Annotated in this window: 50 protein-coding genes, 1 tRNA gene and 1 riboswitch (1 of these 52 running past the window's edge); of the genes, 13 read left to right on the plus strand and 38 right to left on the minus strand. The window is 58.5% G+C overall.

The features are described from left to right. Positions 1-970: 970 nt before the first annotated feature. Positions 971-3,142 carry an anaerobic ribonucleoside-triphosphate reductase gene (gene nrdD / locus J3348_RS11985; RefSeq protein WP_005938935.1) on the plus strand — a complete coding sequence of 724 codons (2,172 nt, stop codon included), beginning with the start codon at positions 971-973 and terminating at the stop codon, positions 3,140-3,142. A 219-nt stretch (positions 3,143-3,361) separates the two neighbouring features. Next, positions 3,362-3,919 (plus strand): anaerobic ribonucleoside-triphosphate reductase activating protein, encoded by a 558-nt coding sequence (gene nrdG / locus J3348_RS11990; protein ID WP_005938932.1) that lies wholly within the window; start codon positions 3,362-3,364, stop codon positions 3,917-3,919. A 76-nt stretch (positions 3,920-3,995) separates the two neighbouring features. Here nrdG and J3348_RS11995 read toward each other — a convergent pair whose 3' ends face one another. Then, on the minus strand, positions 3,996-5,573 hold the full coding sequence (locus J3348_RS11995) for a RecQ family ATP-dependent DNA helicase (RefSeq protein ID WP_207699057.1): 1,578 nt from the start codon (positions 5,571-5,573) through the stop codon (positions 3,996-3,998). A gap of 250 nt (positions 5,574-5,823) precedes the next feature. Between J3348_RS11995 and J3348_RS12000 the strand changes: the two genes are divergently transcribed. From J3348_RS12000 to J3348_RS12015, 4 genes are all read left to right on the plus strand, one after another. Beyond that, positions 5,824-6,852 (plus strand): glycosyltransferase family 2 protein, encoded by a 1,029-nt coding sequence (locus tag J3348_RS12000; RefSeq protein WP_154261215.1) that lies wholly within the window; start codon positions 5,824-5,826, stop codon positions 6,850-6,852. 402 nt (positions 6,853-7,254) lie between these two features. Beyond that, positions 7,255-7,452 carry a hypothetical protein gene (locus J3348_RS12005; RefSeq protein ID WP_242702979.1) on the plus strand — a complete coding sequence of 66 codons (198 nt, stop codon included), beginning with the start codon at positions 7,255-7,257 and terminating at the stop codon, positions 7,450-7,452. 144 nt (positions 7,453-7,596) lie between these two features. After that, the gene (locus J3348_RS12010) at positions 7,597-7,848 is read left to right on the plus strand and encodes an AbrB/MazE/SpoVT family DNA-binding domain-containing protein (RefSeq protein WP_005938917.1); all 252 of its coding nucleotides are present in this window, start codon (positions 7,597-7,599) and stop codon (positions 7,846-7,848) included. 24 nt (positions 7,849-7,872) lie between these two features. Next, complete coding sequence (locus J3348_RS12015; protein WP_120081344.1) at positions 7,873-8,802, plus strand: alpha/beta fold hydrolase; 930 nt, start codon at positions 7,873-7,875, stop codon at positions 8,800-8,802. Positions 8,803-8,983: 181 nt separating this feature from the next. Here the strand turns inward: J3348_RS12015 and J3348_RS12020 are convergent, their stop codons facing one another. From J3348_RS12020 to J3348_RS12045, 6 genes are all read right to left on the minus strand, one after another. Next, entirely contained in the window at positions 8,984-10,474 is a 1,491-nt protein-coding gene (locus tag J3348_RS12020) for a lipopolysaccharide biosynthesis protein (protein ID WP_207699058.1), read from the minus strand. A 76-nt stretch (positions 10,475-10,550) separates the two neighbouring features. After that, the gene (locus J3348_RS12025) at positions 10,551-11,105 is read right to left on the minus strand and encodes a YgjP-like metallopeptidase domain-containing protein (protein WP_097780774.1); all 555 of its coding nucleotides are present in this window, start codon (positions 11,103-11,105) and stop codon (positions 10,551-10,553) included. A 4-nt stretch (positions 11,106-11,109) separates the two neighbouring features. Then, on the minus strand, positions 11,110-12,030 hold the full coding sequence (locus J3348_RS12030) for a DMT family transporter (RefSeq protein WP_120081342.1): 921 nt from the start codon (positions 12,028-12,030) through the stop codon (positions 11,110-11,112). Then, a complete protein-coding gene (locus J3348_RS12035; RefSeq protein ID WP_005938903.1) occupies positions 12,030-12,569 on the minus strand; it encodes a hypothetical protein in 540 nt (179 codons plus the stop codon). The genes J3348_RS12030 and J3348_RS12035 overlap by 1 nt, the downstream gene beginning before the upstream one ends. A gap of 184 nt (positions 12,570-12,753) precedes the next feature. Next, positions 12,754-14,046 (minus strand): family 10 glycosylhydrolase, encoded by a 1,293-nt coding sequence (locus J3348_RS12040; RefSeq protein WP_207699059.1) that lies wholly within the window; start codon positions 14,044-14,046, stop codon positions 12,754-12,756. After that, positions 14,043-14,543, minus strand: a complete 501-nt coding sequence (locus tag J3348_RS12045; RefSeq protein WP_005938897.1) for a hypothetical protein — start codon at positions 14,541-14,543, stop codon at positions 14,043-14,045. Before J3348_RS12045 ends, J3348_RS12040 begins: the two co-directional genes overlap by 4 nt. Before the next feature lie 123 nt (positions 14,544-14,666). Here J3348_RS12045 and J3348_RS12050 point away from each other — a divergent pair, with 123 nt between their 5' ends. Together J3348_RS12050 and J3348_RS12055 are read left to right on the plus strand one after the other, a co-directional pair. Next, complete coding sequence (locus tag J3348_RS12050) at positions 14,667-15,086, plus strand: hypothetical protein (RefSeq protein ID WP_044953353.1); 420 nt, start codon at positions 14,667-14,669, stop codon at positions 15,084-15,086. Positions 15,087-15,157: 71 nt separating this feature from the next. After that, a tRNA-Ile gene (locus J3348_RS12055) sits at positions 15,158-15,234 on the plus strand. 52 nt (positions 15,235-15,286) lie between these two features. Here the strand turns inward: J3348_RS12055 and J3348_RS12060 are convergent. Next, complete coding sequence (locus J3348_RS12060) at positions 15,287-15,433, minus strand: hypothetical protein (RefSeq protein ID WP_242702980.1); 147 nt, start codon at positions 15,431-15,433, stop codon at positions 15,287-15,289. A 226-nt stretch (positions 15,434-15,659) separates the two neighbouring features. Between J3348_RS12060 and J3348_RS12065 the strand changes: the two genes are divergently transcribed. Both J3348_RS12065 and J3348_RS12070 read left to right on the plus strand, forming a co-directional pair. Continuing rightward, the gene (locus J3348_RS12065; protein WP_242702981.1) at positions 15,660-16,529 is read left to right on the plus strand and encodes a patatin family protein; all 870 of its coding nucleotides are present in this window, start codon (positions 15,660-15,662) and stop codon (positions 16,527-16,529) included. Between the two features lie 703 nt (positions 16,530-17,232). Beyond that, positions 17,233-18,207, plus strand: coding sequence for a glycosyltransferase (locus J3348_RS12070; RefSeq protein ID WP_207699061.1), 975 nt, complete (start codon positions 17,233-17,235; stop codon positions 18,205-18,207). A gap of 88 nt (positions 18,208-18,295) precedes the next feature. Here the strand turns inward: J3348_RS12070 and J3348_RS12075 are convergent, their stop codons facing one another. The 12 genes from J3348_RS12075 to J3348_RS12130 all read right to left on the minus strand — a co-directional run bounded on the left by J3348_RS12075 (position 18,296) and on the right by J3348_RS12130 (position 32,933). Further along, entirely contained in the window at positions 18,296-19,228 is a 933-nt protein-coding gene (locus J3348_RS12075) for an ATP-binding cassette domain-containing protein (RefSeq protein WP_005936872.1), read from the minus strand. Next, the gene (locus tag J3348_RS12080; protein ID WP_154256391.1) at positions 19,229-20,326 is read right to left on the minus strand and encodes an ABC transporter ATP-binding protein; all 1,098 of its coding nucleotides are present in this window, start codon (positions 20,324-20,326) and stop codon (positions 19,229-19,231) included. A gap of 13 nt (positions 20,327-20,339) precedes the next feature. After that, positions 20,340-21,443: an ABC transporter permease gene (locus J3348_RS12085; protein WP_207699062.1), complete on the minus strand. Its 1,104-nt coding sequence runs from the start codon at positions 21,441-21,443 to the stop codon at positions 20,340-20,342. Position 21,444: 1 nt separating this feature from the next. Further along, positions 21,445-22,380 carry an ABC transporter permease gene (locus tag J3348_RS12090; RefSeq protein WP_005936865.1) on the minus strand — a complete coding sequence of 312 codons (936 nt, stop codon included), beginning with the start codon at positions 22,378-22,380 and terminating at the stop codon, positions 21,445-21,447. Positions 22,381-22,542: 162 nt separating this feature from the next. Then, positions 22,543-24,240 (minus strand): peptide ABC transporter substrate-binding protein, encoded by a 1,698-nt coding sequence (locus tag J3348_RS12095; protein WP_207699063.1) that lies wholly within the window; start codon positions 24,238-24,240, stop codon positions 22,543-22,545. Positions 24,241-24,670: 430 nt separating this feature from the next. Further along, a complete protein-coding gene (locus J3348_RS12100; protein WP_207699064.1) occupies positions 24,671-25,189 on the minus strand; it encodes a hypothetical protein in 519 nt (172 codons plus the stop codon). A gap of 112 nt (positions 25,190-25,301) precedes the next feature. Then, complete coding sequence (gene rny / locus J3348_RS12105; protein WP_097774149.1) at positions 25,302-26,876, minus strand: ribonuclease Y; 1,575 nt, start codon at positions 26,874-26,876, stop codon at positions 25,302-25,304. A 381-nt stretch (positions 26,877-27,257) separates the two neighbouring features. Then, positions 27,258-29,024, minus strand: a complete 1,767-nt coding sequence (locus J3348_RS12110; RefSeq protein WP_207699065.1) for a tyrosine-protein phosphatase — start codon at positions 29,022-29,024, stop codon at positions 27,258-27,260. A 125-nt stretch (positions 29,025-29,149) separates the two neighbouring features. Further along, positions 29,150-29,878, minus strand: a complete 729-nt coding sequence (nagB, locus tag J3348_RS12115; RefSeq protein WP_005936840.1) for a glucosamine-6-phosphate deaminase — start codon at positions 29,876-29,878, stop codon at positions 29,150-29,152. 231 nt (positions 29,879-30,109) lie between these two features. Then, positions 30,110-30,985 (minus strand): L-serine ammonia-lyase, iron-sulfur-dependent, subunit alpha, encoded by an 876-nt coding sequence (gene sdaAA, locus J3348_RS12120; RefSeq protein WP_120081348.1) that lies wholly within the window; start codon positions 30,983-30,985, stop codon positions 30,110-30,112. A 19-nt stretch (positions 30,986-31,004) separates the two neighbouring features. Continuing rightward, on the minus strand, positions 31,005-31,673 hold the full coding sequence (gene sdaAB / locus J3348_RS12125; RefSeq protein ID WP_005936832.1) for an L-serine ammonia-lyase, iron-sulfur-dependent subunit beta: 669 nt from the start codon (positions 31,671-31,673) through the stop codon (positions 31,005-31,007). A 39-nt stretch (positions 31,674-31,712) separates the two neighbouring features. Beyond that, positions 31,713-32,933: a dicarboxylate/amino acid:cation symporter gene (locus J3348_RS12130; protein ID WP_097780990.1), complete on the minus strand. Its 1,221-nt coding sequence runs from the start codon at positions 32,931-32,933 to the stop codon at positions 31,713-31,715. 209 nt (positions 32,934-33,142) lie between these two features. On the opposite strand from J3348_RS12130, the gene J3348_RS12135 reads away from it, so the two are divergent. Further along, positions 33,143-34,036: a LysR family transcriptional regulator gene (locus tag J3348_RS12135; protein ID WP_207699066.1), complete on the plus strand. Its 894-nt coding sequence runs from the start codon at positions 33,143-33,145 to the stop codon at positions 34,034-34,036. Positions 34,037-34,177: 141 nt separating this feature from the next. Here J3348_RS12135 and J3348_RS12140 read toward each other — a convergent pair whose 3' ends face one another. The 5 genes from J3348_RS12140 to J3348_RS12160 form a co-directional block, all read right to left on the minus strand. Beyond that, positions 34,178-35,533: a gluconate:H+ symporter gene (locus tag J3348_RS12140; RefSeq protein ID WP_097777045.1), complete on the minus strand. Its 1,356-nt coding sequence runs from the start codon at positions 35,531-35,533 to the stop codon at positions 34,178-34,180. A gap of 207 nt (positions 35,534-35,740) precedes the next feature. Beyond that, positions 35,741-37,528 (minus strand): dihydroxy-acid dehydratase, encoded by a 1,788-nt coding sequence (ilvD, locus tag J3348_RS12145; RefSeq protein WP_207699067.1) that lies wholly within the window; start codon positions 37,526-37,528, stop codon positions 35,741-35,743. A 305-nt stretch (positions 37,529-37,833) separates the two neighbouring features. Further along, positions 37,834-38,541 (minus strand): FadR/GntR family transcriptional regulator, encoded by a 708-nt coding sequence (locus J3348_RS12150; RefSeq protein WP_207699068.1) that lies wholly within the window; start codon positions 38,539-38,541, stop codon positions 37,834-37,836. A gap of 100 nt (positions 38,542-38,641) precedes the next feature. Next, positions 38,642-40,159, minus strand: a complete 1,518-nt coding sequence (locus J3348_RS12155; protein ID WP_097774156.1) for a sodium:alanine symporter family protein — start codon at positions 40,157-40,159, stop codon at positions 38,642-38,644. A 131-nt stretch (positions 40,160-40,290) separates the two neighbouring features. Then, positions 40,291-40,392, minus strand: a riboswitch (glycine riboswitch). A gap of 198 nt (positions 40,393-40,590) precedes the next feature. Then, positions 40,591-40,773, minus strand: a complete 183-nt coding sequence (locus J3348_RS12160) for a hypothetical protein (protein WP_044953367.1) — start codon at positions 40,771-40,773, stop codon at positions 40,591-40,593. Between the two features lie 76 nt (positions 40,774-40,849). On the opposite strand from J3348_RS12160, the gene J3348_RS12165 reads away from it, so the two are divergent. Continuing rightward, positions 40,850-41,764: a hypothetical protein gene (locus J3348_RS12165; protein ID WP_097774157.1), complete on the plus strand. Its 915-nt coding sequence runs from the start codon at positions 40,850-40,852 to the stop codon at positions 41,762-41,764. Here the strand turns inward: J3348_RS12165 and J3348_RS12170 are convergent. Next, positions 41,671-43,107, minus strand: coding sequence for a PLP-dependent aminotransferase family protein (locus J3348_RS12170; protein WP_207699069.1), 1,437 nt, complete (start codon positions 43,105-43,107; stop codon positions 41,671-41,673). The genes J3348_RS12165 and J3348_RS12170 overlap by 94 nt on opposite strands. 214 nt (positions 43,108-43,321) lie before the next feature. On the opposite strand from J3348_RS12170, the gene J3348_RS12175 reads away from it, so the two are divergent. Then, entirely contained in the window at positions 43,322-43,975 is a 654-nt protein-coding gene (locus tag J3348_RS12175) for an ECF transporter S component (RefSeq protein ID WP_223388517.1), read from the plus strand. A 318-nt stretch (positions 43,976-44,293) separates the two neighbouring features. Here the strand turns inward: J3348_RS12175 and J3348_RS12180 are convergent, their stop codons facing one another. The 12 genes from J3348_RS12180 to J3348_RS12235 form a co-directional block, all read right to left on the minus strand. After that, positions 44,294-45,142 (minus strand): putative RNA methyltransferase, encoded by an 849-nt coding sequence (locus J3348_RS12180; RefSeq protein WP_207699070.1) that lies wholly within the window; start codon positions 45,140-45,142, stop codon positions 44,294-44,296. Beyond that, the gene (locus J3348_RS12185; protein ID WP_207699071.1) at positions 45,139-47,046 is read right to left on the minus strand and encodes a DEAD/DEAH box helicase; all 1,908 of its coding nucleotides are present in this window, start codon (positions 47,044-47,046) and stop codon (positions 45,139-45,141) included. Before J3348_RS12185 ends, J3348_RS12180 begins: the two co-directional genes overlap by 4 nt. 13 nt (positions 47,047-47,059) lie before the next feature. Continuing rightward, positions 47,060-48,352, minus strand: coding sequence for a DUF1015 domain-containing protein (locus J3348_RS12190; protein WP_005938304.1), 1,293 nt, complete (start codon positions 48,350-48,352; stop codon positions 47,060-47,062). Positions 48,353-48,385: 33 nt separating this feature from the next. Next, positions 48,386-49,465, minus strand: a complete 1,080-nt coding sequence (locus J3348_RS12195) for a putative glycoside hydrolase (protein WP_207699072.1) — start codon at positions 49,463-49,465, stop codon at positions 48,386-48,388. Positions 49,466-49,489: 24 nt separating this feature from the next. Then, the gene (locus tag J3348_RS12200; protein ID WP_005938298.1) at positions 49,490-50,101 is read right to left on the minus strand and encodes an Rnf-Nqr domain containing protein; all 612 of its coding nucleotides are present in this window, start codon (positions 50,099-50,101) and stop codon (positions 49,490-49,492) included. Then, positions 50,098-50,820, minus strand: a complete 723-nt coding sequence (locus tag J3348_RS12205; protein WP_120081332.1) for an Rnf-Nqr domain containing protein — start codon at positions 50,818-50,820, stop codon at positions 50,098-50,100. Before J3348_RS12205 ends, J3348_RS12200 begins: the two co-directional genes overlap by 4 nt. Beyond that, entirely contained in the window at positions 50,817-51,836 is a 1,020-nt protein-coding gene (locus tag J3348_RS12210) for an RnfABCDGE type electron transport complex subunit D (RefSeq protein WP_207699073.1), read from the minus strand. The genes J3348_RS12205 and J3348_RS12210 overlap by 4 nt, the downstream gene beginning before the upstream one ends. 14 nt (positions 51,837-51,850) lie before the next feature. After that, positions 51,851-52,501, minus strand: a complete 651-nt coding sequence (rpe, locus tag J3348_RS12215; protein WP_005938290.1) for a ribulose-phosphate 3-epimerase — start codon at positions 52,499-52,501, stop codon at positions 51,851-51,853. Positions 52,502-52,929: 428 nt separating this feature from the next. Beyond that, positions 52,930-54,450 carry a HAMP domain-containing sensor histidine kinase gene (locus tag J3348_RS12220; RefSeq protein WP_120020658.1) on the minus strand — a complete coding sequence of 507 codons (1,521 nt, stop codon included), beginning with the start codon at positions 54,448-54,450 and terminating at the stop codon, positions 52,930-52,932. Beyond that, positions 54,450-55,148, minus strand: coding sequence for a response regulator transcription factor (locus tag J3348_RS12225; RefSeq protein ID WP_005938284.1), 699 nt, complete (start codon positions 55,146-55,148; stop codon positions 54,450-54,452). Before J3348_RS12225 ends, J3348_RS12220 begins: the two co-directional genes overlap by 1 nt. A gap of 195 nt (positions 55,149-55,343) precedes the next feature. Further along, positions 55,344-56,786 carry an ATP-binding protein gene (locus J3348_RS12230; RefSeq protein ID WP_207666255.1) on the minus strand — a complete coding sequence of 481 codons (1,443 nt, stop codon included), beginning with the start codon at positions 56,784-56,786 and terminating at the stop codon, positions 55,344-55,346. Positions 56,787-56,929: 143 nt separating this feature from the next. Then, positions 56,930-57,671, minus strand: the 3' portion of a protein-coding gene (locus J3348_RS12235) for an L-serine ammonia-lyase, iron-sulfur-dependent, subunit alpha (RefSeq protein ID WP_207699074.1). It continues 539 nt past the right edge of the window; the window shows 742 of its 1,281 coding nt (coding positions 540-1,281); its start codon lies off the right edge, out of view; the stop codon is at positions 56,930-56,932.

Consider the following 57,671-nt stretch of genomic DNA (forward strand, 5'->3'; position numbering starts at 1 on the left):
TGTGTTAGGCGCGCCGCCAGCGTTCGTCCTGAGCCAGGATCAAACTCTTTATAAATGATATTTATCACTTAAAAGTGTTAAATCTTGTTCGCTCAGCACGCAATCGCTTGCGTCCTGTGTGAATTACTTTTGGAATTGTTTTTAGTGTTTTTCCAAACACTTAAAAGGTTCCTTACAAGTTTTTCGATATTGTTCAATTTTCAAGGTCCTGTAGCGCCTCAGCCTTTCGGCTGACGACCTGTTTATTTTACCACTGAAGTGGTTTTTTGTCAAGCCTTATTTTTTAGAAGCTTTTGAACTTTCCGAACTTGGACATCCAAGAAGTTTCTCAGAACAAACCGTGAGCTTGTCGGGGTGAGTCCCCTCCATCTTGCTTTCGCAAGACCGCTCTGTTTGCTTGAACGCCCCACTGGGGCGATTCATTGCTTTCACAACCGCAAAACTTTTCAGCGTCTATTGGTTCTTTTCAAGGGCTTCCTGCTGAGACTTCGGAAGTCATTCTTTTGCCTCAGCGCTTGGCGCTCAAGTATAATACCACACCCCCGCCTCCTTGTCAACACTTTTTGACAGATTTTTTCCATTCTTTTTTGCGCACGACCGGAAACGGCATCTGACCGTGAGGTATATGCGCCGCAGCTGCTTTGGTGCAGCTTGGCACAAATGCCTTTTCTCTTTGTTTATATAATGTATTATAAAGCTTTCGCCGTATAATATTTTGCGATATTACACCTCGGAAACAGGTGTGCGTTGTCAAGAGGTCTTGGCTCAGATTTTATCCTGAAAATTATCCATGAATTTTGGCTAAAACTCCAAAACGCAAAATGTAGTGGTATTTTCCTTGACTTGCCACTAGATAGTGATAGAATAGAGCTACATTCAGTTTGTTGGATATCGTGTGCGCAAAACGGGTATCTCTTATTGTAAGAGATACCCGTTCACACTGTGCTTTATTTGTTAAGGAGGAGAGCCGATGAAGATCATCAAACGCAACGGTGCAGAGGTCCCCTTTGATATCACCAAGATCATCACCGCTGTTACTAAGGCCAGCGATTCTGTGAGCGGCCAGAGCCGTCTGACAAAGGACCAGATCACCCAGATCGCCGCTGCTGTTACCGACCAGTGTCAGGCGCTGAACCGCGCCGTCAGCGTGGAAGAAGTGCAGGATATGGTGGAGAACCAGCTCATGGACATCAAGGCACATGATGTGGCCCGGCACTACATCACCTACCGCTATGTGCAGAGCCTGAAGCGCCAGACCAACACCACCGATGAGCGCATCCTGAGCCTGATCGAGTGCCAGAACGAAGAGGTCAAGCAGGAGAACGCCAACAAGAACCCCACCGTGAACAGCGTACAGCGCGACTATATGGCCGGTGAGATCTCCAAAGATCTGACCGCCCGTCTGCTGCTGGACCCGGAGATCGTCAAGGCACATCAGGAGGGCCTGATCCACTTCCACGATTCCGACTACTTTGCCCAGCACATGCACAACTGCGATCTGGTGAATCTGGAGGACATGCTGCAGAACGGCACCGTCATTTCCGGCACCTATATTGAAAAGCCTCACAGCTTCTCCACCGCCTGCAACATCGCCACCCAGATCATTGCACAGGTGGCATCCAACCAGTACGGCGGTCAGAGCATCAGCCTGACCCACCTCGCCCCCTTTGTGGATGTCTCCCGCAAGAAGATCGCCGCTGAGGTAGAAGTGGAAATGGCCGGTCTGGACGTTTCTGCCGAGCGCAAGAAGGAGATCGTGGAGCGCCGCCTGCGCAGCGAGATCAACCGCGGTGTGCAGACCATCCAGTATCAGGTGGTCACGCTGATGACCACCAATGGTCAGGCTCCCTTTATCACCGTGTTCATGTATCTGGGTGAGGCGCGCAATCCGCAGGAGAAGGCAGACCTTGCCATCATCATCGAGGAGACCATCCGCCAGCGCTATCAGGGCGTGAAGAACGAGGCCGGTGTGTGGATCACCCCCGCTTTCCCCAAGCTGATCTATGTGCTGGAAGAGGACAACATCCGCCCCGGCACTCCTTATTACTACCTGACCGAGCTGGCCGCCAAGTGCACCGCAAAGCGCATGGTGCCCGACTATATCTCCGAAAAGAAGATGCTGGAGCTCAAGGTGGACAAAAACGGCGAAGGCCACTGCTACACCTGCATGGGCTGCCGCAGCTTCCTGACCCCCTATGTGGACCCCGAGACCGGCAAGCCCAAGTACTACGGCCGATTCAATCAGGGCGTTGTCACCATCAATCTGGTGGATGTGGCACTCTCCTCCAAGGGCAACTTTGAGAAGTTCTGGAAGATCTTCGACGAGCGTCTGGCTCTGTGCCACCGCGCACTGCAGGCACGGCACAAGCGGCTGCTGGGCACTCCCAGCGATGCCGCACCCATCCTGTGGCAGTATGGTGCGCTGGCCCGCCTGAAGAAGGGCGAAAAGATCGACAAGCTGCTGTTCGGCGGCTACTCCACCATCAGTCTGGGCTATGCCGGTCTGTATGAGTGCGTGAAGTATATGACCGGCAAGAGCCACACCGATGCCGGTGCAAAGCCCTTTGCTCTGAGCGTGATGCAGCACATGAACGACAAGTGCAACGCATGGAAAAAGGCCGAGAACATCGACTACTCCCTCTACGGCACCCCGCTGGAATCCACCACCTACAAGTTCGCCAAGTGCCTGCAGAAGCGCTTTGGCATCGTGCCCGGCATTACCGACAAGAACTATATCACCAACAGCTATCATGTGCATGTGTCGGAGCAGATTGATGCCTTCACCAAGCTGAAGTTTGAATCCGACTTCCAGCGCCTGTCCCCGGGCGGTGCCATCAGTTATGTGGAAGTGCCCAACATGCAGGACAATCTGGAAGCCGTCATAAGTGTGCTGCAGTTCATCTATGACAACATCATGTATGCGGAGCTGAACACCAAGTCGGATTACTGTCAGGTCTGCGGCTATGACGGCGAGATCAAGATCGTGGAGGATGACGGCAAGTTGGTGTGGGAGTGCCCCAAGTGCGGCAACCGCGACCAGAACAAGCTGAACGTTGCCCGCCGCACCTGTGGCTATATCGGCACCCAGTTCTGGAATCAGGGCCGCACGCAGGAGATCAAGGACCGCGTGCTGCATCTGTAACCTTTTTGTAGAAAGGAAAGCATCCTTGCCCTCTCCGTCATCGCTGACGCGATGCCACCTCCCCCAAAGTGGGAGGCCTTGGCAGTCCATGCAAAGTGTGTGGTTTCGCCAGAGGCTCTCCCTTTGACAGACTTCCCCCGCGCCGGGGGAAGATGGCGAAGCCAAAAGGGGGAACAGGCTGGGCGCGAAGCGGCCTGAGAGGGCTAGGCCGCTAAAATTATGAACTACGCAACCATCAAATACTATGACATTGCCAACGGCCCGGGGGTGCGCACCAGCGTGTTCGTGTCCGGCTGCCGCCACCACTGCCCAGGGTGCTTCAACGCCGTGGCGTGGGACTTTGACTATGGCCAGCCCTTCGACAAACCCACCCGCAACGAAGTGTTTGCATCCTGCCAGCCGGACTATATCGCGGGTCTTTCTCTGCTGGGCGGCGAACCCATGGAGCCGGAAAATCAGCGGGAGCTGCTGCCCTTCGTGCGCAACTTCAAGGCCTTGTACCCGAACAAAACGGTATGGTGCTATTCCGGCTACACCTGGGAACAGCTGACCGGCAAAGAGCCAAGTCTTGCCCGGTGTGAAGCCACCGACGAGCTGCTGAGCCTGCTGGATGTGCTGGTGGACGGCGAGTTCGTGCAGGCAAAGCACGATATCTCCCTGCGGTTCCGCGGCAGCAGCAACCAGCGTCTGCTGGATGTAAAAAAGACCCTTGCCGCCGGTCAGCCCGTGTGGTGGGAGGACGAAAAGGTGTTCGCCACCCATACTATGGAAAAATAAACACAACAGAAAAGAGCGTCCGGTTTTCCACTTCCTGAACGGAACGTGTGGAAAACCGGACGCTTTCTTTTTTGTTTTACTCTCTGCTGCCCACGGCATCCTCGATGATGCGCAGGAAGGCATTGCCGTAGCGGGCGGCTTTCTTCTCGCCCACACCGCTGATATTCAGCAGTTCATCGGTGCTCAGTGGCTTCTTCTCCACCATTTCCCGCAGGGTGGCATCGCTGAACACCATAAAGGCCGGGATATTCTGCTTTCCGGCCAGCCGCTTGCGCTGAGCATAGAGGGCATTCAGCAGCTTCTGGTCGAACTCGCTCAGCTCGCCTGCCACCGCCTTTGTGCGGCGCGGCTTCTCGGTCAGGCGGCGGGCATTATCCGCCGCGCGCCGCCGGGAATACTCCACCTGCAGCTGCGCTTCCTGCTCTGCAGCCAGACAGCAGGAGCAGTTGCCGCATTTCTTTGGTGCAGCTTCGCCGAAGTAATGCAGCAGAAATCCCCGCAGACAGTCCTGCGTGGTGGAATAAAATGTCATGTACTTGAGCCGCTCCTCGGCCTTGCGGGCAGCTTCGGCTTTCACATCGGCGGGCAGACCGTTGTCTGCCTCCATCTCCTTTTCAATAAAGAAGCGGATGGTGCGCACATCGGTGCCGGAATAGAGCAGCGTGCACCGGGCGGGCTGACCATCGCGGCCTGCACGGCCTGCTTCCTGATAATAACTTTCCACATCCTTGGGCATATTGTAGTGGATCACGAACCGCACGTTGGGCTTGTCGATGCCCATGCCGAAGGCATTGGTGGCTACCATGATTTGCACCCGGTCGTAGAGGAAATCGTCCTGATTCTTCCGCCGGGTATCCGCGTCCAGCTTGGCATGGTAGGCCGCAGCCCGGATACCGCGGCTCTGCAGCAGGCGGGCAGTCTCATCCACCTGCTTTGTGGTGCTGCAGTAGACGATGCCCGCGTTGTCACCCTCTTTCAGCACAAGATCCAGCAGCTCCTTCGGCTTCTGGCTGGGCAGGGCGCGCCGGGTCTCAAAATAGAGGTTGGGCCGGTCAAAGCTGGTGGTCACCTCGTAGGGCTTCTGCAAGGCCAGCTGTTCCCGGATGTCGTCCCGCACATGGGCGGTGGCCGTGGCCGTGAATGCGCCCACCACCGGACGGCTGGGCAGGCTGTCCACAAAGGCTTTGATACGCAGGTAGCTGGGCCGGAAGTCCTGTCCCCACTGGCTGATGCAGTGGGCCTCGTCCACCGTCACCATGCTGATCTCCCGCTCCTGTGCAAACCGCTGGAAGCCCGGCATCTCCAGCCGTTCCGGTGCCACATAGATGATCTTGTACCAGCCTTCCCGGGCGCGGCGCAGCATCAGGGCCTTCTGGTTATCGTTCAGGCTGTTGTTCAGAAACGCCGCCGCCACACCGGCCTGCACCAGTGCCCCCACCTGATCCTTCATCAGGCTGACCAGCGGCGACACCACGATGGTGATGCCCGGCAAAAGCAGCGCCGGCACCTGATAGCAGATGGATTTGCCCGCACCGGTGGGCATCACCGCCAGTACATCCTGCCCGGCAAGCAGGCGGCTGACGATCTCCTCCTGCCCGGGGCGGAAACTGTCGTAGCCGAATACCTTTTTTAAGATCGAGTGCGGGTTTTCCATGGGTCCCTCCGTATCATAGAATAGGTTTTTTTCTGCGCAATATCTTCAAAACCATATCAGTATACCACAAAAGCCGGGCTTTTGCGCAGGTGCAGAGCCGTTTTTTTGGCAAAAAGCACGAAATGTCAAAGGTAATTTTTTTGCAAATGATAGCTTTTCAGGCGCGAAAATGATATAATAGGAGCACATAACTCCATGTCCGGCGTTTTTTTGTGCGCCGACTGTTGATAGAAAAAGGAGCAATCATCTTATGCAGCAGAAACTCATCACCTTTGCCGTTCCGTGCTACAACTCGGCGGCATATATGCGCCATTGCGTCGAGACCCTGCTTTCTGCCGGAGAGCAGGCCGAGATCATCCTTGTGGACGACGGTTCCGTGAAGGACGATACCCCCGCCATCTGCGACGAGTACGCCGCCAAATATCCCACCATCGTCAAGGCCATCCATCAGGAAAACGGCGGCCACGGCGAGGGTGTGAATCAGGGCATCCGCAACGCCACCGGCCTGTACTATAAGGTAGTGGACAGCGACGACTGGCTGGACACCGACGCCCTCAAAAAGGTTCTGGCCCGCCTGACCACTCTGGTGGCCCGCGGCACCGCGCCTGACATGATGATCTGCAACTACGTGTATGAGCATGTGGAGGACAACACCACCCTGACCGTGCGCTACACCAACGTGTTCCCCCAGAACCGCCTGTTCAACTGGACCCATGTGGGCCACTTCCGCCCGGACCAGAACATCCTGATGCACTCGGTGATGTACCGCACCGAGGTGCTGCGCAAGTGCGGCATGGTGCTGCCCAAGCACACCTTCTATGTGGACAACATTTTTGTCTACCAGCCCCTGCCCTATGTCAAGAGCATGTACTACATGGATCTGGACCTGTACCGCTACTTCATCGGCCGTGCCGACCAGAGCGTGAACGAGAGCATCATGGTCAAGCGGGTGGATCAGCAGCTGCGGGTCACCCGGCACATGATCGACTGTCAGGATCTGGATGAGCTGAAGGATCAGAAACGTCTGCACGCCTACATGGTGCACTATCTGTCCGTGATGATGGCCGTGAGCGACATCTTCCTGCTGCTGGACGGCAGCGACGAGGCAAAAGCCAAGCGCACCGGGCTGTGGCAGTACCTCAAGGATCACGTAAGCACCGGTGTTTACCGCGCCGTGCGCTACAATCTGGGCGGTCTGACCGACCTGAAGTTCCCCGGCGGCGACAAGCTCACTCTGGGCGTCTACCGCCAGCTGCGCAAGGTCTTCAAGTTCAATTGATTCTTTGGAATTTACTCCTTCCGTCACGTCTTACGCCGTGCCAGCTCCCTCAAAGAGGGAGCCTTTGGCAGAATGGAACACTTCTCCTTCTCGCCAGAGCCTCCCTCCGTGAGAAAGACTCCCCCGGCCGGGGGAGGTGGCACGAAAGTGCCAGAAGGGGAATGGGTGGCATCGCGCAGCGATGACGGAAGGAGTTTCTTTTATTTGCCCGACCGGAGCTCTTTGCCGGGTCTCCATATTCCGGTTGCTTTTTGTCTGGGCGGATAGTATATTAGACGTGTATGCGTTTCTTCTGGCTGCGCTGCGTTTTCCCTTTTCGTTCTTCCCTTTCGCTGATCGCGGGCCCGCTGCAGTGATGATATCCAGAAGTACCTCGGCATCACCCTGCTGCCGCAGGCCGGTGTGGCACTTGGCATGGCTGCCACAGCCGCCCAGCTCTCGGACGGCCACATGGTACGCAACGTGGTGCTGTTCTCGGTGCTGGTGTATGAGCTGGCAGGCCCCACGCTAACCAAGATCGCACTGACTGCCGCTGGAGAGATCCGTCCCGAGGGACGCACCAGCGCCCGTGTGGAGAACAAGACGGAAGAAGTTGTATAAAAGGTTGTTTTTTGTCGAAATGTCACGCAATCATTGACGAACCCTGTTATTTTTTGTATACTGAGCATAGCGCCACTGGAACAATTTTCCTATTGTGTCACAGACTGGCTATCACAGGAAAAGGATAAAGGAGAATGGAATACTATGAAAAGTACCGGAATTGTCCGCGGCATCGACGCGCTGGGCCGCATCGTTCTGCCCAAGGAGCTGCGCACCAGTATGCATCTGGACACTGACACCAAGCTGGAGATTTTTGTGGATGGCGACTCCATCGTGCTCAAAAAGCATCGGCCCGCCGGCAGCTGCGATTTCTGCGGCGAGGTAGATGAGTCTTCGGTGCAGTTTGCGGGCTACTGCATCTGCCCGGCCTGCCGCCGCAAGATTGGTGCACTGTAAAACACACAAAAAGGAGGCTCTGCTATGAGCCAGATGATCGATTTCACCGTCCCGTCCACTGTGCCGGGGCGGACTTTGCATGCCTTCCGCTGTGTGCCGGAGGGTGAAGTAAAGGCGGTTCTGCAGCTGTCCCATGGCATGGTGGAATTTATTGACCGCTACAAGCCGCTGGCGGAATATCTGGCCGGGCGGGGCATCCTTGTTACCGGCCACGACCATTTGGGCCACGGTGGCTCCATCCGCACCAAAGCGGACTACGGCTACTTTGCCGAGCCGGACGGCAACCGCGCCGTTCTGGCCGACCTGCACGCCATGACCGTGCGCACCAAAGAGCTGTACCCGGGGGTGCCTTATTTTCTGCTGGGGCACAGCATGGGTTCGTTCTATGCCCGGCAGTATTTGTGCGAATACGGCCATGAGCTGGACGGAGCCATCATCATGGGCACCGGCTTCCAGCCCAAGGCACTGGTGCAGTTTGCCAAGACCCTCTGCCGGGTGCTGGCGGTCTTTCATGGCTGGCAGTACCGCAGCAAGTTCGTGGCCAACATGTCCTTTATGGGCTACAACAAAGGGCTGGAGGGCCGCACCACCCACGACTGGCTCAACCGCGATCAGGCCGAGGTGGACAAATATCTGGCCGACGAACGCTGCACCTTTACCTTTACGCTGAACGCCTACTACAGCATGTTCAGCGGCATCCTGCGCCTGCACGACCCGGCGTTCCTTGCAAAAATGCCCAAAGACCTGCCGCTACTGTTCTTGGCTGGCGATGCCGACCCGGTGGGCGAACAGGGCAAGGGCGTGCAGCGTGCCATCCAGAGCCTGAAAGATGCCGGTGTGCAGAACATTGAATGCAAGCTGTACCCCGGTGCCCGGCATGAACTGCTGGTGGAAACGAACCATCAGGAAGTGTTTGAAGATATCGGCAGCTGGCTGGAAAAGCATCTTGCCTGATCTGCCGCATCCGTTTTACCGTCATTCTGAGGAATGGCGGTACTTTTTGCCCTAATGGCTGGCGGCACTTTTGCCAGCCATTAGGGCAAAAATGCCCGGCACTGAAAGTTTTCCCGATTGCTGAAAAAGTCCCCGGAACCAGCGTTCCGGGGACTTTCTGCGTTTATTTTCAGTTATGCTGTTATGCTTTCTTGGGTGCGATCCAGCCGTCGATCACATTTACCAGTGCCTTGCCGCGGCGGCCCAGAAGCTTGGGCAGCAGGACACGGGCCATGGCCCACACGCCTGCAAAGTTGTACAGGATGATCAGCGCCGTGATGATGCCGGTCCACAGGCCGTAGAGCGGCGTTTCGGCCAGCAGCACAAAGGCTTCGATCACCAGCGCGGCGGCGTTCACCAGCACGCGGCCCGGATGTACCTGCATCCCGATCATACGGTGGGCATCGATGGCACGCAGGGTGAACACCAGCGCAAGGCCAAGGAAGGACGCATAGGTAGCGCCCACAGGCCCCCACCACTTGATGAAGAAGTAGTTCATGATGCAGTTGCTCACAGCACCCGCCATCATGGTGATCATGCTGCGGGTGGACTTTTTATTCACCACATACACGCTGTTCATGAACTGGTTGAAGCAGCTGCAGGTGGAAGCCAGCACAAGGAAGGGCACAAAGTGCCATGCGTAGTAGTAGTTGGACTTCATAATGTGCATCACCGGGCGGCACAGCCAGATGATACCGGCTGCGCAGCAGAACAGCACACTGGAATAGGTGCGGAAAATTTTGGTAAAGAACTTTGCGCGGCCCTCTTCCTCGGTCACAGCGGAGAGCTGCCATGCATCGTAGAAGATCAGGCCCAGCGTAGTAAGGATGGTGGGCAGGAAATAGCCGGTGGAAAGCAGGCCGCTCCATGCATTGCCGTCGCGGCCGTCCAGACCGTTGCACATCTCACGCACAAAGAACAGGTCGGATGCGTTGATGATCCAGAAGCTGATCTGTGCCGGGATCATGGGCAGCGAGAAGCGCAGCATCTGCTTCCACAGATCCTTGTTGATGCCCTTCAGCTCCACGTAGTTCCACAGCTTGCCGGTGAACATCAGGAACAGCACACTGGTAAGGTCGCCGCTGATGATGGCCAGCAGGTAGCCGTTGGCACCCCACTTGAAGCCCACCAGATACAGCACGTAGAAAGCCATGGTGGCCACGGTGCACAGCACGCCGTCCACGGCCACCAGCTTGTTCCACTGGCGGCTGCGCACGAACTGGGTGCACAGGGTGCGCAGGCAGCTCATGAGCACATAGATGTAAATGAGCAGGCCGTACTGTGCCATATCGGGCAGGAACTGCGCAATGGGCCAGCACAGCACCAGAATGCCAAAGCCGCCCAGAATGGTCAGCAGGCCGTTGGTGAACACCTGTTTTTCGCTGTTGCCCTTGTCCAGACCAAAGCGGATGATGGCGTTGGACATGCCCATGGACACGAACGGGATGAGCAGGTTCGCGTACTGGCTCAGGATCTTGGAAAGGCCCAGATCAGAGATCTCCGCCATTGCATAGGTCAGGAACGGCTGGACGATCAGGGTGAGCAGCTTTGACGAAAAGCTGGAAATTGCAAAGATCAATGTGTTGCCGGCCAGCTTTGAATATTTATCGCCGGACTTTTTTTCGTTTTCCAAGGGAACTTCCCTCCTGTTTTACAATTCGGATGCGGGCCGGTCTGTGACCGCCCGCATCCGCTTTCCCACTATTTAGTCACTTTAAAAGCGCCCGCCGGGCTTTCCAGTCCGGCAGCAGCTTTGCCACCTCGGCCCAGAACGCCGGGCTGTGGTTGGGCTGCAAAAAGTGGCAGTACTCATGCACTACCACATAAATCTGCGCCGCCGGGGGCATATGATACAGCTGCAAAGCAAAGGTGATCTGCCGTTTTGCCATAAAGCACACGCCCCACCGGCTGGTCATGCTGCGCACTTTGATAACAGGCTTGTGCCCGCCCAGCACTCCGGCAAAGGCCGGGTAGACCTTATCGCTCATGGCCGTAAAATAGGCCAGCGCTGTTTCCTTATCCGGCAGAGGCCGCGCTTCCTGCGCTGCGCGCCGCATGGCACGTTCCCGGGCCTGCTGCACCCAGTCGGCGCGTGCGGCCACAAAACGGTCTGCCGCTTCTGCACTTGTCCGCAGGGGGATGCTCACCGCCACGGTGCCATCCTCCCGCACACGGATGTTCAGGTTCTTGACCCGTTTGCGGGTCAGCTCGTATTGGATGCCGCCTGCCGTGCGCAGCTGTGTCTCCTGCTTTCTGCCCGCCATGAGGTCAGGTAGTCTTTTTTGCCCGGTGCAGCATTTCCAGCGGCAGCTGGGCCAGCACCACGGCAGCAAAGATCAGCACGCAGCCAAAGACTTCCCGGGCAGAAAGGTTCTGGTGCAGCAGCATCCAGCCGCCCAGCGCACTGAACACGCTTTCCAGACACATGATCAGGCTGGCAATGGCGGGGTTCAGGTCCCGCTGGCCCAGGATCTGCAGGGTGTAGGCCACGCCGCTGGACATGATGCCGCAGTAGAGGATCGGCAGCGCATTCTCCGCGAACTGCGCTGCGGAAGGTGTCTCGAACAGCAGAGCCGCAGCGGTGCTTTCCACCGACACCACCAGAAACTCGGCAAGGCTCAGCCGCACGCCGTCCACCTGCGGGGAAAAGTGGTCCACCGCAATGATCTGGAAGCTGAACAGCACCGCACAGCTCAGCAGGAGCCAGTCGCTGGATTCAATGCTGCCAAAGCCGTTTTTCATGCACAGCAGGTACAGGCCCAGCACGGCCACCACCATGCTCACCCACAGCTGCGCGCTGCCCTTACGGCCCAGAAACAGGCCGAACACCGGCACCAGCACCACGTACATGGCGGTCAGGAAGCCGGCCTTTGCCGTGGACGGATTGATGGTAATGCCGATCTGCTGTGCAGCGGAAGCAGCAAACAGAAGGGTGCCGCACACAAAGCCTGCCGCCAGCAGCTTTTTCTTCTCGGCAGCAGTTTTGGGCTTTGCATCGGTGCCGCTTTTGCGGCGGATGGCATCAAACACCATCACCGTGGGGATCAGCACCAGTACAGCCAGCCAGCTGCGCCCGGCCAGAAAGCTGTAGGCTCCCATGCCGGAACCGGCGCTCTGGGCCACAAAGGCTGTGCCCCAAATAAGGGAGCACAGCAGCAAAAGCAGAGAGTTCTTGGTTTGTGTGCTCATCAGCCAATTCCCTCCACCTTCAGCAGGCCGTACAGGTAGTACTTGCTGGAGTCATAGGAGATGGTCACACGGTACTGCGCCGCCGGGTCCAGCCCGGAGATGGTGCAGCGGTAGTCGGTGCCGTCGGTATGGATATAATAGGTGCTGTCGGTCACATATTCTGCGCCGCCGTCCACCTTTTTCCACACGGCCACCTTGAACCGCTGGGTGCCCTCAGCCGTGCCGCAGCCCATAATGCTCAGCGTGCCGGAGGGCACGGTAAAGTAGCTGGTCTGGCGGCTCCAGATGCCGTTGAACACTGCATACAGGCAGCCATCCGCCGTGGCCGTGGCAAACTTGGCCGAGGAGTCTGCAATGCCCTGAATGATCAGCGGATCACTGGTCTGGTCGGCCCAGCGGGTAGTGTCCTCTTCCTGCACTTCGTCTGAAGTGCCCGATGCCTTGTGCACGATGCTCTTCAGGGTGTCCTTGCAGCCGATTAGGCCCACTGCAAGCACCAGCGCCATCAGCAGCACAACGATCCTTTTTTTCATCTTCATACGTTTCCTCACGAAGCAATGCGCTTCTCTTTGTTTTTCATCCCTCCGCCCTGTTCTTGTACAGAGCAGATACAGATATAGTATACCGCATTTTCCGGCGCTGTACAAGACGTTTGTCCTGTGCCGTACTGCAAGAAAAGCCCCCCCCCGGGGCTTTTCTTTTTGTGCGGTTTGCCGCCCGATTTTACGTTTCTTTGCCAGTGACCGCCCGCAGGGCAGCACACTCGGCAGCGGCCTGCTCCGGTGCACCTGCACCAAACAGACTGCCGTACCGGTACAGCGCCCAGCCGCCCGCGTTCTGACTGCGCAGGTCCTGCACCTGCCGGGCCAGCACATCGCCGGTGCTCCAGCCGCTCACGCTGTCCGGGTTCGCGCCGCCGTCACCTGCGCCCACGCGGTACGCGCCCAAGCCAAAATAGAGCGCCACGCCCTCTGTGCGCGGGTACGCCAGCCACGCGGGCACGATGTTCTCAAAGGCAAAGCGGGTGCTGCCGCTCTGCAGCGTGTAGCCATAGCCCCAGTAGATCTGCGGGCAGAGATAATCCACCACCTGTTCTTCCCCGCCTGCGGCCAGCCACGCCGTCACATCGCTGTACTGGCTGTTGAGGTCGTTGTCGGGATTCCCCTGCGGACTGATGCCAAAGCGCAGCGTCGGGTCTGCAGTCTTCACCGTGTCGTGCACCTTCTTGACCAGAGCGGTCACGTTCTGCCGCCGCCATGCTGCAAGGTCTGCCGCACCGCTGGCCGCAAACTGCGCCGCATCGATGCTTTCTTCGGTCGTAGGGTAAAAATAATCGTCAAAGTGGATGCCGTCCACCGCGTAGTTCTGCAAAAGCTCGGCCACGCCCTGCACCACATAGTCCGCCGCTGCAGGCTCGGCCGGGTTCAGATACAGCCCGTCGCCCACTGCACACACCCATTCCGGGTGGGTGTTGGCAAGGTTGTTCTCTGCCAGATTCGGCGGCATGGCTGCAGAGGACCGCAGCCGGTATGGATTCAGCCACGCCTCCACCGAAAGGCCTCGCCCGTGGGCCTCCTGCAAAAGGATGTCCAGCGGGTCAAAACCGGGGTCCTGCCCCTGCACGCCGGTGCACAGGTGGCTCCACGGGAACAGCTGGCTTTTGTAAAGTGCATCCCCGAAGGGCCGCACCTGCGCAAGCACCGTGTTCAGCCCAAGGCCCGCGCAGTTTTCCAGCATTTGCACGCACCCGGCGCGGAAGGCATCCGCCGAGGAAAAATCCATTGCTGTCCATTCCAGGTAGCTCACCCATACGGCCCGCCACTCGCCTGCAGGCAGGGCAGGGTTCTCAACAGGCTGTTTTTCTACTTTCGTTTTGTCCCGTTTGGAAAACTTTTTTCTGCGCAGCCACAGCCCCGCACCCACACAGGCAGCAGCACCGGCCCCCGCCAGAAAGGTGCGCCGGTTCACACGGCGCGGTTCCGCTTCCGTTTTTTTGGACTTGCGCCGCTGAGTCACAGGGTCTCCTCCTGGGTCTTATACAGCACAAGCGCTGCCCAGCCCCGGGCGCAGGCCAGCAGCACGAACATGATGTTCGTCCAGAAGGCAAGGGCGCTCATGCCCGCATACTTCGTCAGCAGCCAGAACAAAAGGCGCAGCGCTTCCGAGATGCACACCAGCTGCAGCGGGCGCTGGATGGGCCTGCCATGGCCGTACTCGATGGCAAGCAGGCCCGGCCACACCAGTGCCGAGCACAGGTCGCCCGCCCAGCCGCCTGCAGCCAGCTTGCTGAGCATCAGCAGCACGAACACCAGCGTGTAGCTGCGCTTATCCTTGGCGGGAGCACCCTTCTGTGCGGCCAAAAACAGCACTGCAATGCCGGTGATGCAGAACACGATCAGTTCCAGCCCCGAAAAATCCATGCCGCCCAGCACGGCAAAGCCGCCCAGCATGGACATTGCCGCTGCCGCCAGCAGGAAAAAGTACCAGGTCTTGCGTGTAAATTTGAGCTTCATTGTATTCCTCCCGCCTGCAGCAGTGCGCAGGCTCCTGACAAAATTTTCAAAGAATTAAAAATATTATAGCACAAAAGTATGCGGGTTGTGTTACAATAAGAAAAACTCTTCAGGAGGATCTTCATGAACGCCGCAGTTTCCATTGTCCTGCTTGCCGCCGTACTTGGCGTGATCGTTTTTCTTTTGTCCCGGCGCGAGAATACCCGCCGCAGCCAGTACGGCCCCGCCGGCCTTTCGGAGTTCCGCACCGACCTGCCGCTGGACGAGTGCTTCGACCGGCTGGACGAGCACAGGGACGCCGACGAGTTCGTGTACGAGTGCCGCCGGGAAAAGGACGGCGGCTTTCTGCTGCATCTCACCCTGCACCAGCCCACCCAGCAGCCGCTGGACACCCTGTATACCCTCCGGCTGGACCCCGGTCGTCAGACCGTAGTGACCCTGATCTTCATCCGCGAGGCCTTTGGCTACAAGGAGCCGCTGTTCCCGCAGGAAATGCTTGATCGTTTTATGCAGCAGAAGCTGGATGCCCACCGCACCAAATAAAGTTTTGTGTAAATGCTTTTCATTTTGCGCTGTTTTTGGTATACTTGTAAGTGCCGCAGCGCAGAATATGCGGGCTAGTAGCTCAGTTGGTCAGAGCTGGCGGCTCATAACCGCTTGGTCCCGGGTTCAAGTCCTGGCTGGCCCACCAAAAAAGCACGAGATTTTGCTCTCGTGCTTTTCTTTTTGCATGAATAGGCGCTTTACTTGTACAATTCTTTGCTCATCTGTTTCCGAATCTCATCACGTCGTCTGTCGTAGACCTGCGTGTAGATTGCAAGGGTCGTGCTGGGCTGAGCGCGTCCGGCTTCTGCGGCCACCGTTGCCACACCGATATTGGGATTAGACAACAGAATGCTGACGAAGGCGTGCCGGAACATATGCGGATGGATTTTTTCGATTAGGGGTACATATCACAGAGCACATGATACGCTGGCCGTTTTTGTTTGCCCCCATTGCGGCAGATCCTGCTTTCTGCCGCAAATTGCATCAGATCCCGCCGTTTGCTCAATGAGTATTTCCCGCCGTCCCGTTATACTGGGAGGGAAATGGAATTAAACGATGGAGGAACAGACCATGAAATACGGTGTCATCGATGTGGGTGGCGGCCTGCGGGGCATTTACGGCGCTGGCGTGCTGGACCGCTGCCTGGAGGAGGACCTCCGCTTCGATCTCTGCATCGGCGTTTCGGCGGGCAGCGCCAATATGACGTCCTATCTGGCAGGCCAGCATGGGCGGAACAAGCCCTTTTACGATGAATACTCCTTCCGCAGGGAGTACATGAGCGTGCACAACCTCATCCGCAAGCACTCCTATCTCGATCTGGGCTATGTCTACGGCACCCTCAGCAATGCAGGCGGCGAGAATCCGCTGGATTACGCGGCGCTTGCCCGCAGCCCGGCAGAGCTCTGCGTGGTGGCCGCTAATGCACAGAACGGCGAGGCGCAGTATTTCACCAAGGCAGACCTCCACCCGGACGACTACCGCGTCCTCATGGCGTCCTGCTGCATCCCGGTCATCGACCAGCCCTGCGTCATCGACGGCGTGCCTTATTTTGATGGCGGCCTGGCCGACCCCGTCCCGCTGGAATGGGCCTTTGCCCACGGCTGCGACCGGGTGGCTCTCATCCTGACCAAGCCCATCGGGCTGGTGAGTAGTGATGCCCGGGACAAGCATCTGGCACACCTGCTGCAGTCGAATTACCCCGCTGCAGCCGAGGGGCTGCGCCGCCGGGCATGGCGGTACAACACGGCTGTCCAGCGGGCGCGGGAGCTGGAGCGACAGGGCCTTGTCTGCATCATCGCCCCGGACAGCACCGAGGGAATGTCCACCCTGACCAAGAACCGCGCCTGCCTTGAAAAAATGTACGCCAAAGGCAAACAGGACGCCGAAGCGCTGGTGCGGTGGATGCAAAACACCAAACAAGATGAATCGGTGGGCACCTAGAGATGAAACCCGTTCACTTCCCTTGACAATATCCGCCCCGGACATTATACATATGATATGTACATACAGACAAAGGAGCCTGGAGCGGTATCGCTCTGGGCTTTTTGCATTTTGTTGTTCTGCTGCGGACAGATAGAGGGGGTCCGCAGCAGAGGAGTAGAAAACCTCCTTCCCGATTTCTGCAAAAGAAAAAGCTCACCTTCAATTTTAGAAAGTGAGCCATGTAAAGCCAAAATGGTAACAGTAAGTGTCGAGTTTCGTAGGTGAAAATTTTCACCTACAAAGAGCCGTTTTAGAGACAAAAAGATACCAAAAGTTACGTCAAAGTACACAAAGGCACTTTTATGGAATTATCAAATAGCCATAAAATTTCACAAGAAAAACGGGATTTCAAAATTAGCGACGTTCTCATAACCGCTTGGTCCCGGGTTCAAGTCCTGGCTGGCCCATAACAAAAAAGAGCACCCATCGGGGTGCTCTTTTTTGTTGCCAGTCAGGACTTGAACAAGGCGGCGACGCGAAGCGACGCAAGTAAAGCCCCGGTGGGGCTTTACTTAGCCTGCGGGTCCCAGCGCATAGGAATGTCAAAAAGTGTCGGATGCCGTTCTGAGGGCCGCCAAGACTTGAACCCAAAACTTATAAAGTTCTCATTGCGGAATCCCTGCTCCCATGATATGATTAAACCAGCTTGGAGGAGGATATCATGCAGAATACAAATAACGAACTCGTGTCCGTCATTGTTCCGGTATATAAAGTAGAACCCTATCTGGACCGATGTGTCGCCAGCATTCTGGCCCAGACATATCCGAACCTTGAGGTGATCCTGGTCGATGATGGTTCTCCCGATAACTGCCCCGCACTCTGTGATGCATGGGCACAGCGGGACGCACGCATCAGGGTCATCCATAAGAAAAACGGCGGCATATCCGATGCCCGGAATGTGGGACTGGATGCGGCATCCGGTGCGTACATTTCCTTTGTTGACAGCGATGATTACATTGCAGAAAATTTCATCGAGACCCTTTATGATCTACTCCATGAGTACCACACCGATATTTCTGCCGTCCATTGGAAACTCGTCTATGCTGACGGGCCGGAGGTCCCTGCTCCGCTTTCTTCCCGAAACGTTACGCTCTTTCAGGGTGCTGATGCCATCCGGGAGCTTTTTACGGAGGATACCTACGCATGTTATGCATGGAATAAATTATGCAAACGGGAACTGTTTGACACCATCCGGTTTCCGGTCGGTCGTGTTATGGAAGATCTTGGCATTGCACACAAGATCCTGTTCGACGCAGGGCAGATCGTGTACTCGGACGAACCCCTGTATTACTATTATCAGCGCGATGGCAGCACTCTCCATACAGACTGTATAAAGTTCTTTCAGGACAGGCTTGCGATGGTCACAGAGCGTTACCTGTTTCTTGAAAAGCTGTACCCTGACATGCTGGAAAACGATGCCTATTTTGTGGATATGGCCCTGAATGATTACCCGATCCTCTATCGTTCTGCCTTAGACCCTGAATCGGATCAGCTCATCCGTCATGCCTACCAAAAGAGCCGTTCCATTTTGTCCTTCTACAATAAAATGCGCTTTGCCTTTTTCAGCCGGAGCAAAGCCCTGTACTACTTTATCGAACGCCGCAACTGCAACCTTGCCCGCTACGATAACTGCTGAATCTCCTGCATTCCATTCCTTTCTGCGTAATTATAATAAAACAAAGAAGGAGCGTTTCCACGCGGGAACGCTCCTTCTTTGTTTACTATCATTTACACCATTTTGCAAACTCTTCGTCGGTGCACTTGACATAGTGGCTGCCGCTCACATGGTGATCGGTGCCCTTGTTGTAATCGATGCCGGAAGTGGCGTAGTCGTAGGTCTCAGCCACGCGGCGCTTCTCCACAACGGGGTTCGGCAGCGGGATGGCCGACAGCAGGCTGCGGGTGTAGGGGTGGATGGGATTCTCGAAGATCTCTTCGGTCGTACCCGTCTCCAGCAGGTGGCCCAGATGCAGCACGCCGATGCGGTCCGAGATGTACTTGACCATGGAAAGGTCATGCGCAATGAACAGGTAGGCCGTGCCGGTCTCCTGCTGGATATCCTTCATCAGGTTGACCACCTGCGCCTGAATGGACACGTCCAGCGCCGAGATGCACTCATCTGCGATGATGAGCTTGGGGTTCATAATGAGGGCGCGGGCAATGCCCACGCGCTGGCGCTGGCCGCCAGAGAACTGGTGGGGATAGCGCTCGGCATGTTCGGGCGCAAGGCCCACCTTGGCCAGAATTTTCTCCACCTTTTCGCGGCGCTCTTCGCGGGTCTTGTACATGTGGTGGATGTCCAGACCCTCACCGATGATATCCTCCACCTTTTTGCGGGGGTTCAGGGACGCCATGGGGTCCTGAAAGATCATCTGCATCTGGGTGCGCAGCGTATCGTTCTGCACGCGGCTCAGCCTGCCGCTGATATCATGCCCATCAAAGGTGATTTTTCCGGCAGTGGGGTCATACAGGCGGATGACGCTGCGGCCGATGGTGGACTTGCCGGAACCGGACTCGCCCACCAGACCATAGGTCTCGCCGGGATAGATCTCAAAGCTGACATTGTCCACAGCCTTGACGGTATAGCTCTTGCTCACGCGGAAATACTGCTTCAGGCCCTCGACCTTCAGCAGCGGAGCAGCATTCTGTCCTGCCATTTATTCCGCCTCCTTGATCTTTTCTGCCTCGGCACGCATGCGGGCAATGCGCTGAGCAAGCTCAGGCGGCATGTCCACCTTGGGTGCGCGGGGGTCCAGCAGCCATGTAGCTGCATAGTGGGTGTCGCTGATCTTGAACATGGGCGGGTCAACTTCGTCGTCGATGTTCAGGGCATAATGGTTGCGCGGCGCAAAGGCATCGCCCTGCTTCTCATGCAGCAGGTTCGGCGGCGAACCCGGAATGGTGTACAGACGGTCGTCTGCGGTGTCCAGATCGGGCATGGCGGAAAGCAGGCCCCATGTGTAGGGGTGGCGCGGCTCGTAGAAGATCTCGTCGATGGTGCCGGTCTCCACGATCTTGCCTGCGTACATCACGTCCACATAATCGGCCACCTTTGCCACAACGCCCAGATCGTGGGTGATGTAAATGACCGAGATGCCGCGCTCACGCTGGATGCTGCGGATCAGCTCCAGAATTTTGGCCTGAATGGTCACATCCAGTGCCGTGGTGGGCTCGTCACAGATCAGCAGGTCGGGGTCGCAGGCCAGTGCAATGGCAATGACCACGCGCTGGCGCATACCGCCAGACAGCTGGTGCGGGTAGCTCTTCATGCGCTTTTCGGCATCGGTGATGCCCACCTCTTCCAGCAGCTGCACAGCCTTTTTGTAGGCGGCATCCTTGGGCATCTTGTAGTGCCACAGCATGCCCTCCATGATCTGCTTGCCGATGGGCATGGTGGGGTCAAGGCTGGTCATGGGGTCCTGGAACACCATGGCGATGCGCTTGCCGTTGATGTGGCGGCGGATCCACTTTTTGTCCTTCTGCAGCAGATCCACCGTCTCGGGGCTGCCGTCGGCGTGATGGTAGCTGAACTGGATGGAACCGCTGTTCACGATGGCGTTCTGTGCCAGAATGCCCATGGCGGCCTTCATGGTAACGGACTTGCCGGAGCCGGATTCGCCCACCAGCGCCACCGTTTCGCCCTTGTACAGGTCGATGTTCACGCCGCGGATGGCGTGCACCGGGCCTGCGGTGGTCTTAAAGGTGATATCAAGGTCTCGCACCGACAAGACCTGTTCTTTTTTCTTTTCAGGCATGGGGTGTTCCTCCTTACATACTCTTCATCTTGGGGTCCAGAGCCTCGCGCAGGCCGTCGGCCACGAGGTTGAAGCTCATCATCAGCAGACTCATGACCACCATCGGCGGGATGATCTGATAAGGATGGGGGGTAAAGCTGTTGTACAGCTCGCTGATCAGAGAACCCAGCGAGCACTGCGGCACCGGGATGCCAAGACCCACAAAGGACAGGAATGCCTCGGTGAAAATTGCGGTGGGGATGCTGAACATGACCTGCGTGATGATGGGTCCGATGATGTTGGGCAGCACTTCCTTGAAGATGATGAAGAAGCTGCCTGCGCCCAGCGTGCGGGAGGCCAGCACGAACTCCTGATCCTTCAGCTTGAGCATCTCAGCGCGGGCAATGCGGCTCATGCCCACCCACTCGGTGAGCATCAGAGCAAAGATAATGGTGATCATGCCGGGCTTGAGCACCAGCAGAAGCAGCGTGACGATCACCAGACGGGGGATGCCGTTGGCAACTTCCAGAAAACGCTGCATCATCATATCCACCTTGCCGCCAAAGTAGCCGGAGATCAGGCCGTAGCTCATGCCGATGACCATATCGATGATGGCGGCGGCAACCGCGATGATCAGGGACACGCGGGCACCCTCCCAGGTGCGGGTCCAGATATCGCGGCCATAGGTGTCGCTGCCGAACCAGTAGTAGACATCCTCCTTGCCCTTTTCCACATAGGCATTGACCGTCTTGGAACCGGTGGTGGTGCTCATTTTCTCGTCACCGTTGAAGATGCCGAAGTTCTCCAGCACCTGCACGCGGGGCGCAAAGTTTTTCTGGCTCAGCTCCTGACCGGAGTAGGTATACTCGTTCATGCCGGGGCCAAATGCCGCCAGCAGCACGATAAAGACAACGAGGATCAGGCCGAGCACCGCGCTCTTTTTGCGGAAGAAGCGCACCCGCACATCCTTCCAGAAGCTCTGTGCGGCAAAGTTCGAGTCCATTGCGATCTCTGCGTCGTTATGCTTGAGCGCAAAGTCCTTCTCGTTGAAGGTGTGCTCGGAATACATGGTATCCACGGCGCTGACGATGGCGTCAGCAGTGGCTTCGCCTCCCAGGTGAATCGCTTTTTCTGCCATATCAGTCGTCCCCCTTTGCCAAGCGGATGCGCGGGTCGATGATGCCGTACAGCAGGTCAACGACCAGCATGATGCCAATGTACATGGCACTGTAGATGAAGCTCAGGCTGATGACCACATTGTAGTCGTTGGACTGGATAGCCGTCACCAGCAGGCTGCCCACGCCGGGAATGGCGAAGATCTTCTCCACCACCAGCGAGCCGGTCATCAGGTCCACGATCAGCGGGGCCAGCACAGTGATAATGGGGATCAGCGCGTTGCGCAGCGCGTGGCGGAAGATCAGCGCCGGGCCGGAAATGCCCTTGCTCTCGGCCAGCAGCATATAATCGGAGTCCAGAACTTCGATCATTTCACTGCGGGTAAAGCGGGCAATGGAAGCCATGGTGAACATGGACAGCGAGATGCTGGGCAGCACACTGGAGCCGAACACGTCCTTTGCGGAGAACAGCATGGGGAACCACTTGAGCTTGAAGCCAAAGGTATAGCTCAGGGCCAGTGCAATCACGTAAGACGGCACCGACACGCCGATGACCGAGATGATGGTGGCCAGAGTGTCGAAGATGGTGTCCCGCTTGAGGGCTGCAATGATGCCGAGCACAAGGCCCACGATGGCACCCAGTGTGACAGCCATGCCGCCCACACGGATGGAAATGGGCAGACGGGACTGGATCAGCTGGGAGATGGGCGTGTTCTTGGAGATATTGTAGCTGACGCCGAAGTCACCGCGCAGCATGTTGGTCACATAGCGGAAGAACTGCACATAGATCGGCTGATCCAGACCGTACTTTGCGTACAGGGATGCGCGCATTTCCGGTGTCAGCTTTTCATCGTTGAAGGGCGAACCGGGCATCAGCTGCATGAGGATGAACAACACCAGCAGGATGGCCAGCAGCGTAAACAACGAAGTGATGATACGCTTGAGCGTGTATTTTTTCACGTTGGGTAGACCCCCTTAAAGTTTCTTCTTCTCCCTGCTCAAGACAGGGCGGCTTTTTCCGCCGCGGTCATCCGTGCGCCGGACGCGGACAGTGCAAAAGCCAAAAAGTCGCACAGCGGCAATCACGCTGCCACTGTGCGGCATTTCAGTTCTCGATCAGGATCAGACGCTCTTCTTTGCGTCCTTGAAGACGCGGTTCAGAGCAACCGGGTGGAAGTCCACGCCGGTCACGGCAGAAGAGATCATCTCGGCGTTGCACTGACCATACAGCGGGAAGATGGCGGCCTGCTCCAGCACGATGGACTCAGCGTCATACATGGCTTCCCAGCGGCCCTCGGGATCGGTGCACAGATCGCCGGTGGTGCACTCTGCGATGACGGCATCGTAGTCAGCATCGCTCCACAGACCGTAGTTGTTGGAGTTGCCGGTGACCCACATGCCCAGATAGGTCATGGGATCGGCGTAGTCGGGGCCCCAGCGGGTCAGGCCGATCTCAAAGTTGCCGTCCTGCATATCCTGCACGCGCTGCTTCTTGGGCTCCACCTTCAGCTCCAGAGTAAAGCCGGGCAGAGTGGTCTGCAGCTGCTCCTGAACGACCTGAGCGACCTTCTGAGGAGCATCGTCGGCATCGACGACCATGGTGAAGGAGAAGGAATCCTTGCCCAGCTCAGCCTTGGCCTGCTCGTAGTACTCTGCAGCCTTGTCGGGATCGTATGCGCAGAACTCTGCAAACTTGGTCTGGTCGGCGCTGAAATCGCTGCCGTCCGGGCCGGTGGCGAACTGTGCGGGCACTGCGGTGTAGGCGGGAGAAGAGCCGTCCTTCAGCACGTCATTGGTGATGGAATCACGATCCAGTGCAAAGGTGATGGCACGGCGCAGGTTCAGGTTTGCCAGCTCCGGCACAGCGTCCATGTTGGGGCTGATGTACCACAGGTAGCCGGCGCCCACGCTGGTGAACTCGGGGTCGTCCTTGACCTGCTCCACCTGCTCGCCGTTCAGCAGGGTGATATCCAGATCGCCGTTCTGATAGCTCATCAGAGCCTGCTGGCTGTCCTTGATGACCTGATAGTTCAGGCCGTCCAGAGCAATGCGGTCAGCATCGTAGTAGTCGGCGTTCTTCACCAGCTCAAAAGCGGTGGCAGCCGGCTCATAGCTGGTCAGCACGAATGCACCGTTGGACAGCACGGTGTCTGCGCTGGTGCCGTAGGTATCGCCGCAGCTCTCAAAGAACTTCTGGTTCATGGGGTAGAAGGTGGGGAAATACATCAGGCTCAGGAAGTAGCTGACCGGAACGTTCAGCTCCACCTTCAGGGTCTTGTCGTCCACTGCGGTGATGCCCAGATCGGTGACGGGCTTGCTGCCTGCAATGATGTCGGCGGCGTTGACCACCTGACCGATATCGCTCAGCATGTAGGCATACTCGGATGCGTTTGCGGGGTCAACAGCACGCTGCCAGCCAAACACGAAGTCTGCTGCGGTAACGGCATCGCCATTGGACCACTTTGCATCCTTCAGGTGGAAGGTGTAGGTCTTGCCGTCCTCGCTCAGCTCATAGCTCTCTGCCAGAGCCTCCACGGCTGCACCGTTCGCATCCATCTGCATCAGGCCGTCGGTGTAGTTGGCGATGACCTCAAAGGAGGTGCCGTCGGTAGCCAGCTGGGGGTCCAGAGACTGGACTTCGGTCTCCAGCATGACGTTCAGCACACCGCCCTCAGCAGAGGCGGCTGCACCAGAAGCAGCGGTAGAGCCGGAAGCAGCGGTGCTGGAAGAGCCGCCGCAGGCAGTCAGAGCCAGTGCAGCAGCCGATACGCCTGCAGCAGCCAGGAAGCTGCGGCGAGAAATACGACGATCGAATTTCATATTTTTTCCCTCTCTCTTACCTCAATGCTTTATTAAGGTAAAGCATTGAATGGTGAAAAATGCACAAAGGTTTTTTGCTCCTCCTCTGGAGCACTGCACACCTTTGTGCGATATCCGCATTATACGCTGTTCCGCCTGAAAAGGAAAGGCTTCCGGCTGTTTTTCTGTGCTTTGACCAATGGTCAGCAAAAATTTTGTTTTTGTTTTTGTGCAGTTTTGAAGATATACTGTAGTTGCACAAAATACAGTTTCGTGAAAACATGAGTTTTTTGTGTTTTTCGGGGAAACAGATGAAGAGATTTCACCTGCGTATTTTCATTTTTTGTACATAAGTCGTACTTTCAACCTGTTTTTTGTGCACATACCAGACACAAAAAATCCCTGCTGAAAACGCACCGTTCTCAGCAGGGAAACACCGTTTTTTCGGTTTTTAGGCAAACATAGCCACTACGTAAGTCTCGCCGCCGTATTCAATGAACACCGCGCCCATCTGTGTGCAGCCTGCCGCATAGCTGCGCAGTGCGCTGCCCGCCTCGCTCAGCGGCGGAGCATATAAGTAGCCGGTAAAGCCCCATTCGTTGTTCATTGCAAGGCCGATCACCACGCCTCTGGGCAGGAACAGAAAGCTGGTGGAATGATCGATAAAATCGTACACATTCGTGTCCAGCATGGCACCGGAGCCGGTGGTCATGGGCACCTTGCGTGTCAGCAGGCCGGACTGGGTGGTCAGCTGGGTGGAGTCCTCCACCAGCCAGTCTGCCAGACGGCTGGCTGCATCTTCCAGATCGGTATTATAGGTCAGGCTGGGGTCTACCTCTTTCATCAGGGCCTTGGCCTGTTCTGTATCCTTCTGCACCGTGCCGCCCATCAGTGCACTGCATCCGGCCAGCACCGCCAGCGCCAGTACACCCGCCAGCAGGCAAGCCAGCCATTTTCTTGCATGTTTCATATAGTGGTTCTCCCCTTTCGGTCTGTTTTTCTCCATGATACCTTTTTTGCCGCCGGATTACAAGCAGAAAAAAGCTGCTGTGCATCTGCACGGCAGCTTTTTGGGCAAAACTTTATTTTGCGTACTCCACAGCGCGGCTCTCGCGGATCACATTGACCTTGATCTGGCCGGGGTAATCCAGCGTGTCCTCGATCTTCTTGGCAATGGAGCGTGCCAGCAGAATCACCTGATCGTCGCTGATGACATCGGGCTTGACCATGATGCGCACTTCGCGGCCTGCCTGCACGGCAAAGGCCTGCTCCACACCCTCGAAGCTGGAAGAGATCTCCTCCAGATTTTCCAGACGCTTGACGTAGCTTTCCACATTCTCGCGGCGGGCACCCGGGCGTGCAGCGCTGATGGCGTCGGCAGCCTGAATGATGAAGGCCAGCGGGGTCTTGGGCTCCACGTCGCCGTGGTGAGCCTCAATGGCATGGATGATCTGGGTATTTTCCTTATACTTGCGGCAGATGTCCACACCGATCTGCACATGGCTGCCCTCGATCTCATGATCCAGTGCCTTGCCGATATCATGCAGCAGACCGGCACGGCGTGCCATGGTCACGTTCACACCCATTTCGCCTGCCAGCAGGCCGGCCACCCATGCCACCTCCATGCTGTGGGTCAGGGCGTTCTGGCCAAAGCTGGTGCGGTACTTCAACCGGCCGATCAGCTTGATCAGGTCGGGGTGCAGGCCATGGATGCCCAGCTCCATCACGGCACGCTCGCCCTCGCGCTTCATCTGCAGCTCCAGCTCGTGGCGGCACTTTTCCACCGTCTCCTCGATGCGGGCGGGGTGGATGCGGCCATCGCCGATCAGGCGTTCCAGCGTCATGCGGGCCACCTCGCGGCGGGTCTGGTCGAAGGAGGACAGGGTGATGGCCTCCGGGGTATCGTCGATGATCAGGTCCACGCCGGTCGCGGTCTCCAGAGCGCGGATGTTGCGGCCCTCGCGGCCGATGATGCGGCCCTTCATTTCGTCGCTGGGCAGCGGCACCACGCTGACGGTGGTCTCGCTGCAGTGGTCGGCAGCGCAGCGGCTGACGGCCTGACCGATCAGGTTGCGTGCGATGTTGTCGCAGTTCTCCTTCAGGTCGGTCTCGTAGGCGGCAACGCGCACGGCCTTTTCGTGGGTCAGCTCCTCGTCCACCTTGTGCAGCAGCACCTCGCGGGCGTCCTCCTGACTCAGACCGGCCAGCGTTTCCAGCCGCTCCATCTCCTTGGCGCGCAGGGCCTCGATCTCGGCCAGACGCTCCTCGGCCTCAGCGGCGCGCTTTTTCAGCTCCTCTTCCTTCTTTTCCAGTACCTCGGTCTTGCGGTCGAGGGCGGTTTCCTTCTGGTCGATGCGGTTCTCCTGACGGCTGATCTCCGCACGGCGCTGCTTGATCTCCTTATCGGCTTCTGCCTTCTGGGCATCCACCTCGGCCTTCAGCTTGAAGGCCTCGTCCTTTGCTTCCAGAACCGCTTCCTTGCGTTTCTGTTCTGCGGTCTTGATCGCTTCGTTCACCAGACGGGTGGCCTCGGCTTCCGCGCTGCCGATCTGGGCTTCGGCGGTCTTTTTACGGTTGTTGTAACCAATAAAATAGCCTGCACCGATGCCCGCAGCAAGCGCGACGATCAAGATCACGATCCAGATGATCGTGGACATCGCATTTCACTCTCCTTTGTTAAAATTCAAAATTCTGAATCATAAGCAGGAGACGCTGTAGGGCAGGTGTAGGCTGCAAACATTTTTTATAAGTGAGCTTTCAATGCAAAAAGTGGCAACAAGACCACACGCACGGCAAATGCCGCACGAACAGGCTGCAAGCTTTTCTATCTACAGTTCTATCTTATATAAAAACAGGCAGGCTCTGCCTGTAAGGGACACGGGTCACGGGAACGACCTGCACACAGCGTCTTTTATTCCATACTACTATTTATAGTACGAAACAATTGCCCGCTTGTCAAGAGGAAAACCCTGCCCCGCAGAACATTTTGTGCAGAAAACAGGGACAGTATCCACACCGGATGCCGTCCCCGTTCCCGTTTATTCCAGATACATCCTGCGCAGCCGCATCAGGCGCGCAGGGGTCAGGCCGTATTCGGCTTCCAGATAGTTCTCGGCGCTGCCGTATTTTGCGCGGATGGTGCGCAGCACAAAGGGTGCGGCTGCCGGGTCCACGCCCGCCTTGCGGTAATAGCGCATCCGGCAGGCCGGGTTTGCCGCGATCTCTTCGGCGTGCTCCGCCAGCACTGCGTCGATCTCAGCCTTGCGGCAGAGGTTCGTGCGCTCATAGTCCGCACAGATCGTCTCATCCGAAGCGCCCAGTGCCAGCAGAATGAGCATGGCCGCCACGCCGGTGCGGTCCTTGCCGGCCGAGCAGTGGAACAGGATGGGGGTCTCGCCTGCTTCCAGCGCACGGAACAGCTCCTTGAACGCCTTGTTGCCAAACAGCATCCGCTCGTACATAGCCTGCACGAAGGTGCTGCCGTCGGCGCTTTCTTCATAGCCCTTCATCAGGGCGGCGATATCATCCGGCGCAAAGGAGATCTCGTGGCCGTCCTCGGCGCACAGGCCGCAGATCTGCACCAGACGTGCACCGTCCGGTACGTAGTCCGGTTCTTTCTGCACTTCCCCGCTGCTGCGCAGATCAAGGATCAGGCGCAGGCCCAGCGCGTCCAGCTTCGCGCGGTCGGCCTCACCGGTGAGCTTGCAGGTAGGGATGCCGCGCCAGATCTGGCCCCACTTGATATGCTTGCCCTCGTCGGCTTCGTAACCGCCCAGCTCCCGGAAGTTGGTGCCGCCGGCAAAATCCAGCTGGGTGCCGGGCACCGGGTGGGCCGGTGCAGCCTTTGCCGCAGCACTGGACAGCACCGGGAAATTGTAGAACGGCTTTGCGGGCCGTCCGCGGCGGGGCGGCAGGCTGGCCGAACCGCCCAGCACCTCCATCAGGTAGCTGCGCAGCAGGTCGATGTAGGCAGAGGAATGATCCCGCCGCTGCACCAGTGAGACGCACAGCGGGGGCAGATCTTCCAGCAGCACATCCCGCACACGGTCCAGTTCCCGTCTGGCCCCCGGTTCATAGCGGGTCAGACAGGTGCAAAGCTGCTCCTGCACAAGATAATAGGCCTGATAAAAGCTGGGGCCGATCTCCGCATTCGGCGCAAAGCCCAACCGGGCGCAGGCCGACCACAGCGGGCTGAACAGATCCTGCCGCAAGCTGGGCAGCAGCACCCGCTGACCGCGCAGCTCTGCCAGCGGGATGCTCTCCTTATCCCAGAACGCGTGCCCCCGAGGCACCAGCAGGCAGGCAGGGTCTGCCCGCAGGGTGGTGCGGGCCAGTTCCGGTGCAGCACAGCCCAGATCGATGACCAGACCCGCGTCCAGCTCCCCCTGCTCCACATCGTCCGCCACCGCATCGTTGTCCATCATGCGGAAGCGCATCTCCACATGGGGATACTGCTGGCGGAACTTGTCCAGCTGGGTCTCCAATCCGGGCAGGTAGTCCGGCACCAGCGACACGCTGATGCCGATGCGCACCGGCTGCGCCGACTGGATCTCGGCCCGCAGGGATGCCTGCATCTGCTGGAACTGCTCCACTACCGGCGCGGCATGGCGCTGCAGGCTCATGCCGCGGTCGGTAAGGGTGAGCTTGTGGTGGGCGCTGAGGAACAGCGGCCCGCACAGCTCGGCTTCCAGCGCAGAGATGCTCTGCCGCAGTGCCTGCCGTGACAAAAACAGCCGCTGTGCCGCGCGGCTGTAATTCATTTCATCGCACAATACCAGAAAGTAGTGCAGCTGGCGGATATCCATGGTTTCCTCCCTGAGAAAAGTGTCATATATAAAAGAATACCGCCTTTTTGCGCGATTGTAAAGCCGTTGGCAGCAAAAAACTGCCGCACGGCATTGCACCGTGCGGCAGTTAGAGCGCGGAACGATCAGATCAGGCTCAGAGCTTCCTCGTCGCCCACCAGCGTGAAGTCCGGATGCATCTGCAGGATGCTTGCGGGCACCTCCGGAGTGACGGGGCCGAAGAATGCCTTCTTGACGATCTCGGCCTTGCCTGCGCCGTTTGCCACCATGAGCACCTTGCGTGCCTGCATGATAGTCTTGATGCCCATGGTATAAGCCTGCTTGGGCACCAGATCCACATTGCCGTCAAAGAAGCGCTTGTTTGCCTCAATGGTCTCGGCGGTCAGGTTCACACAGTGGGTCTCCAGCTCAAAGGCTTCGCCCGGCTCGTTGAAGCCGATGTGGCCGTCGTGGCCGATGCCCAGCAGCTGCAGGTCGATACCGCCCACAGCGTGGATGATCTGGTTGTACTTTGCGCAGGCATCCTCTGCATCGGGGTTGGTGCCGTCCGGCAGGTTGATCTTTGCAGGGTCGATGTTCACCTTGTCGAACAGGTTGCGGTGCATGAAGCTCCAGTAGCTTTCCGGGTGCTCCTTGGGCAGGCCGCGGTACTCGTCCAGATTGACGGTGGTCACCTCAGAAAAATCGATGTCGCCCTTGTTGTACCAGTCCACCAGCTGTGCATACGCGCCCACGGGGGTGCCGCCGGTCGCCAGACCCAGCACGCAGTTGGGCTTCATAATGACCTGTGCCGAAATGATATTGGCTGCCTTGCGGGACATATCCGCATAATCTTTTGCACGAATGATCTTCATTACAAACGACCTCACTTATCATCTTTTTTGCCGCTCTGCACGGGCTGCGCAGAGCACTTCTGCGTTTAGTTTATCACATTTCGCAGACAAGCGCCAGTCATCCCGGCCATCTTTTCGGTGTGTTTGCACAAAAAGATGCAAAGCCCCGCCGTTTGGGCCGGCATTTCCGGTCACGAACGCGCAAAAACGCCGCCGGGCGTTTCCACACCGGCGGCGCTGCATGTTGAAAGATCAGTTCCCGCTGCACAGGCCGCAGGCGGCACAGGCGGCGGGGGTGGCGGCACAGCCGCCAAGGGCGGTCTCGCGCAGCTCGGCGGGCAGGCGCTTGCCCACGGCGTACATGGCCTCCAGCATCTGGTCGAAGGGGATCAGCTGGCGGATGCCGCTCAGGGACAGTTCTGCTGCAATGAGGGCGTTGGCCACACCGGCAGCGTTGCGGTTCTGGCAGGGGTACTCCACCAGCCCGCCTACGGGGTCGCACACAAGGCCCAGCATGTTCATCAGCACGGTGGAAGCTGCATCCAGACACTGCTGCGGGTTGCCGCCCATCAGCTCCACGGCGGCAGAAGCAGCCATGGCAGACGCAATGCCCACCTCGGCCTGACAGCCGCCCACGGCACCGGCCACGGTGGCGTTGCGCATGGCAAGATAGCCCACGGCACCGGCGTTGAACAGGGCATCCACGATGCGCTGGTCGGAGATGCGGTAGCACTCCTGCAGGGCCAGCATCATGCCCGGCACCACGCCTGCAGAGCCTGCGGTGGGTGCAGCCACGATCAGGCCCATGGAAGCGTTCACTTCCAGCACGGCCATGGCGTAGGTCATGGCCTTCTGCAGCACATCGCCGCAGATGTTTTTCTTCTTATTATAATGTGTTTCCAGCTTTTTGGCCTCGCCGCCGATCAGGCCGCCCATGGATTTGATGGGCTTTTTCAGCGGCTGGGTGGCAGAAGCGCGCATGATCTCCCATGCCTTTGCCATGCGGTGGTCCACAGCATCCCGGGGCGTTTCGCCCAGCAGGCATTCCCGCTGGCGCATCACTTCCGAAATGGGCAGTTGGTTTTCCTCACACAGGTCCAGCAGCTCCTTGGCGGACTTGAAATCCATGTTCATCGCTCGTCCCTCCTTACGGCTGCACGACCATTACATCGTTGATGTTCGGGTTTGCCAGCAGCAGCTGATCCACACCCTCGGGCAGGCGCTCATCCGACTCCACGATGGTGTAAGCCGTGTGCCCCTTTTCCTCGCGGAACAGACGCATGAACGCGATGTTCACGCTGCGGTCGCTGAGGATCTTGGTGATGTGGGCCACCACGCCGGGCTTGTCCTTCTGCACCACGATGAGGGCATTGTACTCGCCGGTAAAGTCCACCTCCACGCCGTTGATCCGCACGATGCGCACCTTGCCGCCGCCCAGCGATTCACCGCGCACGGTCATCACCTGACCGGCCGCATTCTCCATGCGGATATCCACCGTGTTGGGGTGGATGTCGGTCTCCACCTCATTGGGGGTGAAGCTGTAGCCAAGGCCGCGGTCGGTGGCAATGGCAAAGGAATCCCGGATGCGGGTATCATCGGCCGAAAAGCCCATGATGCCGCCCAGCAGGGCGCGGTCGGTACCGTGGCCGTGGTAGGTCTTGGCAAAGGAGCCGTAGAGGGTAAAGTCCGCCCGCTTCAGCGGCGGGGCGATCATCTTCTGTGCCAGAAAGGCGATGATCTCCGCGCCTGCGGTGTGGGAGCTGGAAGGGCCGATCATGTTCGGGCCCAGAACATCAAAAACACTGATAAATGCCATGGGGTGTCACTCCTGTCAGGTCAAGAACCGTGCCGCGCATCAGACGCTTGCGCTGCTCTTGTTGATGAACTTCTGGTAGATGGTCTCCACGATCACGCCGATGGCGTTGTCGCCGGAGACGTTGCAGGCAGTGCCGAAGGAATCCTGAGTGATGTACAGAGCCACCATGATGGCGCAGATGGGGCCATTGGGGTCACCGGCCTCAGCGCCAAAGATCATGTACAGGAAGGGCAGAGCGGTCATGATGGAGCCGCCGGGAGCACCGGGAGAAGCCACCATGGCAACGCCCAGCGTCATGATGAAGGGCACCACGGTAGCAAGGCTGATGGGCAGCTGGTTCATCAGGCAGACGGCAGTTGCGCAGGCGGTAATGGTGATCATGGAGCCTGCCATGTGGATGTTGGCGCACAGAGGCACCACGAAGTTGCGGATCTGCTCGCTCACGCCATCAGCCGCAGCGCACTGCAGGTTGACCGGGATGGTGGCTGCAGAGGACTGAGTGCCCAGAGCGGTGGTGTAGCCGGGGATCTGGTTGCGGATCATCTTGAAGGGGCTCTTGTGGCTCACAGCGCCTGCAACGCAGAACTGCAGGAAGATGCAGACCAGATGCATGATGATGACCACCAGGAACACCTTCCACAGGATGCCCAGAATGGCGTAGGTCTTGCCGGACTTGGTCATGTCGATGAAGGTACCGCAGACGTACAGGGGCAGCAGCGGGATGATGACGCTGTGCAGCACCTGATCGATGATGCCGGAGAAGTCCTTCATGCCATTATAAAGTGTATCACCGATGGTCTTGCCGCGCAAGGTGGACAGGCACAGGCCCAGCACGAAGGCCAGCACCACGGCAGACAGGGTGTCCAGCAGCGGAGGGATGGAGATGGAGATGTAGCTGACCAGAGAGTTGTCAGCCGTGGCGGCGATCTGTTCCAGAGCGCCTTCGCTCATGAAGCTGGGGAACAGGCTTGCGGACACCAGATAGGATGCCGAGCCCGCGATCAGGGTGGAGCCGTAGGCCAGAGCCACCGTGATGAGCAGCAGCTTGCCTGCGCCGCTCTTCAGGTCGGCAATGCCCATGGTGACGTAGGCCACGATCATCAGCGGGATGATGAACTTCAGGAACGAGCTGAAGATGCTGGATGCCGTGACGACGACCCGGCAGAACCACACCGGGAAGAACTGGCCGATGATGATGCCCAGCACGATGGCGATGAGCAGCTTCGGCAGCAGTCCGAGCTTGAATTTTTTCTTTTCCATAAGAATAAAATCCTCCTTTTCCTATTCTGACCTTTGTGCGGCACCTGACAGCGCTCTCTCCGCCGCAGCCCGCACGGCCAGCCTTTCACGAAACGTCAAATTTTCACTTGACGTGTTGACACATTTAGTTTAACATAGACATATGCATGATTCAAATTCATAAAAATAAAGTTATGGTTTAAAAATCTTAATAGCAAAGGAGCTTCGCCATGGAAGTGCGCCAGTTGAACACCCTGATCCGTGCCGCCCAGTTCCAGAGCTTTTCCAAGGCAGCGGAAAGTCTGGGCTATTCCCAGTCTGCCGTTACCGTGCAGATCAAAGCGCTGGAAGAAGAGCTGGGTGTGCGCCTGTTCGACCGCATGGGCAAGCGGGTGATCCTGACCGCACAGGGTCAGTGCTTTCTGGAATACGCCAACAGCATTCTGGATACCATCCACAACGCCCGCCGCGCCCTGCGCGAGGATGCCGAGCTGGAGGGCTGCCTGCACATCGGCACGCTGGAATCCCTCTGCTTTTTCCGTCTGCCCGGCCTGATGCATCAGTTCCGGGTGGAACACCCCAAAGTCAGCCTTCGGGTCACTACCGGCTCCCCGGAAGAGCTGATCGAAAAGATGGAGCGCGGCGAGGTGGACCTCATCTGCATTCTGGACGAGCCGCGCTACTCCAACAGCTGGCACAAATGCAACGAGATCCCGGAAGAAGTGGTGTTCGTGGCTTCCCCGGACATCGACCTCGGCCACCCCGGCCCGTACCGGGTGGCAGAGCTTCTGGACAAGCCCTTCTTCCTCACCGAACGCAACGCCAACTACCGCCGCACCTTTGACCGGTTTCTGGCTTCCCGCCAGATCGAGCTGACCCCCAGCCTTGAGATCAGCGATACCTCCTTTATCATCAAGATGCTGGAGCGCTCCTCCGGCATTTCCCTGCTGCCGCGCTTCGCTGTGGCCGAGCCTGCGTCCAGAGGAGATCTGCGCATTCTGGAGGTGTCGGACTTCCGGCTGACCATGTACCGCCAGATGTTCTACCACAAGGATAAATGCTGCACCCGGGAAATGGACGCCTTCATCCAGCTGGCCTCCGGGCCGGACCTACCTCTTTTATAATACAGAAAGCTTTTATAATACAGAAAGCAGCAGACCCCCGGGCGGTAAACCGCCCGGGGGTCTGCTGTGCTGAGGAGATTTCAGGAATTTGCAAAGCATTGTGCAGACTGTGTGCAGGCACAGCCCCGCAGATGAGGATGATTAAGCAAAGAAGGAGATGATGAGTGCTACCAGGAAGCCCACACCGCCAACCAGAGTTTCCATGATGGTCCAGGTCTTGAGGGTGGTCTTTTCGTCCATGCCCACAAGGCTCTTCACCAGCCAGAAGCCGGAGTCGTTGAAGTGAGAGCACACGGTGGAGCCGCCGGCGATGGCAGCGGTGACGCAGGCCAGATACAGCGGGCTGAGTTCGCTGATGCCGGGCATGGCGGAGATGATGCCTGCTGCCATGGTCATAGCCACGGTAGAGGAACCAACGGAGATGCGCACCAGAGCAGCCACGATGAAGGCCACCAGAACCAGCGGCAGGCTGGCGTTTGCCACGGCGTTGCCGATGACATCGCCCAGACCGGAGTTCTGCAGCATGTAGCGCAGCACGCCGCCGCAGGCAGTGACCAGCAGGATCATACCGGTGGGCTCAAGGGACTTGGTCATGATCTTTTCCAGCTGGGCATTGTTATAGCCGTGACGGGTGCCCAGCAGATACATAGCAGCGATGGTAGCCAGCAGCAGAGCCATGAAGGGCTCACCGAGGAAGGCCAGAACGGGCTGGATGCCAGCCAGAGCGGGCACCACTTTTGCCACAGAGTTTGCAATGATGAGGACCAGCGGGATCAGGATGATGCCCACGATGGTGCCGAACTTGGGCAGCTTGCTCTCGTCGATGTCTGCCTGCTGTGCAACGTGCTCGGGCACCTCGATCATATACTTTTTGCCGCAGATGGAGCCCCAGATGGGACCGGCAGCGATCATGGCGAAGATGCCGCAGAAGATGCCGATGAGGATGACCCAGCCCAGATCAACGCCCAGCATGCTGGCCACCAGAACGGGGCCCGGCGTGGGAGGGATGAAGGCGTGGCCGACAGCCAGACCGGCCAGCAGAGGGATGACATAGTACAGGACCGAGCGCTTGGTGCGCTTTGCCAGAGAGAAGGCCAGCGGGATCAGGATGATCAGACCGGCATCGAAGAACACCGGCATGGCCACCACCAGACCTGTGATACCCAGCGCCCATGCGGCTTTTTCGTCGCCGAACTTGCGCACCATGGTCACGGCCAGCGTCTGTGCGCCGCCGGATTCTTCCAGAATGGCACCGAACATGGAGCCAAGGCCCACCAGAAGAGCGATGCCCTTTAAGGTGTTGCCGATACCTTCGTTGACCGAGCCGATGATGTCAGACAGGGGCATACCGGCCATCAGGCCGATGCCCACCGCACCGATCAGGATGGAGATCATGGCGTGGACTTTGAACTTGATGATAAGGATGAGCAAAAGGATCAGGCCCGCCACCGCGGCGAACACGAGCCGCGCGGCGTCCGGGGTTGCAACAGCTGTCATAAACGTTTCCTCCATTTTTTGATGTTTTGTGTGCTTTGGGTCTTATTTCAGCGCCGTCCCCGCAGACGGACACCGGATTTCGATGGTTTTTATAGGTGAAGCAATATCCGCTTTTTTGTTTTTGGCGTAACTTTATCCGGACCGTTCAGCAAAAAAACGCTGAACAGTTGATTTTTGTTTTTGGTTTTTATCGCAAACGAAGCGTTTTTACTCCATATATGCACCCTTCATGGGGCTGACGGCGTGCTGAGAGTAGAGCTTCAGCAGGCCCTTGGTGTACTTGGGAGCCTTGGGCTTCCAGTTGGCACGGCGCTGGGCAAGGATAGCCTCCATCTCTTCGGGGGTCTTTTCCTCACCGTTCACGCCCACGATGGCAAGCTGACGGTTCGGCACATCGATGCGGATGAGATCGCCCTCTTCCACCAGAGCGATGGGGCCGCCCACAGCGGCCTCCGGGCTGACATGGCCGATGACCGGGCCGCGGCTTGCGCCGGAGAAGCGGCCGTCGGTGATGAGCGCCACGCTGGAAGCCAGCTTCGGGTCGGCGCAGATGGCCTCGCCGGTGTAGAACATCTCGGGCATGCCGCTGCCGCGGGGGCCTTCGTAACGGATGAAGATGGCATCTCCGGGCTGGACCCGCTTGTTCAGAACGGCGCTGATGCACTCTTCCTCGCTGTCAAAGGGCTTTGCGCGCAGGGTGGCGTGGAACATGTTCTTGGGGCAGGCGGTGTGCTTGATGACACTGCCCTCCGGGGCCAGATTGCCCTTCAGGATAGCAATGCTGCCGTCGGTGCCCTTGGCGTTGTCAAAGCTGTGGATGATATCCTCGCGGGTGACTTTGATGCCCAGACCCTTGGTCTTTTCCTGCAGGATCTCGTCGCAGTGCTCGTAGAAGCCGTTCTTCTTCAGGTCTTCCAGGTTTTCGCCCAGCGTCTTGCCGGTGACGGTCATCACGTCCAGATGCAGCATGGACTTGATCTCTTCCATCACACGGGGCACGCCGCCTGCATAGTAGAAGTACTGTGCGGGCCAGTCGCCGGAAGGACGGATGTTCAGCAGATAGTGTGCGCCGCGGTGCATCCGGTCAAAGGTATCGGCGTCGATCTCAAAGCCGAACTCGTGGGCGATGGCGGGCAGATGCATGGTGGCATTGGTGGAGCCGGAGATGGCGGCGTGCACCATGATAGCGTTTTCAAAGCTCTTCATGGTGATGATGTCCTTGGCCTTGATGCCCTCGGCCACCAGCTTCATCACCTGAACGCCGGCATCATAGGCAGCCTGCTTTAGCTCCGGGGCGGTGGCCGGCATCAGGGCGGTGCCGGGCAGCATCAGGCCCAGAGCCTCGGCCATGATCTGCATGGTAGAAGCGGTGCCCATAAAGGAGCAGGCACCGCAGCTGGGGCAGGCATTGTGCTTGTAGTAGTCCAGCTGCTCGTTGGGGATCACGCCCGTCTTTTCCCATGCGTCGAACTTGCCGATCTGTTCCAGCGTCAGCAGGTCGTTGATGGCGCAGGCGGGGTCGTTGACCACGTACTTCTTGGGCAGGGTGTGGGCTTCCATCACGCCGCCGGTGACTACGATGGCGCTCATATCCTTCAGGCGGCCAATGCTCATCAGCATGGCCGGCATGGACTTGTCGCAGCTGGCGATGAACACGCCGCCGTCGTACACGGTGGCGTTGGCCTGAGCTTCCACCAGATTCACGATGGCGTCACGGTGGGGCAGCGAGTAGTTGATTCCGTCGTGGCCCTGTGCGATGCCGTCGCACATATCGGTTGCAAAATAGCGTGCAGCCTTGCCGCCGTGGGTGTTGACTGCCTGTACAGCCTCCTTCACGAACTGATCCAGATGGGCGCTGCCGGGGTGGCTGTCGCCAAAGGTGCTCTCCACCATGATCTGGGGCTTTGCAAGGTCGTCCACCTTCCAGCCCATGCCGATCTTCAGCGGATCGTTTTCCGGTGCCAGTTTACGCACTGCCTGAGAACGCAGTTCCATGATCATACCTCCAAAATGCTCTTTTTCTGCTTTGCAAATCGTCCTTTTGACTGTCGGACATCTTACATGTTCATTCTAATCGAATCCCGCCTCGTTTGCAAGTTGTCACAGTCAGAACCCACTTTATGACAATAACCAGCCCATTTTTTCGTGCACACTGCTCTGAAATCTTGGATACATCATACAATTCAGCCCATTTTCCAACTTTTCCGTGTCATTTGTCTTAAAAAGTCATCAGACAGCTTCAGGCATAAAAAGTCCCCGCACAGACCTTGCACTGTGCGGGGACGTAAAATGCAGCGGCATCAGGTTTCCCATTCGCCGTCGTAAAGCTTTCGGATGCAGTTGCGGTTGAAGTTCAGGTGCATCACCATGGCAGACCGGGCACCAATGGGGTCATGCTGGGCAATGGCTTCGGTGATCATGCGGTGGGTCAGGATGGTCTCCTCCGTCAGCTTTTTGTGGGTGACGTTCACGAACATCATGACCGCCGTATCGATAATGGGGATGAGCTGCTCCACCACCATGTTCTTGCTGCTCTCGGCAATGCAGGTGTGGAACGCGATATCGTCCTCAATGTACAGATCACCGCTGTGGATCTTGCTCTCCACCCGGTCGCACAGGCGCTGGATGCGCTCAATGTCCTCGTCGGAAGCGTTCAGCGCTGCCATCTCGGCCATGCCCGGTTCCAGCAACAGGCGCACGTTCACCAGATCCAGCGCCAGTGCGTTCTTGTCCTGCACGCTGCGCAGGTTCAGCGGGTCCGAAAGGCCCTTGGCGGTCGTGACCACATAGGTGCCGGAGCCGCGCCGCACCTCCACGATGCCCTTGCTGGAAAGCAGCTTCACGGCTTCGCGCACCGTGCTGCGGCCCACACCGAATTTTTCGCCCAGCTCAAATTCATTGGGCAGCTTGGCTCCCGGTTCCAGCGGGGTATCCAGAATATAGTGGTAAATTTCGTCCTCCACCTGTTCGGCAAGGAGTTTGTTTTTCAGATGGGAAAATTCGCTCATGGTTGTTCCCTCCCCTGTTTTTTTAATTTATTATAAGGCAGGGCAGCAGACAAAAGCAAGGGCTGTCCTCATTCACAGACAGCCCTTGCTTTTGGGTATTTTATTCGTTTGCGGCCTTTTCCAGCTCCGCTTCCTCTGCGGCGGCTTCGGCCTCCTCCTGCTTCTGGTACTCCAGGAAAGCCGACCACATGGGTTCGATGTCCTTGCCCTTCACCCGGCGGTCGAAGTAGTTGCGGGTGATGTCCACCACAGTGCCGGACAGCACCAGCACGCCGATCAGGTTCGGGATCATCATCAGACCGTTGAAAGTATCGGAAAGATCCCACGCAAGGCCCAGCTTCATGGTGGCACCCACCACGGTCATGCACACAAAGACCACCTTGTAGATGCGGCTGCCTGTGGTGCCGAAGAGATACTCCACGGCCTTGGTGCCGTAGTGGCTCCAGCCCAGCGTAGTGGAGTAGGCAAACAACAGAATGGAAACAGCAATGAACTTGGGGCCAAAGCTGCCAAATGCGGCGGTGAAGGCCTGACCCACCAATGCGTTGTCCTGCACACCGGCCAGTACAGCGCCGCTCTGCAGGTCCACCACGCCGGTGGTCAGGATGACCAGAGCAGTGAGCGTGCAGACCACGATGGTATCGGCAAACACCTCAAACACGCCCCACATGCCCTGATGCACCGGCTCCTTGACGTTGGAAGCGGAGTTGACCATGACGGCAGAGCCGAGACCGGCTTCGTTGGAGAAGGCACCGCGCTTGAAGCCCCAGGTGATGGTTTGGCTGATGCCGTAGCCCAGCGCACCGCCGCCTGCCGCGTTCAGGTTGAACGCACCCTTGAAAATAGCCGCAAATGCCGCTGGGATGTTGCCCGCGTGCAGCACTACGATGATGAGCGCGCCTGCAATGTAGAACAGGGCCATGAGCGGCACCAGCTTTTCGGTAACAGCGGCAACGCGCTTCAAACCGCCAATGACGATAAGGGCCGTGACCACCATCAGGCACAGGCCGGTGACGAGGGTCGGTACGCCAAAAGCAGCGTTCATGTTGCCCGCGATGGAATTGATCTGGCTCATGTTGCCAATGCCGAAGGAAGCCAGAATGCAGAAGCAGGCAAACAGCACTGCCAGCACCTTGCCCAGCTGTTTGCAGCCCTTCTTTGCGCCAAGACCATCGGTGAGGTAGTACATGGCACCGCCCGACCACTCGCCTTTTTCGTTTTTGCGGCGGTAGTACACGCCCAGCACATTCTCCGAAAAGCTGGTCATCATGCCAAGCAATGCCATGACCCACATCCAGAAGATGGCACCCGGCCCACCGGAAACGATGGCCGTTGCCACACCCACGATGTTGCCGGTGCCGATGGTGCCCGCCAGTGCCGTGCACATGCTCTGGAACTGGCTGATGGCCATATCCTCCTTGCTGGTGTGCGCGGTGATGTCCTTGTTGGTGAAGATCGCGCCGATGGTGTGCCGGAGCCAGTAGCCCATTTTGCGGAACTGGAAAAAGCCCGTGCGGGCGCTCATCCAGAAGCCGGTGCAGAACAGCAGTGCCAGACCAAACGGCCCCCACACCACGCCATTGATGGCATTGTTCACCTGCGTGATCATCTCGACCATTCTCTCTTTCCCCCTATACACAAAACAAAAGCGGACAGAACCCACCAAAGGCTCTGCCCGCAAAAATCGGAGCGCTCTCATTTTCCGCAGCCGGGGTGCGCCGCATTCCCGGCTGCGCCCCATTGCGCAAAGACGATGGCTCTGTCCTTTTGCCTGAGAGATACAGCCGCTTTCCCTGCGGCCTTACACCTTCGGCACCCACTTTACAAGCGGGCTTCTCCAGAGTGCACGGTCTTTCCCCGCCGTGCACGTCTTTTTCAGTTCTTCCGGCGCACAGTTGTACGCGATAGAAAGACTATACCATATTCTGTCCTTGTGCGCAAGACATTTTGTATATCATACGCTGCTTTTTCATCTATTATGCCGACAGATGAATTTTGTTTTGGTATTACTTTTGTCCTCCCTCATCATAGCGCTGCCATAAATTTATTTTACTTTTCTTTCGGCTCTGCGCCTTCAAACCCCCGGGCTTTGCCATCCGGGCTGGCATCGCCATTTTCTTTCGCGGTCTCGTAAGAATCTGTGCCGTAATAGGCGCTGGCGGGGCCGATCTCCAGCCAGAAGTTCTCCCGTTCTTTCTCTGTGGTCGGTGCTGTCTCTTTTTTGTTTTTCATCTGCAAACGCCTCCTTTTCTGCATAAAGTCTTGCCTGCAGGCCAAAGCTTTATGCAAAGGAAAGGCGGTGTATCCCATGCGCAGTGGAGGTTGGAAGCCCTTTTGGGCAGCACTGTTTGCTTCGCTGCTGGTGCTGGTGCCGCTGGTGGGCGGCACGGTGCTGCTGTCCCGTCAGCAGCTGCGCACCCAGCTGCGGCAGGCTGCCCGCAGCGAGAGCGGTGTACCCATCCAGCTGCCCAAGACCACTGACCAGCTCACTGTGCTGCTGTGCGTCTCCGGCGAACAGCCCGGCTTTGTGCTGGCCTACCTGAACGCCAGCCAGAACTGCGTGCATCTGCTCAGCGTGCCTGCCGTGCTCACCGTGCCTTTTGCAGAAGAAGAAACGTCCCTTGCCCGCTGCTATGCCGCCGCTGGCCCGGCCCGCTGCCGCGAAGCGCTGGCACAGGTGCTGGCCCTGCCGGAGGGCACAAGGTATCTGGCCTTTTCTCCCGATGTGCTGGAGCGCATTGCCAGCCGGTACGGGCCGGTGCGGGTAGGCTTTACCGGCGCACTGACCGAGGAAGAGCTTGCCCGCTATGGCCGCAGCCGGGCCGTGCAGGGCATTTCCGCCGGGGACGCGCACGAATTCCTGTGCCAGTTGCAGGCCGACGAAGCCTTTTCACCAGTACGCACCGCAGCGGCCCGCGCTGCCGTGTGGGATGCTTTTCTCCGGCAGGATCTGGACCTGCTGCCCGCCACCCTGCCGGATGCCTTGCGTGCCAGCAGTTCGGCCCTGCTCACCGACCTGACCGCGCTGGACTATGACGCTTTGGAACGCACACTGGAATTTCTTGCCAACAACAGCGCCGCTGTGGCGGCGCAGGCCCTGCCCGGCCAGTGGAATGCCGCCAGCGGCACTTACACGGTCACGGATGCTTCCCGCGCTGCCATGCAGACCTTTTTCAATGTTTCGCCCACCGAGGCGCAGGCCTCGTCCTTCAGCGAGCCATAACCCAGCACCAGCGTGCCCGCCGCTGAGGGTGCTTCTCCGGTCAGGTCGTAATCGCTCAGCAGGCTCAGCTGCACGCCTTCGGCTTCCGCCGCGCAGCGCAGCGCAGCATCCGGCGGCGGGTCTTTGAGCTTTGCCAGCAGGTTCAGGCCGGTGTGCAGGCCCGCAAGGGTCAGCTCACCGGGAGCAAAGGCAGTGTTCAATGCTGCCGCCAGTGCGTCCCGCCGGGCCTTGTAGGCCACACGTTCCCGGGCCAGATGCCGGGTGAAGTAGCCCTCGGTGATAAAGCGGGCCAGCGTCTGCTGCTCGAACCGGCTCACCGTGCCGGAGTACAGGCGGTATTTTTTCCGCCATGCAGGCAGAAGATGCTCCGGCAGCACCATATAGGCGATACGGATGCTGGGAGCCAGACTGCGGGAGCAGGTGGAGAGGTACACCACCGGGCCGTCTGCACCCGCCATGCCCTGCAGGCTGGGCAGAGGCCGGGTATCAAAACGGAACTCCGAATCGTAATCATCTTCTATAATATACCGCCCGCCCGGCCTGCGGGCTGCCCAGTGCAGAAGCTCGGCCCTGCGGCCCGCAGGCATGGTAACGCCTGTGGGGAACTGGTGGCTGGGCGTGACGTAGCACACCGCTGCATCCGACCGGTTCAGTGCTTCCACCGAAAGGCCGTCCTCGTCCACCGGCAGGCAGCAGCAGTGCACACCGTTGTTCTGCAGCACCTGCAAAGCACGGGGGTAGCCCGGCGTTTCCACCGCTGCAGGGCCGGGCAGCAGCGGTGCCAGCAGGCCCAGCAGATATTCCAATCCCGCGCCCACCACGATCTGATGCGGCCCGCACTGCACACCGCGGTATTCAGAGAGATATTCCGCCAGCGCCTGCCGCAGGGCCGGGTCGCCCTGCGCATCGCCGTGGGTGAGCAGCTGGGGCGAAGAATAGAGCAGCTCCTTTTGCAGCCGCGCCCATGTGCGGAACGGGAACAGCTCCGGGTCTACCCCGCGGGTGGAAAGGTCGTACCGCACCGGCAGCACAGGCAGTTCCGGTTTTGGCGGTGCGGGCTGTTCCGGCCCGCCGGCAGGCCGGGACGGCAGGGCCAGATATTCCTGTACATAAAAGCCGCTGCGCTCCCGCGATTCCAGATACCCTTCCGCCGCCAGCATCTGATAGGCGGCATCCACCGTATTCACCGAGACGGACAGCTCTGCCGCCAGCCGCCGCTTGCCGGGCATCCGGGTGCCCGCCGCAAGGGTGCCGCTTCGCATCTCTCCGGCAAGGCTGCGGTACAGCTGTTCGTACAGCGGCACGCCAGAAGAAGCATCCAGCGCCGTGGTCAGATGGACCATAAATTATCCCTCCTGTCTGAGTATTGCATCAAACTGACCCCATTAAAAAACTTTATTCTGGGTATTTTCATGGTGTCAGTTCTGCGTATAATAGGAGCATACCCGCTGGACACCCAAATGTCAAGTAGGATTGTAGGTAAGTGGTTGCGAAGCAATCAAAGCCCCAGTGGGGCTTTGGTGCCGCGGGAACGGAAATTTGGAGGGAGAGTAAATCATGTCTACTACTGCAATGTGGCTGCTTCTGGCAGTCGTTGTCATCGTCATTCTGTTTGCAAGTGTGCTGTACAAGCGCACCTTCACCACCAAGGAGCTGGCCATGACCGGTGTCATGGCCGCTTTAAGCCTTGTGGCCTATCTGTTCTTCCGTGTGCCGTTCTACGGCGGTTCTTCGTTCCATCTGGGCAACACCTTCACCGCCCTGACCGCCCTACTGCTGGACGGTGTGTCCGGCGGTCTGGCCGGTGCCATTGGTCTGGCGCTGGCCGATATTCTGGCCGGTGACCCGGGCTATGCCGTCACCACCTTTGTGCTCAAGTTCATCATCGGCATCACCTGCGGTGCCGTGGCGCACAAGGCATTCAAGCTGCGCGACCTCGACAAGCACAGCTCCGGCTATCTCGTCAAGGTGATCGTTTCTGCCGGTTCCGGCCTGCTGCTGAACGTGCTGACCGACCCGTTCCTGGGCTACTTCCGCAATGTGTACATCTTTGGTCAGGAATACACCGTGGCACAGGCGCTGACCAAAATTGCAGGCGGTGTCACCTTTGTAAACAGCGTGGCCTCCACCGTGTGTGCGGTCATCCTGTACCTCGCCCTGCGTCCGGCCCTGGAGCGTGCTGGTCTGCTGCCCAAGGGCGAAAAACACTAAGCGATCTCTCTATCCTGATACAGCACTGCTGCCCTCACCTGCCGGACTTCTCCTATCCTCCGGCGGTGGGGGCAGTGGTGTTTTTCGTGGACGACCTATCACACGGAACTCCTCCAGTCTCGCATTCGCTCGAAAGCCCCCTCGGGGATGGGGCTTTTGACAGAAACTGAAGCAAAAAAGCGCTCGTCACACAATTCTGCATGACGAGCGTTTCTGCTTTTTATCGCAAGTTTCAAAAATAGTGCCTATTAAAACGGCATATTTGCGATATGCAGTTTGCGGATGTTGCTTGTGCATTAAAAACGCAAACTGCTATCATTACAGCTTTTCAAATACAAGGAACCGGAACGAGATATCGGTTTCCAGCTGGGACAGCGCAGCAAGGCGCTCCGCCCCGCCGCGCGGCGTTTTCCAGTAATAGGGTGTCATGGCGAACAGCGCTTCCAGCTGTTCGTGGGGCACCGTGACGCGGCCGGTCACTTCCCGTTCCCCAATGGCGGCAAAACCGTCATAGGCGATCTGCTGCACCGGGTTTTTATAGGGCTTTTCGTAGAGCACGGCCTTCATCTGGTACAGATGTTCGGCACCGGGCACCACATAGATCATCCGTCCGCCCGGGCGCAGCACCCGCAGGAATTCCTCCTGTGCAAAGGGCGAAAAGCAGTTCAGCAGCAGGTCGGCCCAGCCGGTGCGCACCGGCTGGCTGAAACTGGATGCCACCGCATACTGTGCCGTGGGCAGGGCCTTGGCCGCAAGACGCACCGCAGGCTTTGCGATATCAAAACCCGCCAGCTGCACCCGGCGGCCTTTTTCGGCAAGCGCCTGCGCGATGCAGCAGTCGTACCAGCCCTCGCCGCAGCCTGCATCCAGCAGATGCAGCGCCGCCTCCGGGCTGGCAGGCTGGCCGTACTCTGCGCACAGCTCACCCACCGCTTTGCCAAAGATGCCGTAGTATCCGGCATTCAGGAACGCACGGCGGGCGGCCACCATCTCCTTGCTGTCGCCGGGGGCCTTGGTGCGCATGCTCTGCACCGGCAGCAGATGCCAGTAGCCCTCCTTGGCGCGGTCAAAGCAGTGGCCTTTTGTGCATTTCAGGGTGCTGTCGCCGGTCAGTTTCTCCCCGCACAGCGGGCACTGCCATGGGGCAAACGGTTCATTTTTGCTCATACTTCGTCGCTGTGGTCCTCAATGGGTGCAGTTGCACCGCCGTGGGCGTTCATATACTCCTCAAAGTTCGTGAACTTCTGCTGCGGCGGACGACGGCTGATGAGCATAAGGCCCGGGTCTTCGTCCCTTGCAGCAGCGGCACGGCCGCGGCGGCTGCTCTCCGCTCTGGGGGCACGGGCCGGTGCAGGCTGTGCATTGCGGGACACATTCTGACGGCCGCGCTGGCCGTTGTTTGCACCGCGGCCCTGCTCTGCGCTCTGGCTCTGGGCGGCAGGCTGGCTGTTCTGGCGGGCCGGGCGTTCATTGCGGCGGCCGCGCGGGCCCTGACTGCCGCCGGACTGCTGTGCAGGCTGTGCAGCCGTACGGATGGCCGGGGCGGCGGGTGCAGCCGGAGTCTTTTTGGCCGGGCGCAGCGGAGTGGCCTCCGGGGCGCTCACAAAATGCGGGTCAAACTTGGGCTGCGCATTGCTGCCGCGGGCAGGAGCATTCTGCTCCCGGCGCGGGCGGCTGTTATTATTGGAACGGCGGTCATTGCTGCGTCCGCCGGTAGTACGCTTGGTATCATCCATGAGTGGTTCCTCTTTTTCGGTTTTTGCGGGCTTTGCCTGCACCTTGGGTGCGGGTGCAGCCTTTTTTTCAGGTTTTGCGTTTTTTGCTTCGGCCTTTGCGGGCTTCGGCTGCTTTGCGGCAGGCTTTTCTGCCGGTTCAGCGGCGGCTGCCTTGGGCTTTTTGCCGCGCACCGGCGGCTCCGGGCGCACCGGCGCGGGCACGCCGTCCCACGGGTGGCCGCTCACCACGGGAATTTTGCGGCGGTTCAGCTTTTCGATGCCTGCCAGATACTCCTGCTCCTCAGGTGCACAGAAGCTGACCGCCGTACCGTCGGCACCGGCGCGGGCCGTGCGGCCGATGCGGTGCACGTAAGTCTCCGGTACCTCGGGCAGGTCGTAGTTGAACACATGGGACAGCTCGCTGATATCGATGCCGCGGGCGGCGATATCGGTGGCTACCAGCACCTTGGTCTTACCGGCCTTGAAGTTTTCCAGCGCGGTCACGCGGGCGGTCTGGCTCTTGTTGCCATGGATGGCCGCCGCCGGGATGCCCTGCTTGGTGAGGTCTTTTGCAATTTTATCCGCGCCGTGCTTGGTGCGGCTGAACACCAGCGCATTCACCACCGGGGGCTGCAGGTTCTTGATGAGCCAGGGCAGCAGGAATTTCTTGTTGCCCTTTTCCACATGGTACAGGCTCTGCTGGATGCGGTCCACGGTGCTGGACACCGGGTCCACCTTGACGAAGGCGGGCTTGCGCAGGATGCCTGCGGCCAGCTGTTCGATCTCGGTGGGCATGGTGGCGCTGAACATCAGGTTCTGACGCTCCCCGGGCAGCTTTGCGATCACCTTCTTCACATCGTGCACAAAGCCCATATCCAGCATCCGGTCGGCTTCGTCCAGCACAAAGATCTCAAGGTTCGAGAGATCGATAAATCCCTGACCGATCAGGTCGTTGAGCCGTCCCGGGCAGGCGATCAGGATGTCCACGCCCTTTTTCAGCGCTTCCACCTGCGGTGCCTGGCCCACGCCGCCAAAAATGACGGTGCTGCGCAGCTTGAGATACTTGCCGTAGGCATCAAAACTTTCGCCGATCTGCAAAGCAAGCTCACGGGTAGGGGTCAGGATCAGGGCGCGGATGGCACCCTTTCTGCGGGGCGCATTGGCCGTGAGCCGATCCAGCATGGGCAGCGCAAAAGCAGCCGTCTTGCCGGTACCGGTCTGGGCGCAGCCCATCAGATCCCGGCCGGACAGCACCGGCGGGATCGCCGCCGCCTGAATGGGCGACGGGGTCTCATAGCCTGCCTCCTGCACAGCGCGCAGAAGCGGGGCGGACAGATTCAATTCTTTAAATGTCATGGTTCTCCAATAATTATTCCGTAATTTTCCGGCACTCCACATAGTACCGCTTTTCTTCTGCGTGGCCCATGCTGAAGGTCTTGCGCGGCAGCACGCCGCCCATCACAACGCCTTTGAACAGGTCACTCTTGGCAAACGGCGGCATCAGGAATGCCACAGCACCTTTTTTGCACAGGGCGCGCACAGCAGGCTCGTCGTGCACATAGTCCACGCGGGCTTCCTTGTGGTGCTCAAGATAGTATTCGATAAATTCGTCAATGGTACCCACGGTCAGCGGTGCGGTCGGGTCCTCAAAGCTGAGCACGTTGGACATGTGCGGCCCGGCCAGCGTGAAGGGCTGCTGCTTGCTGCCGCCAAAGCTGCAGCCGGCCATATTGGAATCGCTCCAGGTGATCAGGCTCAGCAGCACCGCTGCGCAGTCCACATTGAACAGCACGCGGTGGATCGGCTCGATCTCGATCGCAGGCGAGTGCACATTGCACACCTCGGCCAGACACCAGCGGGCCGGATGGTTTGCTGCCTGCTCCGGTGTGAGTGTCTTTTTCAGCTCCTCCCAGCAGGCCTTTGCAGTGGCCAGCGAGTGGTTGCCGTCGCCCACGGCCAGCGTCAGCGGGTCGCGGCGGGTGGCATCCGGATACTTTTTGTCGAATTCTTCCTGACTGCCCAGCACAGCCAGCGCATCTTCGATCTGCGCAATGAGGGCAGGGTCTTCCACAGCCCAGCCCGCAATGTGGCCGCCGTTCAGCATCAGCTCGCCCTCGTATACCTTGGGCAGTTCGGCTTTATGCGCCGCCACCGGCTCGATGAGGGTGCAGCCGGGGTCGTCCGCCAACATCATGATGTGGGGCGTTTCCAGCGCGGCACCGGTGCGCACCTTCATGCGGGGCGGGATGCGGCTTTCCACGGTGCTTTCGCTGGGACGCACCGTACATTTCTCGCCCCGGCGGTAGCTGTAGGCTTCCAGATCCACCATGCCCACAAGGCCCTGCCGCACCTTGCCGCTCTGCTCGGTGCGCTCCACGTAAACAAAGCCGTCCACCGCGCGGGTCAGCACGTTCCGGGCATAGTCATCCATGGTGGCATGGATCTTCTCAATGCGTGCATCGGCATCGCCGTCCTCCAGATAGACCTCCGGCAGGATCATGTTCAGGGTGCTTGGGCTGCCTGCCGCGGCAGCCTCGGCTTTCTGCCAGTAATCCCGGTCACTGGTGAACTGATCGCAGGCAATGCAGCCCCACTTTTCCAGTGGGATCTGCTCCGAAGGCAGAAGGATGTGGGCCGGTGCAAAGCAGGATTTGGTATTCATAGCAGATTCCTCCCTCTTATAAAACCAGAGACGTTACTGGAAAATGTCGGCGCTGTGCAGCACCAGATGCTGCACGCCCTGTCCGGCGGCAGACTGCTGCAGTGCGGTGCGGCTGTCGGCGTCCATCGCCTTGTCTGCCGTCACCAGCAGGTTGTCCATGCCCAGCGTCACAGCGGGCACATCCAGCGACACGCTGTTGGTATTGCACTGATCCAGCGTGTAGCTGAACCACAGGGTCATGCTGCCCGCAAAGCGGCTCTGCAGGGCGGCGATATCCGCCTTGAGCTGATCCGCGCGGGAAACGCCGCTGGTTTCGCCGTAGTCCTGTTTGCGGCTGAGCTTCGGGAACTGGACATTGGTCAGGACTACCTGCTCAAAGCCCATGCCCTGCACCTCGGCTACCAGATCGCCTACATATTCCACTGCCGCAGCGGAGTAGGGATTCAGCCATGCATTGCCGTCCTTCTGGGCGTCCAGCCACAGGCCGTCGCCGTAGTGGATGGCCATGCTGCGGTCGGTGCGGGAGGAGATGGGGTCCTTGAAGGCTGCAAGCTGGGCCACAGGGATCACGCCCTCTTCCCGGAAGATGGCCGCGATGCGGGCCGGGTCCACGGTGGTGTCGGCAATGCTCTGGGCGGCAGCCGGCACCTGCGAAGCGTAGCAGATGCTGCCATCCGGTGTTTTCAGGGTCACAAGGCCGTAATCCGCTCCCTGCGCCTTGAGCTGCTGCGCCGCTGCACGGATGGCCGCATCATCGGCAAGGGTGCTCACATCCACTGCGGCCCAGCTGCCGCCGGTAATGGCCTTGCCGTCCAGCTCCTTGGGCTGTTCCGGCTCCGGCTGGGACGAAGCCGCTTCCTGTACCGCCGAGGATGCAGCTGCTTCGGACGAGGCGGCTGCGCGGGATGCCGATTCAGCTTCCAGATCACGGTTCTTCACCACAGTATACCAGGTGTGGGTAGCCCAGTCCAGCACGTGGGGTGCTGCCAGCCAGGCTGCGCCCAGCACCGCCAGCACCAGCACCACGATGCCGATGCCTTTTTTGATGCGTGTACCGCGGCTGTAGAAGCTGCGGCGGTAGCGCTTGACCTTCTGACGTTTATACTTTGCCATTGTCGATTCTCCTCCCTGCCAATGTTACAGGATCACAGAATGTCCGGTGAAACCATAGATTGCCAGTGCCAGCACGCCGATATACACCAGCGTGATGGGCAGGCCGCGGAATGCTTCCGGGATGGCCTTGCTGCGCAGGCGGTGGCGGGCTTCCGTTACCAGCAGCACCGCCAGCACATAGCCAAGGCCGCTGCCAAGGCCAAAGCCAAGGCTCTGCCCCAGCGTAAAGCTCTGGGTGCGCTCCACCAGTACAGTGCCCAGCACACAGCTGTTCAGGCCCGCCAGCGGCACGATGCGCAGCAATGCGCTGCGGTGCGGCAGGCCCTTCGCCAGCCACAGCACGGCGTGCTCCAGAACGCACACCACGGCAATGCTGGCAATATACACCAGCGGGCGCAGCTGGGCACGGTTTGCCAGCGGCGCGATCCGGCTGCCGGCATACCACGCAAAGGGCGTTACCAGCACCTGCGTGATGCACAGCTGCATACCAAACAGCCAGCTGCTGGTGCGGTCATCGCCCACCAGCTGCACCAGACGCGAAACGCCCAGTGCACGGGTAAAGACGGCGTTCTGCGCGAACACCGCCAGCAGTGCATAGCTGAAGAACACTGCGCTCGTTGTTACAACATCTCTCATTGTTCGCGGTCCGCCTCCTTCTGGGAATGCACATCCACAAGGTTGCGTGCCTCTTTGGTGAGATATGCCTTGCGCTTTTGGGCCAGTGCACGCCATACGGCGCACAGCACGCCCAGCACGATAAAGCCGCCTGCCGGCATGCTTGCCATGGGCAGCACCGGGCGGCTGACAACCACACCGAACATGGTGCCTGCGGCCAGCCATTCACGGACGCAGCCCAGCAGCACCAGCAGCAAAGCATAGCCCACCGTGATGCGCAGGCCCTTGGAGACAGCCTTGCGCACCGTTTCCTGCACGCGGCCAAAGCGGTAGGTCAGCAGCGGCTCCACCGTGAGCATGGGCAGGTAGATGCCAAGGCTCAGCAGGCTGGTGCTGAACAGCATATTCAGGATGGGATACACCGCCAGATACACCACCGCCGTGCTGAAGCCGTACACCAGTGCACGGGGCAGCAGCTTTTTCTGCAGCGTTTCCGGGGCGGGGTCCTCGTCGTGCAGAGGCACAAGGCGGCTCAGCAGACAGGCCAGCACGCGGGAGGGCACCAGCAGCAGCGCCACCGCCACCGCCAGCATCACCGCATTCTGGCCGCTGGTGGCAAGCACCACCAGCGGGGCAAGGCCCATGCCCTGCATGACCACCGGGTTATTCAGGAACACACGGTCGTGGTGGGCAAACTTGTTGGGATCTTTTACGATCAGTTCAGCCGTTGCGCGTCTCATTGTGCTGCCTCCTTTCCGGCATCTGCCTGCAGATGGGTCAGGTGATACAGCTTTGCCTCGGTGCGGTCGATCCATGCCGACACACTGTTGACCGCCAGCAGTGCAAAGCACACACCGGTCTCGTACACGCCATAGTAGCGGAAGCCCATGCTCACAACACCCACCAGCACGCCGTACAGCACACGGCCCATGCGGTGGTGCACGCAGGTGTAAGGCTCGTTGATCAGAAACACCGCGCTGAACAGGATCGCGCCAGTCAGCAGCTCATCCCGCACACACTGCAGGCGGGGCAGGATATTTGACAGCACGGCGCTGTCGGCAAGGCCCGCCTGCCGCGGGAAGAAGAACGCAATGACCACACAGGTCACAAGAAAGCTGATCGATGCAGACATGTGGGCATCCTTCTGGGTCCACAAAAACAGGCCGCAGGCAAGGATCACCAGCGCAGCGCCAGTGCCCATGGGAGCAGCATATTCGCCCAGACCCAGCGCCAGCGAGCCGATGTTCAGCATGCCGCCGCTGCGCAGGGTGTCCTCAATGGCGCTGGAGACCGGCACCATGGAGGCATCCCACAGGGGGATGCTGGTGTAGGGCTGCGGATAGCGGAACACCTGTTCCGGCCATGACACTGCCGCCACCACATAGCCCACAGCAGCCGGGTTGAAGGGGTAGCTGCCGTAGCCGCCAAAGATCTCCTTGCCGATCAGCACACCGGCAAGCACTGCGGCGATCAGAACATAGATATCCACCGTCACCGGCATCAGCAGGGCAATGACGAGCGCAAAGCTCTCGTTGGAAAAGTCACTGCCCTGATACACGCGGCGGCGCAGCAGCGAAACGAGACGGTCGCACAGGTTGCCGGTAAGCACCGCAATGCCGCACAGCAGCAGCGGGCGCACACCGTACAGAAAACAGGCCATGCACAGCACCGGCACCGCCATAAAGCAGATATGCTTATAGTAGCGGCCGGTCTTCTGGAGCTGTGCCTCCTGCTCCCGGATCAAAGATTCATCCATAAATGGTTATCCTTTCAAAGGCTGACGAGGTGCTGCACGGCTGCAGCAGGGTCTGCTGCGCCGAACACTGCACTGCCCGCCACCAGAATATCAGCGCCCGCTTCCACGCACTGGGGCGCGGTGGCATTGTCCACGCCGCCGTCCACTTCCAGCAGATAGTGTGCGCCGCGCGCTTCGCGCTCTGCCTTGAGCCAGCGCAGCTTGTCCAGCGCCGAGGGCATGAACTTCTGCCCGCCGAAGCCGGGCTCCACGCTCATCACCAGCACAAGATCCAGCTGGTCAAGATACGGTGCCAGCGCCTGCGGCTCGGTGCCGGGCTTGATGGTCAGCCCCACCTTGCAGCCCAGCGCCCGGACGGCATCGATGGTGGCCTGAATATCGTCCTCGCACTCAAGGTGGAAGTTGTACAGGGTGGCACCGGCTTTGATAAAGGCTTCCGCATACTGCAGCGGATGGCTGATCATCAGGTGCACATCATAAAAGGCATCCGGCAGATTTTTGTGCAGGCTCTTGAGCACCGGCACGCCAAAGCTGATGTTGGGCACAAAGTGGCCGTCCATCACGTCGTAATGCAGCATCTGTGCACCGGCATCCAGCACCATGCGGCAGTCTGCACCCAGTTTTCCAAAATCAGCGGAAAGGATCGAAGGACTTACGATTGCCATATTCTATCTTTACGCTCCGTTATTTTATAAATTCTTATTCCCATTTGTCCCATTGCACTGGCGGTTTCAAACCGCAAAAACAGCATGGGCATGGTTATCTTTTAGTTTACATGAAAACGAGCAAAAAATCAAACCCGCCAATGGCTTTTTCACGGAAATGACGTATTTGGAAAGATCTGTCCATTTGCGAAGTAAACTTCCTCAGTCAAAGCCTGACGGCTTTGCCAGCTCCCTCGGAGAGGGAGCCTCTGGCATGCCCGGAAGATTTGCACTTTAACCGGAAGCTTTACCGCCATGCCAAGGGCCCCATCCCAGAGGGGGCTGGCATTGAGCGCAGCGAGATGACTGGGGGAGTTTCATCGGCGGCAAGGTTTCCCCACGCCAAAACAGCCAGACCGCCCCGGGTCCGGGGCAGTCTGGCTGGAAGTTCATTCTACGGGCTTCATGCTTGCAGGGTCTTCCACGGTGGGTTCACCGCCGGCTTCGTCCGGCAGGCGCTTCATGCCGCCGGGGTTCGGGGCCACCGTGGGCAGGGTGAACACGAACCGGCACCACTCGCCCTGCTGGCTCTCCACCCGGATCTGCCCGCCGGAAAGGTTCACCAGCACCTTGCAGATGTTCAGGCCCAGACCCGCGCCCCGGGCGTGCAGGCCGCGGGAGCGGTCCTCCTTGTAGAACCGCTGGAACACGTAGGGCAGCGCTTCCGGGCTGATGCCCTGACCGGAATTCCAGATGGAGATCTCGGCTTCCGGGCCAAGCTTTTCCACCCCGAAGCGGATGGTGCCGCCCGCAGGCGTAAACTTGATGGCGTTGTCCAGCAGGTTATACACCACCTGATGGATCAGGTCGGGGTCGGCATAGACCAGCACCTTTTCGTCCATGGTCAGGCCGTCGATGTCGATCATGCCGTCGTTGATGCGCTGCTCTGCCGAGAGCGCCACGCCGGTGATGGTCTCCCAGATGTTGAACATCCGGGCATTCACCTGATATTCGCCGCTTTCCAGCTTGGAAAGATCCAGCATGTTCTGGATGAGCCGTGCCAGACGGCCCGTTTCCTCACTGACTAGCTGCAGGTAGTGGTTCTGCATATCCGGCGGGATGGTGCCGTCCAGAATGCCGTCCACAAAGCCCTTGATGGTGGTCATGGGGGTGCGCAGCTCGTGGGCGATGTTGCCCATGAACTGACCGCGGGAGTTGTCGTTCATCTGGATGTTGTCTGCCATGCGGTTGAAGGTGCGGGCAAGGTCGGCTGCCTCGCCTTCGCCTTCCACCCCCTCCACACGGACGGAAAGATCACCGCCGCCAAAGCGCTGGGCGGCATCCGTCACCTTCTGCAGCGGGTCGGTGAGCTGGCGCATCAGGATCTTGGTCAGGATGCTGGCACACAGCAGCATCACACAGGCCGACAGCAGGAAGTTGGACCAGAACTGCTGCTTGAACTGGGTCAGCTGCTCGCCGGAAGAGCACAGGAACAGGTAACCGCTGGGCTGGCCGTTCTCATTGCGCATTTCGCTGACCGTGATGTAGCTTTTCCCGTCCAGCATGCCGCCCAGCGTGCCGAACACATGGTAGTAGTCCGCATCGGAAGCGTCGATCTTCTCCATCATTTCTTCCGGCACGGTCAGGCTCTCCAGCTTGTCCGGGCTGGAGGCGATCATCACCCGGCCGTCGTTGTCGGTAAAGAACAGATAGGCCTCTGCGCTCTCGCCGATGATCTCCAGCTTGGTGCTCAGTGCGTCCAGCTCATCGCCTTCCGGCAGCTCCGCCTGCTGGACCAGATACTGGGCCGTGCGCTGGGTGACACCCACCACCTGATCCAGTGTTTCGTAGCGGTCCTTGGCAAAGTAGTTCTTGAACAGCACCCACTCCGAAGCTCCCATCAGCACGATGCCCAGCACCATCAGGGTGGACACCAGCGAGAAGAACGCCACCGAGATACTTTTGCGCATTACTGACGCACCTCGAACTTATAGCCCACGCCCCATACGGTCTTCAGCTCCCATTTGTCGGAAGCACCGGCCAGCTTCTCGCGCAGGCGCTTGACATGCACATCAATGGTGCGGCTGTCGCCGTAATACTCAAAGCCCCACACCTCGTCCAGCAGCTGGTCGCGGGTGTAGACGCGGTTCGGATGGGAGGCCAGACAATTCAGCAGTTCCAGCTCCTTGGGGGGAGCCTCCACCACCTTGCCCTTGACCCGCAGCTCATAGCTGTTCATGTCCAGACGCAGGTTGTCGAATTCGATCACGCCCTCGGTGCTCTCGGCAGCGGCAGTGGTGGTCTGGCAGCGGCGCAGCACCGCCTTGATGCGGGCCACCACTTCCTTGGCGTCAAAGGGCTTCACCATGTAATCGTCTGCACCCAGCTCCAAGCCCAGCACCTTATCAAAGGTCTCGCCCTTGGCCGTGAGCATCATCACCGGGGTGTTGCCCGCCTTGCGGATGCGGCGGCAGACCTCCAGCCCGTCCATCTTGGGCATCATCACATCCAGCAGCACCATATCGGGCTTGACCTGATTGAACTTTTCCAGACCTTCTTCGCCATCGTTTGCCACCGTGACCTGATAGCCCTCCTTGGTCAGGTACAGCCGCAGCAGTTCGCAGATATTGGTATCGTCGTCCACAACGAGGATCTTTTCGTTGGCCATAATGATCTCCTCCCATTTTATCGGATGCCCGCCGGGCGGGCAGAGCAGCAAAGTATTCCATTTCTTATTATACGGAAGAGTTATGACAAAATAAAGAAGGATTTGTATGATTTTTTCACGTGCTGTGCCTTTTCGCACAAAAGGGCCCGCACGGAAACACCGTGCGGGCTTGCCAATGTGTTTTTTTTCTTGAAATCAATCTTTGCCGCGGTAGCCATACCGCTCTGCATTGCCCAGCAAATACAAGAAGGCAAAGGCCGGAATGCGGATCAGTTCTTTGCCATTTGGCGCACGATGTGTTCCGTAATCATCCGGGCGCTTGGTCACCACAATGGCCGCGCTTGCTTCATCACTCAGTTCGCAAATCATCGAATCATCCGGCACGGGGGCCTGTTCACGGTATTTTACTTCGATCAGGATCTTTTTGATGTTGGGATAATCAACCACCACGTCAATTTCCTTGTCTTTTTTTCCACCGCGATAATATCCGACCCGTGTTGCCTGTTGGTAGTAAAATGCTGCCACATGCTTATACACTGCAGTTTCTACCATCTTTCCCAATTCGATCGGATTCGTCAGAACGTCGTCATCCATCAGCACTGCGTTGCGGATCGCTGCATCTGCAATATAAATTTTGGGCTTTGCCTTTAGAATTTTATGGCCACCCATTTCTACTGGCCAGCTTTGATAGATCAGATTCGCGCTTTCCAGATAATTCACATAATTTTCCACAGTCGGGCGACTCACTCCGCCAAGATCGTTCGCAATCGCAGAAAACGAGACGATCTCGGACGACACATTGCATAAATACAGAAAAATGCGTTCCAGCTCTGTTGCACTCCGAATCTTGTAAAGTGCCGGGAGATCCCGTTTCAGCACCTTGTCTACAACATCTTCCCGCATGATCTGCTGCGCCATCAAGTCATCGGATGCAAGTGCAAGCTCCGGAAATCCACCCACGCGCAGATATCGCATAAAGTAATTCTGCACTTCTTCCAGCTTTATCATAACGGCCGTTCGTTCCTGCTGTGCCATATGCAAAAAGGCCGTTGGGCGGATCTCCGGCCCCAGCTCCGGGACTCTTGCACCGATCAGGGCACAGTACTCATAAAAAGACAACGTCGGCACCTGGATCACGCTCCAGCGTCCAGCACCGCTCTCTGAGCTTCCTTTCATCAATGCAGGACTTGCCGAGCCTGTTGCAACCATTTTTGTTTCCGGCTGCATGTCATAAATCGTCTTCATCCACTTATCCCAATCACTGGCATACTGGATCTCGTCAAAAAAGTAATAGCAATCCTGTTCCGCATACACATTGCTGTGATAGCATTCCAGCAGATCGTTCAGACCGCTCAGCTTCAGCATCGGGTGGTCCATCGAAACAAACAAGATCTTCTGCGGCGGGACACCTTTTTTCAGCAATCGGTCGATCATCTGATATTGGATCGTCGTCTTGCCAACCCGGCGGGTACCCGTCAGAACGATCGTCCGCCGCAGGTCCTTCTGCTCCAACCGCTTCATCGCCTCATAGTAAGCAAACCGACGATATGTCTTGGTAAAGCCAGGGTTTACCACGCCTGTGCCCCACCAGGGATTATACGCCTTTAAAACCTTCAGGATCTGTTCCTTTGTTGCCACAGACATTTTGCTCACCTCGCATTTATCATAAGGTATTTTTTCTATTTTGTCAACAAAAGATTAAAGTATACTTATATCTTTCACCGCAAATTATGATATTTCATCTTTTTGCTAACATTTTCATGTGATCCATACACTTTTCTTCATTCGATCATCAGCCGGATGATCTCCTCATTGGTCTCCTTCATGCCGTCCTTGCCCAGACGGCCGATGCCCTTGATGGTGGTCTCGATGTCCTTCATTACGATGCCGTCGCCGCCCTTGAACTCCTGATGGCACTTGTACATGTTGTAGCCAAGCAAGGCCGCGTCCACCGAGGATGCGATCTTTGCCGCACAGGAGGCCTTTGCGCCGTCGCACACGATGCCGGACACGATGGCCAGCGCATTGACCACCGTATGGATGGCGGCCTGATAGCCGTCGCCGCACAGATATACGATGCCCGCGCCAGCGCCCGCACCGGCGCTGACTGCGCCGCAGTAGGCGGACAGGGTACCGATGCCGGTCTTTTCGTGGATGGCCACCAGATTGGAAATGATGAGGGCACGGTAAAGCTTTTCCTTGCCGCTGTGCAGCTCCTTGGCATATTCAATGAGCGGCACCGAGCAGGTGATGCCCTGATTGCCGCTGCCGGAGTTGATGATGACCGGCAGCTCACAGCCGTTCATGCGGGCATCCGAACCGGCGGCCGCCTTGGCCTTGGCCCGGATAGACACATCGTTGCCATAGGTAGAAAGCAGCACCCGGCCGATGTTCGCGCCATAGTCGCCCAGAAGGCCCTCCTCTGCAATGGCGTTGTTATAGCGGATCTGGCGTTCCAGCAGGTCCGCCACATCCTGCAGGTCGGCCGTCTCGGCAAAGTCCCAGATGTCCTTCATGTTCAGC

The organism is Faecalibacterium sp. Marseille-Q4896 (assembly GCF_017377615.1).
GTDB classification, from domain to species: domain Bacteria; phylum Bacillota; class Clostridia; order Oscillospirales; family Ruminococcaceae; genus Faecalibacterium; species Faecalibacterium taiwanense.

Excerpts from the sequence above, each read along its gene's own strand:
- nrdD (WP_005938935.1), top strand. The coding sequence starts at position 971 with ATGAAGATCATCAAACGCAACGGTGCAGAGGTCCCCTTTGATATCACC.
- nrdG (WP_005938932.1), top strand. The coding sequence starts at position 3,362 with ATGAACTACGCAACCATCAAATACTATGACATTGCCAACGGCCCGGGG.
- J3348_RS11995 (WP_207699057.1), bottom strand. The coding sequence starts at position 5,573 with ATGGAAAACCCGCACTCGATCTTAAAAAAGGTATTCGGCTACGACAGT.
- J3348_RS12000 (WP_154261215.1), top strand. The coding sequence starts at position 5,824 with ATGCAGCAGAAACTCATCACCTTTGCCGTTCCGTGCTACAACTCGGCG.
- J3348_RS12010 (WP_005938917.1), top strand. The coding sequence starts at position 7,597 with ATGAAAAGTACCGGAATTGTCCGCGGCATCGACGCGCTGGGCCGCATC.
- J3348_RS12015 (WP_120081344.1), top strand. The coding sequence starts at position 7,873 with ATGAGCCAGATGATCGATTTCACCGTCCCGTCCACTGTGCCGGGGCGG.
- J3348_RS12025 (WP_097780774.1), bottom strand. The coding sequence starts at position 11,105 with ATGGCGGGCAGAAAGCAGGAGACACAGCTGCGCACGGCAGGCGGCATC.
- J3348_RS12030 (WP_120081342.1), bottom strand. The coding sequence starts at position 12,030 with ATGAGCACACAAACCAAGAACTCTCTGCTTTTGCTGCTGTGCTCCCTT.
- J3348_RS12035 (WP_005938903.1), bottom strand. The coding sequence starts at position 12,569 with ATGAAGATGAAAAAAAGGATCGTTGTGCTGCTGATGGCGCTGGTGCTT.
- J3348_RS12045 (WP_005938897.1), bottom strand. The coding sequence starts at position 14,543 with ATGAAGCTCAAATTTACACGCAAGACCTGGTACTTTTTCCTGCTGGCG.
- J3348_RS12050 (WP_044953353.1), top strand. The coding sequence starts at position 14,667 with ATGAACGCCGCAGTTTCCATTGTCCTGCTTGCCGCCGTACTTGGCGTG.
- J3348_RS12065 (WP_242702981.1), top strand. The coding sequence starts at position 15,660 with ATGAAATACGGTGTCATCGATGTGGGTGGCGGCCTGCGGGGCATTTAC.
- J3348_RS12070 (WP_207699061.1), top strand. The coding sequence starts at position 17,233 with ATGCAGAATACAAATAACGAACTCGTGTCCGTCATTGTTCCGGTATAT.
- J3348_RS12075 (WP_005936872.1), bottom strand. The coding sequence starts at position 19,228 with ATGGCAGGACAGAATGCTGCTCCGCTGCTGAAGGTCGAGGGCCTGAAG.
- J3348_RS12080 (WP_154256391.1), bottom strand. The coding sequence starts at position 20,326 with ATGCCTGAAAAGAAAAAAGAACAGGTCTTGTCGGTGCGAGACCTTGAT.
- J3348_RS12085 (WP_207699062.1), bottom strand. The coding sequence starts at position 21,443 with ATGGCAGAAAAAGCGATTCACCTGGGAGGCGAAGCCACTGCTGACGCC.
- J3348_RS12095 (WP_207699063.1), bottom strand. The coding sequence starts at position 24,240 with ATGAAATTCGATCGTCGTATTTCTCGCCGCAGCTTCCTGGCTGCTGCA.
- J3348_RS12100 (WP_207699064.1), bottom strand. The coding sequence starts at position 25,189 with ATGAAACATGCAAGAAAATGGCTGGCTTGCCTGCTGGCGGGTGTACTG.
- rny (WP_097774149.1), bottom strand. The coding sequence starts at position 26,876 with ATGTCCACGATCATCTGGATCGTGATCTTGATCGTCGCGCTTGCTGCG.
- J3348_RS12110 (WP_207699065.1), bottom strand. The coding sequence starts at position 29,024 with ATGGATATCCGCCAGCTGCACTACTTTCTGGTATTGTGCGATGAAATG.
- nagB (WP_005936840.1), bottom strand. The coding sequence starts at position 29,878 with ATGAAGATCATTCGTGCAAAAGATTATGCGGATATGTCCCGCAAGGCA.
- sdaAA (WP_120081348.1), bottom strand. The coding sequence starts at position 30,985 with ATGGATTTCAAGTCCGCCAAGGAGCTGCTGGACCTGTGTGAGGAAAAC.
- sdaAB (WP_005936832.1), bottom strand. The coding sequence starts at position 31,673 with ATGGCATTTATCAGTGTTTTTGATGTTCTGGGCCCGAACATGATCGGC.
- J3348_RS12130 (WP_097780990.1), bottom strand. The coding sequence starts at position 32,933 with ATGGAAAAGAAAAAATTCAAGCTCGGACTGCTGCCGAAGCTGCTCATC.
- J3348_RS12135 (WP_207699066.1), top strand. The coding sequence starts at position 33,143 with ATGGAAGTGCGCCAGTTGAACACCCTGATCCGTGCCGCCCAGTTCCAG.
- J3348_RS12140 (WP_097777045.1), bottom strand. The coding sequence starts at position 35,533 with ATGACAGCTGTTGCAACCCCGGACGCCGCGCGGCTCGTGTTCGCCGCG.
- ilvD (WP_207699067.1), bottom strand. The coding sequence starts at position 37,528 with ATGGAACTGCGTTCTCAGGCAGTGCGTAAACTGGCACCGGAAAACGAT.
- J3348_RS12150 (WP_207699068.1), bottom strand. The coding sequence starts at position 38,541 with ATGAGCGAATTTTCCCATCTGAAAAACAAACTCCTTGCCGAACAGGTG.
- J3348_RS12155 (WP_097774156.1), bottom strand. The coding sequence starts at position 40,159 with ATGGTCGAGATGATCACGCAGGTGAACAATGCCATCAATGGCGTGGTG.
- J3348_RS12160 (WP_044953367.1), bottom strand. The coding sequence starts at position 40,773 with ATGAAAAACAAAAAAGAGACAGCACCGACCACAGAGAAAGAACGGGAG.
- J3348_RS12165 (WP_097774157.1), top strand. The coding sequence starts at position 40,850 with ATGCGCAGTGGAGGTTGGAAGCCCTTTTGGGCAGCACTGTTTGCTTCG.
- J3348_RS12170 (WP_207699069.1), bottom strand. The coding sequence starts at position 43,107 with ATGGTCCATCTGACCACGGCGCTGGATGCTTCTTCTGGCGTGCCGCTG.
- J3348_RS12175 (WP_223388517.1), top strand. The coding sequence starts at position 43,322 with ATGTCTACTACTGCAATGTGGCTGCTTCTGGCAGTCGTTGTCATCGTC.
- J3348_RS12180 (WP_207699070.1), bottom strand. The coding sequence starts at position 45,142 with ATGAGCAAAAATGAACCGTTTGCCCCATGGCAGTGCCCGCTGTGCGGG.
- J3348_RS12185 (WP_207699071.1), bottom strand. The coding sequence starts at position 47,046 with ATGACATTTAAAGAATTGAATCTGTCCGCCCCGCTTCTGCGCGCTGTG.
- J3348_RS12190 (WP_005938304.1), bottom strand. The coding sequence starts at position 48,352 with ATGAATACCAAATCCTGCTTTGCACCGGCCCACATCCTTCTGCCTTCG.
- J3348_RS12195 (WP_207699072.1), bottom strand. The coding sequence starts at position 49,465 with ATGGCAAAGTATAAACGTCAGAAGGTCAAGCGCTACCGCCGCAGCTTC.
- J3348_RS12200 (WP_005938298.1), bottom strand. The coding sequence starts at position 50,101 with ATGAGAGATGTTGTAACAACGAGCGCAGTGTTCTTCAGCTATGCACTG.
- J3348_RS12205 (WP_120081332.1), bottom strand. The coding sequence starts at position 50,820 with ATGAGACGCGCAACGGCTGAACTGATCGTAAAAGATCCCAACAAGTTT.
- J3348_RS12210 (WP_207699073.1), bottom strand. The coding sequence starts at position 51,836 with ATGGATGAATCTTTGATCCGGGAGCAGGAGGCACAGCTCCAGAAGACC.
- rpe (WP_005938290.1), bottom strand. The coding sequence starts at position 52,501 with ATGGCAATCGTAAGTCCTTCGATCCTTTCCGCTGATTTTGGAAAACTG.
- J3348_RS12220 (WP_120020658.1), bottom strand. The coding sequence starts at position 54,450 with ATGCGCAAAAGTATCTCGGTGGCGTTCTTCTCGCTGGTGTCCACCCTG.
- J3348_RS12225 (WP_005938284.1), bottom strand. The coding sequence starts at position 55,148 with ATGGCCAACGAAAAGATCCTCGTTGTGGACGACGATACCAATATCTGC.